The organism is Flavobacterium limicola (genome assembly GCF_003634755.1).
Taxonomy (GTDB): Bacteria; Bacteroidota; Bacteroidia; order Flavobacteriales; family Flavobacteriaceae; genus Flavobacterium; species Flavobacterium limicola.
In genome coordinates this window covers 461,374-519,044 of record NZ_RBXA01000002.1, presented here as the reverse complement: position 1 = coordinate 519,044, position 57,671 = coordinate 461,374, and the positions used below count along the sequence as shown (strand labels likewise).

The window sequence follows — 57,671 nt, the reverse complement described above, 5'->3', positions numbered from 1 at the left end:
CTATTTTTTCTTCAAAATAATCAAAATAGGGCTTCAAGGCATTTGGTGATTCCAGTATTATTTGTGCTTCGGCAATTTGCGAAACTTCTTCTTTTGAGATAAATGATTCTAAATCTATGTCCGCTCCGTCAACATATAGTTTCGCTAAATGGGACATAATCGTACTTAATCCTAATTTTCTTTTTTGAGCAATTTCCTCAACAGTCAATCCATTTTTAAAAAGTTCCAATGTTTCTTTGTAGGTTGTGGCTTCTTTTTTCTTTTTAGTACCTTTTGCTTTTTGGAAATCTTGAATAACTTTTATAAAAGCATCGCCATATTTTTCCAATTTTGCTTTACCAACGCCATCAATTGCGAGTAATTCGGTATCACTCATCGGTCTTTCGGTTTCCATTTGGCGCAAAGCCGCATCACTGAAAATTACATAAGCTGGAACGGACTCTTCTTTAGAAATTTCGTAACGCAATTTTCTCAAGGTTTCAAAAAGTGAATTTGCTACTGATTTGCTTTTTGTTTCTTTGATTTCTTGCTTCTCGATATTGATTTTCTGAACCGTCGTCAGTTGTACTTTTTCGCCTTCAAACAATACTTTTTTAGCTAAAGAAGTAAGTCGAATTTTATTTTGCTTATGAAAAGCAATCTCACAGTACCCAAGATTTATCAATTGTATCAAATATTGATTCCAGTCATACCATGAAAGATCAACACCAACGCCATACGTTTTTAGGTTTTGGTATTCTTTTTCATAGATGTAAGCATTTTTAGAACCGCGTAAAAAGTCAATAATTACAGGCAGTGGTTCGGTTTCCTGTAACCGAATAATTGCCGATAATGCTTTTTGAGCAATTATGGTTCCGTCGAAAAAAAGCGGCGGATTTTTGCAGATATCGCAATTTCCACAATTCTCTGTAACCAGTTCACCAAAATAGGAGAGCAATATCTTTCTGCGACAACTCAACGCATCGGCATATTGTTTCATTCGCTCCAGTTTTGCCAGTTGTACTTCGGCGTTTAAACCTTGAGAAGCAAATTTTTGCAATTGAATCACATCACCATAACTTTCGAACAATACGGTTTCTGATGGTAAACCATCTCGACCTGCACGACCAATTTCCTGATAATAACCTTCAATGTTTTTCGGCAAATTGTAGTGAATCACCCAACGCACATTTGATTTATCAATTCCCATCCCAAAAGCAATGGTTGCACATACTACTTTGCAATCATCATTGATAAATTCATCTTGTGTTTTTGAGCGGATTTTATTGTCTAAACCAGCGTGATAAGCCTTAGCACTAATGCCAACTTTTTGTAATTTTTCGGACAGTTCTTCTGTTGTTTTTCTGCTTAAGCAATATACAATTCCAGATTCGTTTGGTTTTTCTTTGATGAAATCTATTATTTGTTTAACTCTGTCCAAAGCGGGACGTACTTCTAAACTTAAATTTTTTCGATCAAATGAAGCTACAAATAGTTTTGGATTTTTAAGATTTAATTGTTCGCTAATATCCTTACGTGTAGCTTTATCGGCAGTGGCAGTTAAAGCTAATATTGGAGTATAAGGGAAGCGGTTTTTTAGATATCCAAGATTTGTATAAGCTGGTCGGAAGTCATGTCCCCAAGATGAAATGCAATGCGCTTCATCAATAGCGATAAGACTTATGGTCAAATTATTGAAAATATTGTCCAAAAATGACAAGCTTTCCGGAGCTATGTAAACAAGCTTAATTGTATTCGATTTTAAGCTTTCGATATAAAATTGACGTTCGTCTTCGGTTTGACTGCTGTTAATAAAACAGGCTTCAATTCCGTTTGCTTTCAATCCATCGACCTGATCTTTCATCAAAGCAATCAGCGGGGAAATTACGATTGTAATTCCGGGAAAAAGTAATGCTGGTAATTGAAAACAAATTGATTTCCCACCACCTGTAGGCATAATTGCCAATGTGTCTTGTCCAGAGAGAACACAGTTTATTATTTCCTCTTGGTTGGGTCTGAATTTTTCAAAACCAAAGTTTTCTTTGAGTTTGGCATATAAAATTTGCTGAGTCATTTTGGCGTATATTTAGAAGTCTAAAGTTATAAAAAAAGGAACTCGTGAATGAGTTCCTTTTTATAAGTATATTTAAAACAGGATTAATTAATCCTCATCTTCGTCATCATCTTCATCTGAAAAATCTTTTTCATCAGCATCTTCGTCATCCTCATCATCTCCTGAATCAGAATCTGGTTTGTCGATAGCATCGTCTTCATCGTCGTCGTCAATATCATCATCTAAATCAAGACCTTTGATAGGTTCAACAACTTCATCGATAAGGATTTCATCATCTTCATCATAATTTTCAATTCTATCAGCAAGTTTAGTGCTCACTTTTACTAAATAAATAGTGTCTTCAGTTCTTACTTCAACTGCTTCAACCAATTCATTTTTAGCGTTTCTAAAACTAATAATGTTTGAATCATCATAACCATCTGGAAATTTGTCCACCAATAGGTTTAAAATTTCATTGGTAAGTTTTGCGTAATCAACAATTACTCTTTTCATAAAAATATTCTATAGATCTAATAAATAAGCGAAAATTAAAGGTGCTACAATGGTAGCATCTGACTCAATAATAAACTTAGGAGTTTTAATGTCTAATTTACCCCAAGTAATTTTTTCATTTGGCACCGCTCCAGAATACGAACCATAACTGGTTGTTGAATCTGAAATCTGGCAGAAATAGCTCCAGAAAGGAATGTCATGCATTTCCATATCTTGGTACAACATTGGTACTACGCATATTGGAAAATCTCCTGCAATACCCCCACCAATTTGGAAGAAACCTACACCATTAGTACTGTTTTTCGGATACCAGTCTGACAAGAAAACCATATATTCGATACCGGATTTCATTGTAGAAGCTTTCAAATCTCCTTTAATTACATACGATGCAAATATATTTCCCATTGTACTGTCTTCCCATCCCGGTACAATAATAGGTAAATTTTTCTCAGCAGCTGCATACATCCAACTGTCTTTTAAGTCAATTTCATAATATTCTTCAAGAACACCTGAAAGTAACATTTTGTACATAAATTCATGCGGAAAATATCTTTCGCCTTTGTCATCTGCATCTTTCCATATTTTGTAAATATGTTTTTGCAAACGACGGAAAGCTTCATGTTCCGGAATACAAGTATCTGTTACACGATTTAAACCTCTTTCTAATAAATCCCATTCGTCTTGCGGAGTCAAATCACGATAATTTGGAACTCTTTCATAATGAGAATGAGCAACTAAATTCATGATATCTTCCTCAAGATTTGCTCCAGTACACGAAATAATATGTACTTTATCCTGACGAATAATCTCAGAAAATATTTTTCCAATCTCGGCAGTACTCATAGCGCCAGCCATGCTCACCATCATTTTTGCACCATTGGCTAATTGTTCTTCGTATGCCTTAGCTGCGTCAACTAAAGATGCAGAGTTGAAATGCAAATAATGCTTTTCTATAAACTGACTGATTGGTCCTTTGCTCATTTTTTAAAATTTAAATACTTAGAAATCAAAACGTTAAAATTATAATCTCAAATTTAACGAATTTTTATATTGAATAATTGAATCGTTGGTAATTTATTTTTTGTCGTAACCTAATATTTTCAAAACGTCTTCAGAGGTTTGTTGCTCTGAAAAAACCTCAGTGGCTAATATACCGTTTTCGTCTCTGTCTATTAATATATGTTTAGGCTGTGGAATCAAACAGTGGTGTAAACCACCGTAGCCTCCAATGGTTTCTTGATAAGCACCGGTGTTGAAAAATCCGATGTACAATGGTTTCTCTTTATTGTATTTTGGCAAATAAATAGCATTCATGTTTTGTTCGGAGTTGTAATAATCGTCGCTGTCGCATGTCATTCCTCCTAATAAAACCCGCTCGTAAGTATCGTTCCAGCGATTTACTGCCAACATGATAAAACGTTTGTTGATTGCCCATGTATCCGGCAAAGTCGTAATGAAAGAAGAATCAATCATATTCCACTTTTCTCTGTCATTTTGTTGTTTTTGATATAAAATCTGATAGATTGCTCCACCACTTTCTCCTACAGTATAGGAACCAAATTCAGTAAAAATATTAGGAACATCAACTTCGGCTTCATCACAAGCTATTTTGATCTGATTGATGATTTCGTCAATCATATATTGATAATCGTATTCAAATGCCAGTGAGTTTTTTATTGGAAAACCACCACCAATATTTAATCCGTCAAGAGAAGGACATTCTTTTTTTAATGCCACGTAAACCTTGATACATTTTACTAATTCATTCCAGTAATAGGCATTGTCGTTAATTCCCGTATTGATAAAAAAGTGCAACATTTTCAGTTCCAATTTCTTATTTTCCTTGATTTCCTTTTTGTAAAACGGAACAATATTTTTATATCCAATTCCTAAACGGGATGTATAAAATTCAAATTTAGGTTCCTCTTCAGCCGCAATACGAATTCCAATTTTAAATTTACTTTTTATCTGACCTTGCAATAAGTCTAATTCTTCGTAATTATCAATAATTGGGATGGTGTTTTTATGACCATTATTGATTAGTCGCGCAATATTATCAATGTATTGGTCTCTTTTGAAACCATTACAAATTACATACGTACTTTTATTGATTTTACCGTTAACCAAAAGGTTTTCTACTATATTAATGTCAAAAGCAGATGATGTTTCAATATGAATGTTATTTTTGAACGCCTCGTTCATAATATATTCAAAATGAGAACTTTTAGTGCAATAACAATAATAATATTTTGCCTCATATTTGTTTTTTTCCATCGATTTACGAAACCAACTTTTGGCTTTGTTGATGTTGTTTGAAATTTGAGGTAAATACGTAAATTTTAATGGCGTACCATATTGCTCTACCAGTTTCATCAAATCGATATTGTGAAACTGAAGATTATCTTTGTTTAATGTAAATTCTTCTTGGGGAAAATAGTAGGTTTGATTGATTAAATCAGAATATTTTGTATTCATTAGATTTTGTGATTATAGATTAGAATATTGTAAAATAAAGGAACCTATAATTCAAACCCGAATATTTGCATATACGATCTGAAGCTTCTCGTGGTCTGCTTTTAAGTATTGGAAAACATCAAAACTAAAGTTTCCTTTAATAGAATAAAACCGCTTCAATATTCTCAGAAAAGACATATTGTTTCGGGCTTTATTAGAACTATAATTTGGCTTGTTTTGACTTTTTTTCATTGGTGCAAATGTAAAAAATATTATATACGCAATGCAATGCTTTTTATAAAAAATAATTAAGATTTATAATCCTTAAAAGCTCTAAGAATTAATTCATTTTCAACTGATTGATTGATTTTTATTTTTCCGATACCTTCAATTAATGCAAACTGAATGTTACCGTACTCATTTTTTTTGTCGTGAATCAGTAATTCCAAGATAGGTTCAATATCCTTTTCCTCAAACATGATGTCGTCATATATAGACTTGACACAATTTTTTATTTCAGAATATTCTTCTTTATTGATAAGTTTTTTATCCAATGAAATAAAACTTTCTAATATCATTCCAACAGCGATTGCTTCACCGTGCAGTAAAGTAGTCTTATTTTCATTTTCCAAAAAGTAGCTTTCAATGGCGTGGCCTAATGTATGACCAAAATTTAATGCTTTTCGGATATTTTTCTCCGTAGGATCTTGAAGTACAATTTCATTTTTTATTTCAACCGAACGGAAAATCAATGCATCAAAATCAGCAAAATCTATAGATTTTAAATCTAAAAATTGCTCCCAATATTTCTTATCATATATCAAACCGTGTTTCAACATTTCGGCAAGACCGGAACGCATTTCATTTTGAGGCACCGTTTCAAGATATTGGGTGTCTATAAGTACCATTAATGGAACATTTATAACCCCAATTTGGTTTTTTAAATTTCCTAAATCAACTCCGTTTTTACCTCCTACAGATGCATCAACCATTGATAGTAGCGTAGTAGGAACGTGAATAAAATCGACTCCACGCTTGAATGTTGAAGCAATAAATCCGCCTAAGTCAGTAACAACACCACCTCCTAAATTGATTACAAGAGTTTTTCTATCGGCACCGAGTTCCGTTAGTACATTCCAGATTTGGACGCAAGTCTCAATATTTTTATTTTCTTCACCAGCATCAAATTCTATAATTTCAATAGTAAGATCAGTTTCCAGATACTGTAGAAAATTAGGTAAGCAAAACTCATTAGTATTGCTGTCTACAATTATAAATAGGTTGGAGTATTTATTTTCTTTTAAATGAAGGTTTAATGCTTCGTATCCTTTTTCGTTGAAATGTATTGGGTAACTATTGGCTTGAATTGATTGCATTTTGTTTTTTGTAGTTATTTGCAGAGTTGATTTAGTAGTTGTTCTGTGTTAGGGTATTTTTTGTTAAAAGCGATATTTAAATAATTGCATCCATTTGTTTTATCCTTTATTTTGAAATAGCATCCAGATAATAAATATTCTGTTTTACCATCATTTAAGCTTGGATTATTTTCTATTTTTTTTAAATAATTTATTGCAATTTGAGGGTTGTCGAGACGGTAATAACAAACCGCTATATCCTGCAAAATTACTACTTTTTCTGGATTTTCCTTAAATGCTTTATTGTATAATACAATTGCTTTTTCAAATTGCTGTGCATCACCCATTTTTTTTGCTTCTAACATATAATTTATTTTAGCGGCAGATTCTGCGGGGAGTCCATCAATAAATATGTTATTTATGCTGGTAGATTCTTTACGTTTTATTAATCTTGTTTTTCTATTCAAAAGAGTAGTATCGATAGGATATATTTTTAAACCTTTGTTGACAAAAGCAATTATTTTATTATTATCGTATTTAGATATTGATAAAGCAGAGGCGGTATTCTTCCAGTTACTGGGCATACTTCTGTATTTGGTGAATAATTCGTGAATTTTGAATATTTCTGAAGTATCTTTTTTTATAGATGCCATCCTAAGGGCATCTAAATAAAAATTAGTTGTTCGCGGTCTGGAATAAAAAGCTGTTTTTATATATTCGTAAGCGGTGTCAAAATTTCCATTTATTTTTTCAATTTTATGCAAATACCAATTTGATACACCTAAATAAGGATTTATTTTGTTGGATAAATAAAAGTATTTTTTTGCATTTTCATACTTTTCTTCACTAAAATAGGCAATTGCTAAATGCTCATAAAAAGGTTCTGAATAGATTCCTACATTTGGTAATTGAGGTAAATTTCGCAATATGTCATCTGATGTTTGACCTTCCTTTTTATTGTATTTGATTGCATATTCTAACTGATATGCTTTTAGAGTTAGAAAGGTAATATAAATGGTAATTAAACAAATTATGATAATGCCAACTGAAAATCCACTACTTTCTCTAGTACTAACCATCCCATCAATTTTTATAGTATTTGCTATAGTTAATGCTAAAACCAAAACAAAACCAAGTTGCATTGTAGGTCTGTACAGAGGGAAATTAAAAAAGGCATCTATGAAGTATCCAGTTAAAATTAATAAGGCTAAAAGTGCTATAATCTTGTTATTTGAATCACTTTTATTTAAAATCGTTTTCATGTTTATAAAAAATACAATTATAAATAATGACAAATAAACTAATCCATTAAAAATACCGGTCTCTGCCGCTATTTCCAAAAAATCATTGTGAGCATGTGAAGAAACATATGCCTCATCAATTGTTGTTTTTTCATAAGGTATGCTTTCTATTTTCCAATTTCCTAAACCAACTCCAGTAACAGGAAATTTGTTTATTATATTTAGTGCATTATCCCAATATGTTAATCTGGCACTTACTGACGCTTCATTGGTATTAACAATTTGAACAACTCTACTACCAACAGATTCATATCTTCCTGAACCTTTATTGAAGGAAAACAGAATATTCGCTAACAGAAAAGCTAACAACATTGGAATTAGCAGGTATACAACATTGAGAACTGTTTCTTTTTTTATAGAATATAGTTTTAAATAAAATATGATAAATAGTATTATTTCAAAAAACAATCCCAAATATGCTGCCCTCGCACTAATTAAAAAAATGGTAAATGTTGCTAAAAATAAGGAGGAAATTAAAAACCATTTTTTCCAATTTGAATAATAGATGGCCCCTATTAAAAGAAAAGGAATTTTTATATTTAAACTAGCTGCAAATATATTTACATTTCCGGTATTTCCCTTAAGATTGGCTAGTGCATTAATGACAAATCCTGAATCTTTTAATATATCACTAAGTTCAATTACAGTTTGAAGTATGACACTGATACCTATAATAATAGAAATTCTAAAGATTAAGTGTAATCTATTATATAGAATAGCAAACAAGTTTAGAAACATAATAAAAACAACCAATATTTCGATATAGCTTACGACAGTTAACGATATATTTTTAGTTGAGAAAAATGAAATTCCACTTAAGAGAAGGAATAAAATATAAATTTTAAGAAGATGGCTTTTTTTTAAAATTAAAATGAAACTTTGATTTAAAAAACTAGGGTTTTTAAATATAAAAAGAGCAATAATCAAATTTAAAATTGAGATATAAAAGTATTGTGTTCCGATAATTTCAATACTCTTAAAATCAGGTAAAAAATCCATTAATAAGTAACAAGCAAAAAATAACAATGACATAAAATCATAATATACATTATTTTGAGATACTACTTCTGAGTTCAGATTAATACTCGCATTAATTTGTTGTTTCATTTTTTTTAATTTGTTATTACTTCAAAGCAAATCTATAGATTATTTATTTTAATTAAAGATAGTTTTTTCAAAATGCGAAAATTTAATAATAATCGTTCGGAGTTTTGTATTTGCTAAATGTTAATTTGATTGAGATCCTATTATTGTCAGATATCTAATAAAAAGGAATGATCCCATGTTTGCACATTTTGTTTACAAACCATCAAAAACTCTCGTATTCTTTCTATAAAAAGGTAAAAAAATCGAAAATTTATTTATCTGAATTTTTGAGATGATTATTTTTAACATGATTTAAAATGCCATTTTCATTTTTTAATACTAGTTTTTTAAAATAATATTCAAAACTCTATATTATATTTGTACAAAAATTTAACAAATAATGGAAAAAATATTCAATAATACGCAAGTAGCCTTTTCATTAAAAAGTGATACGGAACTTGATAGAGCTTATTTTCTTTTCAAAATGATTGCTAATCAGCCACTAGTTCGCATTGGAACTGCGGTTACAAATTTTGCTTTAAAGGCTAATCTTCCTGTTGAGGGTTTGATTCGCGCTACTGTTTTTGACCATTTTTGCGGAGGTGTAAATGAAGTAGATTGTCTTTCAGTGGTTGATAAAATGTATACTAAAGGTGTTTCATCGGTTTTGGATTATTCTGTAGAAGGAAAAGAAGAGGAAGATCAGTTTGATGCTGCGCTTGAAATGACTTTAAAAACAATCGAATTTGCCAAAGAACGTCAAGCGATTCCTTTTGCAGTTTTTAAACCAACCGGTTTTGGTCGTTTTGAATTGTATGAGAAATTGGGTGAAAAACAAACATTAACTCCAGAAGAACAAGCGGAATGGAATAGAGTAGTAGCCCGTTTTGATTTAGTTTGTAAAGATGCGCATTCTAAAAATGTTGCTCTTTTGATTGATGGTGAAGAAAGTTGGATGCAAGATGCAGCGGATGATTTAGTCACCGAAATGATGCGCAAATACAACAAAGAAAAAACAATTGTTTTCAATACGTTGCAAATGTACCGTTGGGATCGTTTGGATTACTTGAAAAAATTACATGAGCAAGCCAAAAAAGACGGATTCTTTATAGGAATGAAATTAGTTCGTGGTGCATACATGGAAAAAGAAGTTGTTCGTGCCGAAGAAAAAGGGTATTCATCGCCAATATGTGCTTCAAAAGAAGCTACAGATGAAAATTATGATGCAGCAGTTCTTTATATGGTTAACCATTTAGAAAACATGTCAATTTTTGCAGGAACGCACAACGAATCCAGCACCTATACTTTGATGGAATTGATGCAACAAAAAGGAATTAAAACAAACGATGACAGAATCTGGTTTGGTCAATTGTACGGCATGAGTGATAACATCAGCTATAATCTGGCTGCTAATGGGTATAATGTAGCAAAATATTTGCCTTTTGGTCCTGTTAAAGATGTGATGCCATATTTGATTCGTCGTGCTGAAGAAAATACTTCAGTAGCGGGGCAAACGAGTCGTGAATTAGAGATGATAAAAGCAGAACGTAAAAGAAGAAAAGGGAAATAAAGTCCTCAATGTTCAGTTTTTAGTATTCAGTAACATTTAAGTCCATAAAAAAAAACTCCATTCAATAAGCTGAATGGAGTTTTTTTTATGTAAAAATGAACAATAAAATTTAAGAATTGCTGAATTGTAAATTACTTAAATTTTTATAAATACCATTTTCTAAAGCTATTAATTCTTGATGTGTTCCTTGTTCTGTAATTTTTCCTTTATCCAAAACTAAAATTTGATCAGCACTACGAATTGTTGAAAGACGGTGTGCAATTATAATACTGGTTCTTCCTTGCATCAAAATTTCTAAAGCTTCCTGAACCAGTTTTTCGCTCTCACTGTCTAATGATGAAGTGGCTTCATCTAAAATTAAAATACTTGGGTTTTTCAATAATGCTCTGGCAATGGCAATACGTTGTCTTTGTCCTCCGGAAAGTTTAATTCCTCTTTCTCCCACAATTGTTTCAAATTTCTCAGGAAAACTTTCAATAAAATTATACGCATTAGCTTGTTTTGAAGCGGTAATAATTTCTTCCTCGGTGGCATTTGGTTTTCCATAAGCAATATTTTCTCTGATGGTTCCGCCAAATAATATCACATCCTGCGGCACAATACTCATGTTTCCACGAAGGCTTTCTAAATCAAAATCATAAATATTTTTTCCATCAACTAATATTTCTCCTTCATCAATATTATAAAAGCGTAATAATAGGGAAGCGATAGTTGATTTTCCAGTTCCGCTTGGACCTACAATTGCTATTTTTTGACCAAAGTTGGCCGTAAAACTAACATCTTTCAACACTTTGATTTCTTTTCTCGAATGGTAACTGAACGCTACATTTTTGAAAGTGACATTTCCTTTTATCTTTTGTGTTTCCGAAACGTCCTGAACTGAATTAATTTTTTCAGGTGTTTCATCCAATAATTCAAAAACACGTTCAGTTGCACCAATCGCTTTTTGAATTTGGGCATAAAGTTCAGCGATTCCTCCAAAAGAAGCTCCTACAAATGTAGAATACAACACAAAAGAAATTAATTGTCCTACGCTCATTTCGCCGCTGATGCTCAATCGAACGCCGTACCAAACTACGGCTACAATGGCTCCAAAAAGGCAAAAAATTATGAATGAAGCAAAGTACCCTCGGTATTTACCACCTTTAATAGCTATTTTGACAACTTCCTTTATTTTTCCGTTGTAACGAGCAATTTCGTACCACTCATTGGCGAAAGCCTTGACAATACTGATTCCTTGCATGGTTTCTTCAACAACTACTTGACTTTCGGCAACTTTATCCTGAACATTTTTTGAATATTTCCTAATAAACCGCCCAAAAATAACAGCAGCAACTGCCACAAGCGGAACTACAGATAACATCAATAATGTCAGTTTGATACTTTCGTTTGCCAATAAAAGGACGCCACCAATAATTAGAATAAATTGTCTTAGGAATTCGGCTATAGTTGATGTTAAAGTATCTTGTATTTGGGTTATGTCAGAACTGATTCGGCTATTTAATTCTCCAACACGTTTTTGCGAGAAGAAGGACATGGGTAATTTTACCAAATTACTGTAGAGTGATACTCTAAGATTGGCTAAGGTATTTTCAGTGAAATTGACAAATAAATACAATCTAAAAAACGAAAAAATCGATTGCAGAAATAAGATTATAATCAAACCTCCCGCAATCATGTTTGCCTGAGAGTTGTCTTTATTTTTTACACAATCGATAAGCATTCCCATTAATTTAGGAAAGGCAAGAGCAGTGGCTCCTGTAAATAATAAAAAAATTAAACCTACATAAAATTTCCAACGGTGATTTCCTGCATATTGAAATATTACAGTTGCTTTTTGGAGTGAAGTTGCAGTAATTTTTGATTTTGGTAAATCGTTTTCTTTGAACCTGGCCATTATCTTTTGTTTATAGCGCAAATGTAAGACTATAACGAATCAATACAAAAAAATAGAAGCTATTCATGAGAAACATAAAGTGCTATGATAGAGTGTGAAAGCAAATAGAGTCAATATTTTATTGATTTTTTTTACTATTTTGCTTGCAGATACGATTTCTAGCCGTATATTTGTACTCGCAATAAGGAAATGAAAATGACTTTATTGTTAAGGGCGATTAGCTCAGCTGGTTCAGAGCACCTCGTTTACACCGAGGGGGTCGGGGGTTCGAACCCCTCATCGCCCACAAAACTTCTCAAGAAATTGAGAAGTTTTTTTTTGTCTTTTTTTTTACAAAAAAAAAATGATTTTTGGGAATTCATACCATTTGTCCCATTTTTAGAAAGATGCTGAATATTAACAAAATACACCTTAATTTTTTCCGTCTTTTTATTTTCGCATTTAGTTGAAATTAATGATTTAAATAAGTTCATCAATAAAATGGTACTAATTATTCAAATGTTATTCGTTATCCAATAAAAGTCTGATTCATTATTATATCTTTATCACCATATATTATGGATACAACTTTAGAACTATTTGGCGCAGTTTTCGGTTTTTTGGCCGTTTATTTTACTATCAAACAAAATATCTGGTGTTGGTATTTTGGTTTAATTCAGGTGATACTATATTGCTTTGTTTTCTATACAGCAAAATTATATTCAGATATGATTTTGCATTTTATTTATATATTTCTGCAAGTATTCGGCTGGTACAATTGGAAGTATGGGGGTTCCAATCAAAGTGCATTACGCGTAACATTGGTGACTAACGCAACTTTTTGGATTGGTTTATCAGTTGTAGCATCCCTATTTTTAGGATATAGTATGCAATCAAAAACCGACGCGTCCTATCCTTATGCGGATGCTTTTATAATGGTTGCAAGCTTAGTTGCTCAATATTTGATGATAAAAAAAGTAGTAGCTTCATGGCTATTTTGGATAGTAGTCGATGTGGTTGGCATTACGATATATTGTTATAAAGGTTTATACTTTACAACAGTTTTGTATGTGCTTTTTTTGATTATGGCTATAATTGGTTACTTGGAATGGAAAAAAGCATATAATGAAGAATTTGCGTATGAGAGACGAACATAAAATTGGATTGACATTGGGTAAGTTTGCCCCTTTTCATAAAGGTCATCAGCTATTAATTGAAACAGCTATTAATGAGGTTGATGAATTGATAGTGCTTATTTACGATGATCCTATAATAAATATTCCTTTAGCAACTAGAGCTGGTTGGATACGTGAAATATATCCAAAAATCACTGTCATTGAAGGTGTAAATTCGCCTAATGATAGTGGTTATACTGCTGAAATTATGAAAATTCAAGAAGAGTATGTCTCCTCAATTTTAGGTAATCGCAACATCTCACATTTTTACTCGAGTGAGCCTTATGGTGAGCACATGAGTACGGCCTTGAATGCCATAAATCGGCAGGTTGATGTTAGTCGAAATATCATCCCTATATCCGCTACAGAAATTAGAAAAAACCCTTTTAAAAGTAGAAAGTTCATTGATCCTAAAGTCTATATGGATTTGATTGCGAAAGTGGTATTGCTTGGTGCACCTTCAACTGGTAAAACAACTTTGGCAGAAAAATTAGCACTCCATTTCGATACGCAATGGATGCCTGAATATGGAAGAGAATATTGGGAAAATCATCAAGTAAATAAAAGACTGACCTTAGAAGATTTATTAAAAATAGCTGAGATTCACAGCGAAAGAGAAGATGCTTTGGTGTTACAATCAAATCAATTTTTGTTCTCTGATACTAATGCTATTACTACCTATTTATTTTCACTGGATTACCATGGAAATGCCCTTGATGAATTGAAAAATTTAGCAAAAGTTGCTGAAAGCAGGCACGATATTATTTTTGTTTGTGATACAGACATTCCTTATGACGATACGTGGGATAGATCTGGTGATGTAAAAAGAAAAATATTTCAACAAAAAATTATTGAAGATTTAAACACTAGAAATCTTCAATATTATATGCTTAAAGGTACCGTTGATGAAAGAATCGAACAAGTGTCAAAAGTATTGTCTGCTAGAGAAAATAGTAAATTTTAAGTAACTTAGAACAAAATAGAACCATGTCTGATTTAATAAATAGAACCATGGGATTTTTTAAGAAAGTCCCAGAATCACCTACGAATCCGCAAGATACTCATAATGGCAATACTAAATTTAGAATAGAAGATCTGTATTCCAGCGATGCTCCTCAAAATGAATCTAACGATTCAATTGCCCTTGATGAAAAATTGCGTCAAGCTTATTTTTGGATCACGAACACAGCCATCATTAGTCCGTATTATGATATCGAATTCAATGACGGTGATCCTAAAAAGTTTTTATTTGGAGACAGTAAAGTACCTGTTTACTTACCTACCGACCAAAGCTACTCTAGTTTTGTTCTAATGCCTTTACTGAACTTAGCGGCAAGAGGAAAATGTCTCATTGTGGGCGGTCCTGGTCGTGGAAAAACAGCTACTTCGGTGTTGATGGGATTGTTGGCGGGATATGATAACAAGGACGTATTGCGTGCCATTCAACACGGCCAACCTCAAATGACAATTTCAGATTTATTAGGGCATCCATTGCCCTCAGATATGGTTAAGGCCGAAAAAACTTCCGACATTAGAATTGCATGGCGAAAATGGTTGGGCATGCGGGTAAAAATCATTGATGAATACAATCGAATTCCAACGAGAACACAATCGGCGCTATTAACGGTCTTGGCAGATAATTATGCTGAAATATTCGATCAGATTTATGAATGTCCAGATGGCGCTTGGTATCTTACCGCCAACGATGATGCTGGCGGAGGAACGTACCAAGTTATTGAGGCCTTAAAAGACCGGATTGATATCGTGATTAGAGCGATGCATTTTAATACGCGGTTTATTGACGATTTATTGCAACGTATTGAACTCAATTTTAAACCAGAAGCTATAATTCCCGAAGAAATTATATTTACAGAAGAGGAACTAACTACCATAAATAAGCAGATTAGAGGTATAAAAATTGAGCCTCAATTACGCAAACGCATCGAGTTCTTTTGTCGCCAGTTTGAATTTTTTGAGCCTGCATCCAATCGATTGGAATATATGACCAAAGACACCGCAAAATTGTCCGGTATGGATATGCGTTCGCTTTTTAGAAAAGAAACTGGAAAGGATCCAATTAAAGATTTAGGTTCGCAAGCGAAAAACGGTTTATCGGTTAGAAAAATAATGACTTTATTGATGTTTTCTAAAGCATTGGCCTATTTTAGAGGTAATAAAAAAGTAGAATTAGAAGATATTAGACAAGTTTTACCATTCGTTTTACACGATAGTTTGACACCACATCTTGAATCACCATTTTTTGATCAAGTGGGTAATGAAGTGTATAGAGTGGATCGAATTGTATGGTTGCGAAATTTGTTTGATTTGTCTTGTGATGAATATGTGAGTCAAGATTTAGATCGAAATGATCCGGTTGATGCATTTGAGGCGGAATTTAAAAAAGGTCTTGAAAACATATCATCAAAAGAAATTGATAGTCGCCTTTTAAATATTGAGAAGCAACTACAGAAATGGTCGGAAGAGAAAAAGTTGTACGGGTACAGAGCAGATGATATTTTGAAATTAAAGTATCTACATCAACGTTATACCAATTACAAAAGATGGCTACAATGGAGAAAATAAGTCTTCCACAACTTATTATAGAATTAAGCGATAATAGTGCGTTGTACAATCAATGGTACAATGAGAGCGAAATGAAATACGGTAATTTGCCTTCTCAAACTCTTGCCAGTTGGATGGTAGAAGTTGTTGAGCCTATTGTGGAAGCAACTGTTGCCCTAAATTCGGCCCCAGAAAAAATTCATGAAGTAGTAAAGGCGCTGTATCTGGAATCATTGAAGTTAATTGGAAGTGGGTTGGCAATCCGTTATGAAGATGAATACAAAGCGGCTTGGTTGTTAATGGCACAAATGCCCAACTTAGTAGTGAAATTTCCAACAAAAACCATTTCATTGTTGAATGATGTACTTTTAAACCTTCATATGTATGCTCCAGAAAAAACCATGTATTGGTGCAAACTTATCGAGTCCAGTAGTGTAGAGATTAAAACTATAGAAGATTTTAAAATTGCGGGTCGTATGTATGCATGGAAATGTGGTTTGGCACATTTAAGAGCTCGTTTAAAAGCAGATTTTGCCGAGCTTTCTGAAAATCTACAACAAAACATTTTACACAACTTAGGTTCAGATAAAAATACCTACGATTTTTTTGAAAAACCATGGCCAAATACAAACACCAAATTTGAAGGTGTACAAGGCGGTTTTAAAGGTACAACTGGCTTTTTTGAACATCCGCCAATGCTGGCACAAATAGGAGAACATATATTTGTAACCGATTCAAAAAGTAGTTATGCACTTTTTGCAGACCAATTTGGCAAGGTTTTAATTCCAGCCAATTCTGTTGATGCAACATACATTGTATCAAATTCTAAGCAATTAGAAACCTCGGAAAAATGGATTGAAAAAATCAATGCGGAAATGGATGTAAGCACTATTTCATCTGTTGTGACAACAAAAGAAACCTTGGTTTTTACGTTGCAAAACTCCTATTTTTTATACTTATTCAGTCTTGAAAATGCATAATCAAACCGAAATAGAACAAACATTAGCGTTGTGGAGATCACATTGGAAACAGGCAAAGTTGGAGTGGAATCCTTTGTTGCGTTTGCAAGAACCTATTTGGTGTTTATCCCATCAGGACGCCAAAAAAGAAGGGCTTTCAGGCAGTTTTGCAATGATTCGATTAACAGATCATCGTATCGTGATTAATTTAGAAGAAATTGTAGAACGCGGTATTTCAGATTATGCGATTGAAATATTGGCACACGAAATTGGTCATCATATTTTTACACCAGCAAATTTATATGATAATGCTATTTTATTGAATCGAATTCGTTTTGCGCTGCCGGGTATTGAAGATAGAGCACCTATGGTATCCAATTTATATGCAGATTTTTTAATAAATGATAAATTACAACGCATCAATAAATTAAGAATGTCAAAAGTGTATCAAGCAATTAATTCAGAGGATAATTTTTCTGAGTTTTGGACACTGATGATGCGTACTTATGAATATTTATGGCGTTTAAATCGCGGCGAATTAGCAACAAATTTATCTTTTCACAGTAAAAAAATAGATGCCGATGCTTCATTATTAGCCTCTTTGGTCAGAAGTTACTCAAAGAACTGGATTCACGGTGGTGGTCGCTTTGCAGTGATGGTATATCCGTATTTAATGGATGACAAAACCTTTCAAGATGCACGCAAAAAAATTTTAATACTATTGGATGCAGAAGATGCAGGTGTGGGAGCTATGGATATTTCTGGTATGACCGAACTCGATTTAGAAGGTTATGATGAGATAATTGATATGCGAAAAGAAGCCTTAGGTTTACTAGAAGACGAAGGTGATAAAAGTGACAGTTTAGGTTCAGAAAAAAATAAATTGGGTGGTCAAGGACCAAAAAATGGATATATGGGTCCGGGAAATTACATTGATTTGATGAAACAGGTCAATCCAAAAGCAGATGAACAGCGTTTGATCAATGCCTATTATAAAGAAATTGCTTTACCTCATTTAATTGATTTTCCTGTCGAAATTTCTGAAAATGTGTCCCTAGATTTACCTGAAGGATTGGAAACTTGGGATATTGGCGACCCCATTGAAGAAGTAGATTGGTTGCAATCTGCCATATTATCACCCGCACTTATTCCAGGATTAACCACTCAAAAGAGAACGTATGGATCTGATTCTGATAACGCCATTTCAGAAAGTCCATTAAATGTTTATATTGGGATCGATTGTTCGGGATCGATGATGAATCCGAAACAAAATTTTTCATGGCCAGTTCTTGCAGCTACAGTTATAGGATTGTCCGCTTTGCGGGCGGGAGCATCCGTAATGGGATGTCTTTCTGGTGAGCCTGGAGATTATTTGGAAACGGATGGTTTTATTACAGACGAAACAGATTTACTAACAACCTTAACCTCTTATTTAGGTACGGGCTATGCCTACGGAATTGAACGATTGCGAAAACCATTTGAACAAGAATCTACTAAAAAATCGCATATTGTAATCGTTACGGACAATGATATATTTAGTATGTTAGATTCTGATACGCAAACCAAACAAACACATTGGGAATTGGCCGAACTAGCATTAAAAAATGCAGGCGGTCATGGAACTATGGTTTTACATTCTCATCCAGATTACAACAAAGATTTTGTAATTCGATTAAAAAAAATGGGCTGGAAGGTATACTATGTTACAAATGAAACGGAACTTTTAAAGTTTGCATCTGAATTTTCACAACAAAATTATGCCTATGTCTAAATATGATGTTTTTGAGTTAGTGACTCATTTAAGAAAATGTCCGGATATTTATTTAGAACCTTCTTCTCTTATTGAAAATGAAGGATTAAATTCGATTGCTTTAGTTTGTGATACCTATAGAATTGTGTGCAACGATTTTTTGAAAAAAGAATTTAAGAAACCGAGCGATTTTAATTTAGCGTACATCGGCGATAACCATTGGCGTGCAATTCATATTTCGATATGGTTACTGAGTCATCGAAACTTTATAAATAGTGCATTAATAGAAGATAAATTATATAATTTTTGGTTTGAAGAATTAAGTGAAGCTTCGTTATATGTAAAATTTAAGGAATGGATTAGTGATGATGAGCGTGCGGAAGAAATGGTACGCTTGTTATTAGACTGTTGTGAAATTATTCCTGATGGCGAAAATCAGGATGAAGCAGCGGATAAATTATCCTCTTTAAGTAGTACAGATCGACAGAAAGTTTTAAAACAATCGTACGAAGCACATGAAAGAATAATGAATATCAAAAGAGAGATGGCCGAAAAAAAGGCCCGAGAAGCTGCAAATACGTATGGACGAGAGTAGTGATCCACAAATAGCATTAACAGACGCGGAACGTTTTCCGTTGCTTGACGATTTAAGTTTTTTAAATGCACTTAAACAAGATGCGTATGCCCCAAAATTTAATTTTAAAAGTGGTGATCGATTAAATGCACTACATCTTTCAAAAGTTAAGTCTTATAAAAATAAATATTATGATAAAAAAATATTTTGGAATGAAGGACAAACTCCTATTTGGCTTAATGACTATTTAAAATGGTGCCATACAACAGTACCTTTTTATCAAAATAAAGATATTGCTTTAGATTCGTTTCCAACCATTTCCAGAGAAGATATCAGAAAATATCCTCATTTATTTGTATCTAATGAAGCTAATTTAGAGGAGCTATTGGTGTATTATACTTCGGGTTCTACGGGACCGAAGTTAGATGTTCTCTTTGACGCCGTTTCTCAAGCCAGTTGGTTGCCACAAATAGAGTCTGTACTTAAAGATTTTGATATTTCAATAACAGAAAATAAAAACACAACAGCCATTGCTTTGATTTGTGCCCAAGAAAAAACATTGACGTACGCCTCTTTATCAACTTATTTAGAGGGAGCTGGCATTTTAAAAATAAATCTCAATCCGTCAGAGTGGAATCAGCCTGATGATGCCAAAAAATATCTTGAGAAATACAATCCACAAATCCTTACTGGTGATCCAATAGCTTTTATGGCATTGTTGGATTTAAAGCCTCAATTGAATCCAAAGGCGCTGGTATCGTCCGCTATGAAATTAACAAAAGGCACAAAAAACAAATTAGAAAATTATTTTAGATGCCCTGTCATAGATCTTTATTCGATGACAGAATGCAGGAATATAGCTTACGCTGCGGAGATGGGGCATAAAGCGATTCGACCCGATTTATACTTAGAAATTTTTGATGAACATGAAGATGTAAAACTTCCTTATGGAGAAAGAGGCGAATTAGTGATTACTGGAGGCAACAATCCTTTTTTACCATTAGTACGCTATAGAACAGGAGATTTTTGTAGTTTAAAAATAGAAAATGGCATCCCGTTTTTAGTTGACTTAGAAGCTAGAAATCCAGTTGTTTTTTTTACAAAATCAAACATAAAAATCAATAATATCGATATATCTAATCGTTTGTCAAAATTGTCTATAGCAGGTTTTAAAATGCATCAAAGAAAAGATAAACTAATTCAGTTTGTTGGATATTCTAATGACATTACTTCGGAAGAAATTATTGAATTATTAAATATAATTTTTAAAAATGATATTGATATCCTTGTAGATATTCACAAAATATCTCAAAATAATACTGTAGAAAAGTCTCAGTACTCTTCAGAGTTGATTACCAATAAATAGTTATAAAAGAAAATTATTATAAATTATAAGCCTCTAAAGTCATTTGATATTGGAGGTTTTTTTATGTAATAATAAATTAATCTAAAGTATGCGAAAGTTTTGTTCTTTATACTTTGGGAACTTTTTTGTTTTCCTTTCATTTCCAACTTTGCGGTTACTATTTACTTATTTTTCAAACGCCGACCCCTCGGTTCATCACCCTCATAAAGCACAATTTCAGAATGTAGAAATTGTGCAGCGTCTGCTGAATCTTTCACTTTAACAGCGCTGCGCACTAACATTTCTGATTCAAATTCTGTTAATGCACTTTCTCTTATTCCAATTTTTCTCCATTGTGAAGTGGTACTGCATCCTCTTGTAATTCCTCTGGCTAATGCCAGTGCATCCAGTAAGGCTTGATTTGCACCCTGTCCTTTAAATGGACTCATAGGGTGAGCTGCGTCTCCAATTAGAGTTATTGGTCCGATTTTTTGTAGCAATTCTGATGTAAGTAATTCACGATCATAGACCGGATAGCCTGAGATTTGGGTTTCCAGTGTTGCTAATAAAATTTCAGGTACAGGGCTGTGCCAATGTGTTCTACGACAGGCTTCTTCCTTGAGTGCTTGAGGTCCTTCAGCACTTAACGATTTTGCTTCATCTTCTGGCATTGGAAAACTAAGTTGCCACATTACGGAGTCTTCAGTATATGGCATCATGTATATTCGCTCATTACCATTTGCGGTTTGAAATACAGTAGCCGAGTCCAACAATGAACTTTGAAAATTTTTAAGATTACTCAAAGGACAAATACCCAATATAACAATACAGCCAAGGTAACGTAATGGAGTTATTTCTTCACCAATCATTAGTTTTCGCACAGCGCTACGAATACCATCCGCTCCAACTACAAGATCGGCTTTAGCATTTTTAATTTTTCCATTCACTAAAAAGCTTAAATCAACACTTTCATCTTTACATTCTTTCAAATCTAATAATTGATGTCCCCACTGTATCGCTTCATGTCCGCCAAGCTGTTCCAATAGCGCTAACCGTAATGATTGTCTCGCAATGTGTACATTTGTGCGTTTTGCAGATTTTTCCGTATTTGGCTTTATCCACTTTCTGACGCCCCATTCACCTACTATTTTTCCAGCAGTAGTGTGTACTAAATGCCTTGTTGAAGTCACTCCATCTTTCAAAGAGAAAATACCTAAGCCTTCAATGGCTTTACTGGCTTGTTGTAAAGTGAGTCCGTAACCCTGAGATCGAGCATTAAAATCGGTATCGCGCTCATATAATATGAAAGGAATTCCTCGGTGTAAACAAGCTATAGCTAACGCAATTCCGCCAATACCACCGCCAATTATAGCAATACTAGGGTATTTTTCTTTATTAATTATAGGAGGAATAACTGACTGAATTAAACCTGATCCAGAACATTTTAAACAGGTGTGTTGGTGTCCTTTTGGTGGAATAGGAGCTATTCCTTTTTCATTATTTTCTTTAAATTTATCTACTTCCAGCTGGTATTGAAGTCGCGCTTTTTTGGTTAGTCCCCGACTTTTCTTGCCTCTACCTTGACAGTCCAAGCACATGATCCAACTCATTTCTTTATTTTCCAATTTTGTAATTAATTATTGATTTAACTAATGCTGGTCTTGTTTAATATTTTCTATGTAATTTAATATCAAAAATTTACAATTTTCAGTTTGAAAATTTATTCACTTTAAGTCAAAAGATTAGAAGCACAAAATTACCTTTTTCAAATTTAAATTGAAAGTATATTACCCTGCTAATACATTGAATTTTTTAAAATTCTGCCAGTTAGGATTACACATTGGCATCCTAGAGTTAAACGCTATTAACGATAGTAGATTTAACTCTTTTATAAAATCATAATTTAAGATTTATAAAATTATATAAATAGAGTTATGTATGACGGTCTATTAAAAATTTTGACAGGAATAAGATTGGATTTTTTTCAAGGGAAACTGAAAAAAATTAATCTAATGTCAAAGCACCTAGAATTTCTTCAGACATAAAAGGTCCACCGGGATACTTGGCAGTATAATCCAAATTCATCCAGATTTGACCACGCTCGTCAACGTGATAATGAAGTTTTTGATCATTGCTTTCGTTGGCAAATAATACATTTTTGATTAGAAAATTGACTTTTTCTAAATCAGTAAGAGATCCTATCAGTATTTCTGGGTAAATATGTCCAGTAGTATGAATTAATCGGGGAGTTCCACCAATAGATTTGATACTGGCAGCCATTAATATGGAATGATCATCGCAATCTCCAGAAAAATAAAGCAGTGATTCTGTAGCCGTAGCAATATAATCACGTGCTTTTGGATCGCTTACGTAGTTCCATCGGCTATTTATTTCCTTGAAAACGGCAAAGCATTGTATGATCGTTCTATAATCAGAATATCCTTTTATGTCTTTAAAATGTTTCGTAGTAGCCATAACCGCAAAATTCCTGATTTTTGGATTTTGATATTCGATGGCATTGATAATTTTTGATTTATTGGGAAACGGAAGCAATTTTGCAATGATAATATCTTGTGGATATGGATTGTCAGACATCGTGTACATTATCGAATTATAATCTTCAAAAACGCTGTTAAATCCATAGTTTCCAATTGTAGAACCGTACACTAAAACCAATAAATACAAAATAATACAAAAGAGGATAATCGTTCGCAAGAACCGAAGGATAATTTGAATTATTACAATCATCACCAAAAACAGCACTACCCGGTCAATATTAAGAGGCCAATTTGGGTTGATTAAGTTTTGATGCAAGATGATAAAAACCGGAATGGCAATTAATATGTTCAGAATAAAAATAATAACGTCGTCCCAAGGTTTTTTGACCTGGAATCGCTGTTTTATACCCTGAAAATTAATTTCTTTTATTTTTATCATAGTAAAAATAAAAACAGTAATCTAGACTGTTTTTACAATATCCTCAAAAGTACCTTTTTTATCGATAATTTTAAGTTGAAAAAGTTGATTTTGAACTTTGTTTAACATTTCTACTGATAATGGCTTTTGTGACCATTGTGTTAATGAAAGCCATTCTTGAATATCTTCCATTTTTTGATGATACTTTAAAGCCAACGTTTTATCAATATTCGGAATTTCTTTAAAATCTTCTGTAGTTTGATTAATGATCTCCAGAATTTTTGAAATAAGAACTGGATTTTTTTCCAAAACTTCTTCTCGAACTGCTATTACAAAACAAGGCCAAGGAGTAGGGCAATCAGCAATTCGTCGGAAAACACCTTTGTCAACTAATGGTTTCGTCATAAAACGTTCCCACATAAAATAATCGGCATTTCCATTTGTCAACGCTTCAACAGCGCCGTCGATAGTGTTTACGATTTCAAATTCCAGATTATCAGTTTTCCATCCTTGATTGTCAGCATTGACATACGCCATTAATTGAGAACCAGAACCCAATCTGGAAATGGCAACTTTTTTGTTTTCTAAATCAGCTAACGTCTTATAATTAGAGCTTGCCGCTACGTGAATTCCCCAAATTAATGGGCTTTCCACATACACCTGAACTATTTTGCTTGGATTTCCTGCAACGATATCTTTTACAATTCCTTCGGTTAGGATTACCGCAATATCAGTTTCACCATCACGAAGCATTTGGCACATTTTTCCAGTTCCTTCGGGAACATCTGTCCATTGCAAATCGATATTTTCTTTTTCAAAATCTCCATTTTCTATGGCTAAATGCCAAGGAAGATTGAAATGTTCTGGAACTCCAGCTATTTTTATTGTTTTCATTATAGGTTAGGATTTTCTAATTCGTACCAATTCCAAGAAACACCATCTTCCAGATATTTTTCAGTCATTTTCAGTCCAATTTTTTGTAATATTCTGTTTGATGCGATATTATCTGTGTGTGCTGCTGCTTCCATGATTTTGATTTTCATAACATTAAAACCATAATCCAGCCATGCAAAACTGGCTTCACTGGCATATCCTTTTCCCCAGAATTTCTCGTTCAACCGATAGCCAATATCATAGAAATGAATTTTATTATTCACCAATTCGGTGTTATATTTTAATCCGGCCCAACCAATTAATTCTTCGGTTTCTTTCAAAATAACAACAAATCGCCCAATATTATTTTGAATATATTGCGTTCTTACAGATTCGATATACGAATGTACTTCGCTAATATCCGTCAATGGTTTGTTCCAAAGATATTGATGAACTTTAGGATTACTGTCCATTTCAAATAAAGCTTCGTCGTCTGAAAATAGCATTTCCCTTAAAATCAAACGGTTGGTTTCTAAAATAAGATTCATATTTTTATTTAAAATTTCATGGTTAACGATTTAGCCCTAATAGCAGTGAAAATCCTTTTTCTTTTTTCTTTAAAAAGGAAAAGATTACTTCACCATACTTTTATTTTTATTTGAGCTCAGTGAATTTCATTTGCAACGTGTAGCAGGAAATAGCTCCTAAAATTACACGTTAATATCTTTAAAATTATTCAATCTTGCATACCGAATCATATTAGTAAACGACTCCTCATCTAGTTTTGGTATTTCCAGAATGGATTCCAACAAAGTGGTATCGTATTCATTCGCAGCTGTTGTGAAATAAGGGCTTAAGTGTTTTCCAATACTTTCATAATACAATTTTTCGATTGTGTTTTTGTATTTAAAGTCTAACGAATTTTGTATCAAAGTAAAATTAGAGTAACCAACTTCCTTCATGATCAACCGCAATCCATTTACCATATTGAAACTTGTATTATGAACAATATTAAGCTGTTCTATATCGTCTCTTTGAAATGTGTTTAAAATCACTTTTGCGACATAATCGACAGGAATAATATTCAAAACGGTGTCTTCATTGACGATAAAACGCACATTTTCTTGATTTCCTTTTCGTTGGGAAGTGAAGTGAAAGAATTTAGCCAAAAGATAAAAAACTATATATTTCGATATAAAATACGGATTTTCTGTTCCTAACATTTTGCCTCCAATCACACTTGGACGCAGAATTTGAAAAGGCAAATTTATTTTTTTACATTCTTGAGCTATAAAATTTTCCGAGTGGAATTTAGCATTCTCATAAGCATTGCGATGCTCCGGTTCGAATCCTAAACTATGAAAATCATTGTCAATTAATCCTTTTCGGTTTCCCGATGAAAAAGCAGTCCCGATGTAAACAAACTTTTTTATGAAAGGATTAAAAAGATTGAAAATGGATTTTGTGATTTTGGTGTTTTCGTCAAAAATCTTTTCGCGTTGTTCTTCATCGGTAGATAAATTAACGAATCCCGCCGAATGGATAAAATAAGCATCTTTTATTTGGCTTGAAAAAGTGTCCTGGATAACAGCCAAATCAGTATCAATGATTTCAATGTATTCGTGCAGTTTTGCGATTCCTTTGTCTTTTATAATTTTTGGCGTATAACTGCTGGATAAAAGTTCGTTTATGCGATCTAAAGCAGATTTTTTTCCTTTATTTCGGGCAATTATAAAAAGTTTTCCATCCATTTTAGTATTGATGAAAAGTTCCAGAATTTCGTACATGATGTGAGATCCCAGAACTCCTGTTGCACCTGTAAGTATTATTTTCATTAGCGTTTTGTTCTAAAAACAAATGTAGTTTTAAAAAAATTAAAAGCACTTTTTTAAAACTACAAATGGGTACGGTTTTGAAAATTAATTTCTCTATCCTAAAGCAATTTTTTCTAATGTATACGCAATCAATTCATCAACGGCTTTGTATGGATCTTCACTAAAAGTTCCGGAAGCACGATTCGCAATTATAGCGTTTAATGACAATGCTTGATGTCCTAAAAGTGCCGAAAGTCCATAAATTGCTGCGGTTTCCATTTCTAAGTTTGTGATTTGGTTGTCACCAAATTCAAAATTATCCATTTTAGAATTCAATTCTTCATCTTGAATATTTAAACGCAACACGCGACCTTGTGGACCGTAAAAACCACCAGCAGTTGCGGTAATTCCTTTGTGCATTTTGTCGCTTTCAACGATTTTTTCCAGTTTTTCGGAACAAGCGATTACGTATGGTTTACCTTTTCGTAAATCCCAATTGGTGTGTTTCACAAAAGCATCTTCCATTTCCAGATTCGAAACTTCGTCAATCAAATAGGAGCGGAGCATGTTATCCAATCCTAATCCGAATTTAGACAACACAAAACTGTCCACAGGAATATCGGCTTGTAAAGAACCCGAAGTCCCAATGCGGATGATGTTTAAAGAAGTTAGTTTTTCTTTTGGTTGGCGGGTTTCCAAATCAATATTGACCAAAGCATCTAGCTCATTGATGACGATATCGATATTATCAGGACCAATTCCTGTGGACATTACTGTAATTCGCTTGCCTTTGAAAATCCCGGTTTGGGTTTTGAATTCTCTTTTTTGTGTCGAAAATTCAATGCTGTCAAAAAATTGTGTGATTTTCTCCACGCGATTTTGATCTCCTACAAAGATGATATCGTGTGCAATATGTTCTGGTTTTAAATTCAAATGGTATACGCTACCGTCTGGATTTAATATTAATTCTGATGATTGTATCATTATTTTTTTTGTTTAATGTTTAAGGTTTCAAGTTGCTCAACTGAATGCTAATAGCTAAACTCTGAACACTTTTTCTAACCTCCAACACGTTTTACTTTAAATCCTTTTTCTTTTAAAATAGTCATTATTTTATCGCGATAATCGCCTTGAATGATAATGGAATCGTCTTTGAAAGTTCCGCCAACGCTCAATTTTGTTTTTATTTCTTTGGCCAAAATTTTAAAATCTTCGTCGGTTCCTTCATAACCTTCAATTATAGTGGTCGCTTTTCCTTTTCGTTTTTCAAATTTGCAAATCATAGGTTCTTTTTGAACATATAATTCGTGCGCCACTTCTTCAATAGCTTCCTCCGGCGATGGCTCGTGATCTGGAAAAAGGTTTTTTAATTGGTCTTGTAAATCCATAACAGTCTATATTTTGAACGCAGATAATGCTGATTTAAATTGGTAAAAAACAAAAGACATTAAGCATAAACTTAATGTCTTTTAGTATTTGACGTAAATTTAAGTTTTATTTTTTAATAAGGCCTAAATCTACTAAACGTTCGTATAAATAAGCTCCCGCGGTGATATCTTCGAATTTTTTTGGATTTTCAGCATCAATACAGTTTTCCAAACAATCCAATTTCATGTCACTCACCGGATGCATAAAAAACGGAATAGAATAACGTGAAGTTCCCCATAATTCTCTTGGTGGGTTTACCACTTGATGAATGGTCGATTTTAATTTGTTATTAGTATGACGCGATAACATATCACCCACATTAATTACTAATTCATCCTGTTCAGCAATGGCATCAATCCATTCTCCGTTGTGATTTTGTACTTGCAATCCTTTTCCTTGAGCACCCATCAATAAAGTAATCAAGTTGATATCACCGTGAGCAGCAGCACGAATTGCGTTTGCTGGTTCAGATGTGATTGGTGGGTAATGAATAGGTCTTAAGATTGAATTTCCGTCTTTGGCATACTGGTCAAAATAAAATTCATCTAAACCAAGGTGTAAAGCCAAAGCTCTCAAAACATAAACTCCTGTTTTTTCTAGCATTTGATATGCCTCTTTACCTACAACATTAAAACGGGGAAGTTCTTTAACTTCTACGTTTTCTGGATACTCTGAAGCGTATTTTGAATCTTCAGACACATATTGTCCAAAGTGCCAAAATTCCTTCAAATCACCTTCTTTTCTGCCTTTGGCATGCTCTGTTCCAAAAGAAACATACCCTCTTTGTCCGCCAATGCCAGGGATTTCATAACTGTGTTTTGTTTCTAAAGGTAAAGCGAAAAAATTTCTGATTTCACCATACAATTCATCAACCAACTGGTCGTTTAAAAAATGCCCTTTGAGTGCTACGAAGCCAATATCTTCAAATGCACTTCCGATTTCATTTACAAATTTTTGTTTACGTTTCGGGTCGTCCGAAAGGAAATCACGCAAGTCAACACTAGGAATGTTTTGCATACTTTTAAATATTTTTTAATAACTTGAAGGTCAAAAACCTTGCAGATACAAATGTAAAGAATAATTTTATATCTGAATTTTAAAACTTATAAACAATATAAAAAAATATAACAAAATAATACTAAACTGTTATATTTTTTTATCTTTGAACCATACTATAAAACCGAAAAAATGATCTTCGATAGAAAAAATCTTACTGACAATCAATTACTAGATTTATATAAAAGAATACTCAAACCAAGACTTATTGAGGAAAAGATGTTGATTCTTATTCGTCAGGGAAAGGTATCTAAATGGTTCTCTGGAATTGGTCAAGAGGCTATTTCTGTTGGTGTCACAGCAGTTTTAGATTCGGATGAGTACATTTTGCCAATGCATAGAAATCTTGGAGTTTTCACCGGAAGAGATATTCCGTTGTACCGTCTTTTTTCACAATGGCAAGGCAAAGCTAATGGTTTTACCAAAGGTCGTGATCGCAGTTTTCACTTTGGAACCCAACAATACAAGATTATTGGAATGATTTCGCATTTAGGTCCGCAATTAGGCGTTGCTGACGGAATCGCATTGGCCAACAAACTAAAGAAAAACGGAAAAGTAACCGCTGTTTTTACTGGTGAAGGAGCAACAAGCGAAGGCGATTTTCATGAAGCGTTGAATATTGCTTCGGTTTGGGAATTGCCGGTGATGTTTGTCATCGAAAATAATGGTTATGGATTATCAACTCCTACAAACGAGCAATACCGTTGCGAGAACCTTGCTGATAAAGGGAAAGGCTACGGAATGGAAAGTCATATTGTTGATGGAAATAATATACTTGAAGTGTTTAATTTGTTATCTGAATTAAAGACTTCGATGAAAGAAAATCCACGTCCGGTCTTATTAGAATTCAAAACCTTCAGAATGCGCGGGCACGAAGAGGCGAGTGGAATCAAATATGTTCCTCAAGAGTTGATGGATATGTGGGCGATTAAAGATCCAGTAGAAAATTATAGAAATTATTTGGCAGAAAACGGAGTTCTTACAGCTGATTTTGATGCTGCTTTACATGCTGAAATAAAGAAGGATATCGATGAAAGTCTGGCTATTGCCAATGCTGAACCGGAAATTGAAGCTACTTTAAGTGAAGAACTAAATGATGTTTATAAACCGTATGTATTTGAGCAAGTTAATCCTACAGAAAAAAAAGAAAATATTCGTTTTATAGATGCGATTTCTACCAGTTTGAGACAATCAATGGAGCGACATGAAAACTCAGTAATCATGGGTCAGGATATTGCTGAATATGGTGGAGCTTTCAAAATTACAGATGGTTTTGTAGCACAGTTTGGCAAAGAGCGTATTATCAATACACCCATTTGTGAAAGTGCAGTGGTTTCGGCAGGAATGGGATTGTCGATTAATGGATACAAAGCGATTGTGGAAATGCAGTTTGCTGATTTTGTTTCCACAGGATTTAATCCAATTGTCAATTTATTAGCTAAATCTCATTACCGTTGGTTGGAAAAAGCAGATGTTGTAGTTAGAATGCCTTGCGGTGGCGGAACACAAGCGGGACCTTTTCACTCGCAAACTAATGAAGCTTGGTTTACTAAAACTCCGGGACTAAAAGTGGTTTACCCAGCATTTCCTTTTGATGCGAAAGGATTGTTGAATACTTCCATAAACGACCCGAATCCTGTTTTGTTTTTTGAACACAAGCAATTGTACAGAAGCGTTTACCAAGAGGTCCCTACCGATTATTATACGATTCCATTAGGAAAAGCGGCTTTGTTGAAAGAAGGAAATCAGGTTACAATTATTTCGTTTGGTGCGGCAGTGCATTGGGCTTTGGATACTTTAGCAAAAAATCCTGATATTTCTGCAGATTTATTGGATTTAAGAACCTTACAGCCTTTGGATACGGAGGCTATTTTCGCCTCGGTAAAGAAAACGGGAAGAGTGATTATTTATCAGGAAGACAGTATGTTTGGAGGAATTGCCAGCGACATTTCGGCTTTGATAATGGAAAACTGTTTCAAACACTTAGATGCTCCCGTAAAACGAGTAGCAAGTTTAGATACTCCAATTCCATTTACAAAAGCATTGGAAGATCAATATTTGCCAAAAGGTCGTTTCGAAAATGACCTGAAAGAACTTTTGGCATACTAATAATTAAAATTATAATTGGGTTATTTTTAGAGTTTTAATTCTAAAAGTAACCTAATATCCAATAGATAATTATAAAAATTAGAATTGTGCCAAAACAGCCACCGCCTAATTTTTTGGCGCCGTAACCTGCAAGAATTGTTTTAAAAAATCCGTTCATAACTTTAAAATTTAAGTATTTATAAAAGTAAACTTTATTTCTAGAATAACAAATTTTAGTCCAATTCGATGAAAATTTTCTTGATCAAAGCTATTTCCTCTTCATACATAGTTTTTTTTCTGGTTGCAAAATAGAGCGTATTTTTTAATGGTGTTTTCCCTTCCCAAATCAGTTTGATCGTCCCATTATCAATTTCTTTACGGCATAAAAAATCAGGAACAACAGCCAATCCTTTGCCACTGCTCAAACAACGTACTATAGAGTTTATATTTGGAACTATATAATTAGGTCTGAAATCAGGATGTTTATTGAAATTTAATTGCCAGAAACGGCGTAAATGCTCCATATCTCCGGTAGTTCCGTACCATTTTTGTTGCTTTAACCAAAGTTCAATTTCTTGAATATTTTCCTTTTTTACTATAGAATTGAATTCTAAATCGTCAATTTCGCTTCCACCTACAAGTACAATAGTTTCTGAAGAAAATGCCTGATATTCAATTGCGTTTGTAACGACCATTTGGGGCGTGATAATCAAATCGAGAATTCCTTTTTCTAAATTTTCTACCATTTCAGGATATTCTCCAAACTGAATAATAACATTAAATGGTAACGTCGAAATATACTGTTCTAGTGTGATTTGGAATGTTTCAAAACACATTCCCACACTTATCGTTGGCGTATTTTTCTCGGTGCTTCTTTGAAAATTTTTCTCGGCCTCTTCCAGTTTGGTTAATGCTTCAATTATAAAATTGTAGAGCACTTTTCCTTTTTCGGTGGGAACCATTTTCCGACCTGTTCGGTCAAATAATTTATAGCCTACATAAGTTTCCAAGGAACTCAAATGCAGACTCACGCCAGGTTGTGAAATAAATAATTCTTCCGCAGCACTTGTTAAAGTTCCTGTTTTGTAAACCGCTTTAAACGTTCGATACCATTCTAAATTCACCATAACTATTATAATTATGATACAAAGGTATGAATTATGTTATTTTAATAATGGAAATTCTCGTTCTAACTTTGCACCATCAAGTTAAAAAATGCAAATCATGACAAAAATATTTATAGTTAATGGCGGACAAAAGTTCGGCCATTCCGGAGGACGATTTAATGAAACCATTTCGAATGAAACTTTGAATTTTTTCAAAAGCAATAGTGAATTTGAAGTAAAAACAACGAACATCAATGATGATTATATTCCTGCTGCAGAAGTGGAGAAATTTGTTTGGGCTGATGTAATTATTTATCATACGCCAATATGGTGGTTCCAGTTGCCACATGGATTTAAAAAATACATTGATGTTGTTTTCACTGAAGGTCATGCCAAAGGGATTTACAAAAGTGACGGTCGTTCAGCGGAAAATCCGACAATCAATTACGGAACAGGAGGAATGCTTCATGGCAAAAAATATATGTTAACCACCTCTTGGAATGCTCCAAAAGAAGCTTTTACTTTACCGGGAGAATTTTTCAATCAGCACAGTGTGGATGAAGGACCATTATTTGGTTTTCACAGAATGAACGCTTTTACAGGTATGAAACCGTTACAAAGTATTCACTTTCATGACATTGAAAAAAATGCAAATGTTGAAAATGATCTTAAAGTGTATCAAAACCATTTAACACAACTATTTTTAAATTAAATATGGCAATCAATCTAACAGTTATTCTAAAAAGTAAACCGGAAAATACAGTTATAGTAAAATCGCTATTACTGGAATTAGTTGAAAAATCAACTCAAGAAGCGGCTTGCGAACAATACGATTTGCATCAAAATTGTGATGATGCCAATACTTTTATTTTTCATGAAATTTGGGAAAATCAAAACGGTTTAGACAGCCACAATCAGCAATCTTATATTCAATCTTTTTTTGAAAAAGCAAAAACATTGTTGCAAGAAACTCCAATTGTTTTTAGAACGGACAAATTAGCGTAATAATTGAGGGTATTATTCTTTGATATTTCAATTTTTAAAAAATATAAGTTAACAAAAAGGAGGTTTTTAACCTCCTTTCGTCATATAAAGTCTTATCGATTAATCAATTTTGCTTTTTCTTTAATAATAGTGCTGATTTTTCGGTTTTCAATTTTGCTTTCAAGCCAAGAAATAATATCGAGATAAAGGAAAGCTCTTTTTTCATAGGTGTTTTTTTCCAATTCTATAAAGCGCGCTCTCATTTTTACAAATTCCTTTTTAATATCTGTTGGATATATGGAGTTTAAATTCTTCAAAAACTTAATGATTTCTTTTTGCACTTCATGTAAATCATTCATTTTGATTAGGAATTTATAGGTGTTCTTCAACTGATTTTCCAGATAATAATCTTTGCCTAATTCGTAATGCGCTATCAAACAAAGTATTCTGGCAAAACACATCAAATCTTCTCGCATCGAAAGATTTTTGTTGTTTATGATTTTCTCTAAATAAAAGATACACTCCGCATATTTTTCGTTCCCAAAATAAATTGACGCAAACTTATAATAGAACAACATTTCGTGATGTTCATCAAGATGGTCCGAGTGAATTTTTAATTTATTTAATACTTCAGGAATTAAGTATTCGCTTTCGGCAAAAGTACCTTCCAGAATATGGTAATTCAATTTATTATTATAGACATATAAAAATGATAAAGACGCAATGTTATCATTCACCGGGAAATGGGAATCTTTGATAGTATCTTCCAGCAACTCTAAATACTTTTTAAATTTAGATTTGTATTTCAACATGTATAAAGATTCTAATAAATAATGATTTCCTTTTAGGAAAAACACAGGATTTAAATGAATCATACTTTGATTATCATAAAACAGCGTCACCCATTTTAAAGAATATTTATAGCAGGAAAGAAAATCCTGTACCAGAAAACTCCTCCAAAGATTGGCGTTATAAAACCAGTATTTTTCCCTAAATCCGAATTTTTTCTCATCAAATTTAGAAATGTGCTTATGGAAATAATCGTCTATATATTTGTATTCTTCGTCACTTTTTACATAACCTGTTTTAAGCATTATCCCATACAATTGCAGGGATAAATTAGATAATTTACTAGAAATGGTATTTCGATAATTGAGTTCTTTAGCTTGAATAACCAATTCATCTGCGCGTCCTTGAATACTTCTGGTGATGTATTGTGATTCAATAAGTTTTTCGAATTCTACAATTTCATAAGCCATCAGTTTTTCGTCATTCTCCAAAGCTAAAATTTTTGTTTTATCCAAAATTTTTAAACTCTGCTTGTATAACCCTTTATTGTACAATATGGCAGCAAAATCAATTTGTTCTCTTAGCTGATACCGAATGTTCTGGCTGGGAATATTCAATCGGATGCTGACCAAAATTTGCTTATACAAATATGATTTTAGATTCGATAATTGTACTTTTTTAATGATACCACTTTTAAGAATAAGCTTTTCATCATAGACTTCTGATTTGTCTAAAATATTGAATAATTCGATGAATTTTGTATTGGAACTGGTTTCTAATCGGCTTGCAAAAATCTTGAATTGTCTTTTTTCAGATTTTGAAAGGGATTTAATTAATACAAACAAGAAATCTTTTTGATGGTTAGCCATTGTAGAATATAGTCTCTTAATATTTTGTTTTTCAGTATATTACAAAGTTTTTAATTGCTTTATAAGCAGTATATTTCATTAAATTGAGTTTTAGAATAAAGTAATGAAAGATATTTTTGTTATCAAGTTGTGAAATTACATTAAATAAATGAAAATGAATAGAGAGAAAGTTCAAATTTTTGATACCACTTTGAGAGATGGCGAACAGGTTCCAGGATGTAAGTTAGATACCAATCAAAAACTCGTTATAGCAAATCGACTGGACGAAATGGGTGTTGACATTATTGAAGCTGGTTTTCCTGTGTCAAGTCCAGGTGATTTTTTATCTGTTTCAGAAATAAGTAAGGTTGTTAAAAATGCTATTGTTTGCGGATTAACAAGAGCAGTGAAAAATGATATTGATGTTGCGGCTCAGGCATTAAAATATGCAAAAAGACCTCGTATACATACTGGAATAGGAACTTCGGAATCACATATTGTCCACAAATTAAATACAACAAGAGAAGATATAATTGCCCGAGCAAAATTTGCCGTTTCTCATGCCAAATCGTATGTTGAAGATGTAGAATTTTATGCTGAAGATGCTGGTAGAACGGACAATGAATTTTTGGCTCGAGTCTGTGAAGAAGTGATTAAATCAGGTGCAACTGTACTTAATATTCCGGATACAACAGGATATTGCTTGCCGGAAGAATATGGTGCAAAAATTAAGTATTTAAAAGAAAACGTCAAAGGGATTGAAAACGTAATCCTATCGTGTCACTGTCATAATGATTTAGGAATGGCTACAGCAAATTCAATTGCGGGAGCTGTAAATGGAGCTAGACAAATAGAATGTACGATAAATGGAATAGGCGAAAGAGCCGGAAATACTGCTCTTGAAGAAGTGGTGATGATTTTCAAACAACACCCGTATTTGAATTTAGATACCAATATAAATACACGTCAGTTGAATGAAATGAGCCGATTGGTTTCTGAAAGTATGGGAATGATGGTACAACCCAATAAAGCGATTGTTGGTGCTAATGCTTTTGCACACAGCTCCGGAATTCATCAGGATGGGGTGATAAAAAACAGAGCAACTTATGAAATCATGGATCCTCTAGAAGTAGGTGTCAATGAATCTTCAATAGTGCTAACAGCCAGAAGTGGTAGAGCAGCATTGGCATACAGAGCTAAAAAAGTTGGATATGAACTTACAAAAGTACAATTAGATGTGGTTTATGTTGAGTTTCTAAAGTTTGCCGACATTAAAAAAGAAGTGCTTGATGATGATATTCATCAAATAATTGAAGCCTGTAAAATGAATAAGGAATTAATCCTTAATTAAAATAATTTGATTTCCAATAAAATCTAAATCCTACTATTATGAACTTAAAAATAGCAGTCCTTTCAGGAGACGGAATAGGTCCGGAGGTAATCTTACAAGCAAAAAAAGCATTGTATGCAGTAGGAGTGGTGTTTGATCATGAGTTTGTTTTTGAAGATGCTCTGATAGGCGCTATTGCTGTTGAAAAGACCGGTACACCATTACCAGAGCAAACATTAAATCTATGTTTGAATACAGATGCCATATTATTTGGAGCTGTTGATGACTCAAAATATGATGCTGTTTCAGATTCGAAATTGCGTCCCATACAAGGATTATTAAAATTGAGACAAGCGTTAGGATTATATGCTAATATAAGACCTATTAAGCCATACAACGACTTACTAGATTTGTCGCCTTTGAAAAGAAAAATAATCGAAGGTGCTGATTTTATTATTTTCAGAGAAATTTCGGGAGGTTCCTATTTCAGTGAAAAAAAAATCAATGAAAAAGGGACTTTAGCCTCTGATTTATGTGAATATTCGGAAGAAGAAATTATTCGAATCAGTCATTTGGCTTTCAGAACAGCTCAGAAAAGAAAAAAGAAATTGACTTTGGTTGATAAAGCCAGTATCCTTGAAACCTCAAGATTATGGAGAAAAGTAGTAACTGAAATTGCTGAAGGATATCCTGATGTAACCTTAGAATTTCTTTTGGTTGATAATGCTGCCATGCAAATAATCATTAATCCAAAACAATTTGACGTCATTTTGACCGAAAATTTATTTGGTGATATTCTATCGGATGAAGCGAGCGTTATTACAGGTTCAATAGGATTATTACCATCCGCATCATTAGGAAACTCAAGCGTACTTTTTGAGCCTATTCACGGCTCTTGTCCTGAAGCCAAAAGAAAGAATATTGCCAATCCTATTGCTTCAATAGTTTGTGCAGCGATGCTTTTGGAACATTTTGGTCTTCATATCGAATCTCAAAAAGTATACGAAGCGGTACATAAAGCAATCGAATTAAATGTCGTCACAGCCGATTTGAATCCGTATTCAAAATTTGGTACCAATGAAGTGGGAGACTTTATTTCAAATTACATTTTAAGTAAAGATGACTTATATTTTAAAAGTGACAATGTCTACATTGGCCAATCGACCATAGTATAAAAATAAATAATTGATGTTGCCTGTAATTTTTCAGAAAAACATATTACCTACAAACTAACATAATAATGGAATTAAATAAATACAGCAAAATAATCACGCAAGATGAAACACAACCAGCTTCTCAGGCCATGTTGTACGGAATTGGATTAACTGAAGAAGATCTTAAAAAAGCGCAGGTAGGAATTGTGAGTATGGGTTATGATGGAAACCCTTGCAATATGCACTTAAATGATTTGGCTAAAGATATTAAGACAGGGGTCTGGACAGTAGATTTAGTTGGTTTGATTTTTAATACGATTGGTGTCAGTGATGGTATTTCAAATGGTAATGATGGAATGCGTTTTTCTTTGGTTTCTCGGGATGTAATTGCAGATTCTATTGAAACAGTTATGGGAGCACAGTGGTATGATGGAATGATTGCTGTTCCGGGTTGTGATAAAAATATGCCAGGAGCGCTAATGGCTATGGGTAGAGTCAATCGCCCTTCTATTATGGTTTATGGAGGTTCTATTCACCCAGGAAAATGGAAAGGGGAAGATTTGAATATTGTTTCTGCTTTTGAAGCATTAGGAAAAAAATTCAACAACACTATTACACCTGAAGATTTCAAAGGTGTGATTCAAAATGCTTGTCCAGGTGCAGGTGCTTGTGGTGGAATGTATACAGCAAACACTATGTCATCAGCGATTGAAGCTTTAGGAATGAGTTTGCCTTACAGTTCTTCTAATCCTGCTTTGAGTCCAGAAAAAAAACAAGAATGTGCTGATGCTGGTAAAGCCATCAGAATATTATTAGAAAAAGACCTCAAGCCTAGAGATATTATGACTCGTAAAGCATTCGAAAATGCAATTACAATTGTGGCTGTCTTAGGAGGTTCTACAAATGCAGTGATGCACTTAATTGCAATGGCACATTCAGTAGGTGTTGATCTTACCTTAAAAGATTTCCAAGATATTAGTGATAAAACACCATTGCTTGCTGACTTGAAACCAAGCGGTAAATACTTGATGGAAGACCTGCATAATGTAGGTGGTGTTCCAGGAGTAATGAAATATTTATTGAAAGAAGGTTTCTTACATGGAGATTGTTTAACGGTAACCGGAAAAACAATTGCTGAAAACTTAGCTTCTGTTCCTGATTTGAACGATGGACAACAAGTGATTCATGAAATCCAAAAAGCATTAAAAGCTACTGGAAATATTCAAATTTTATACGGAAACATTGCTTCGGAAGGTTGTGTAGCTAAAATTAGCGGCAAAGAAGGTGAGTTTTTTGAAGGTACAGCAGTAGTTTTTGAAAACGAACATGATGTAATTAAAGGAATTAGAGGTGGCGAAGTAAAACCAGGAAATGTGGTTGTTATTAGATATTGTGGCCCAAAAGGAGGTCCGGGAATGCCTGAAATGCTTAAACCAACATCCGCAATTATGGGAGCTGGCTTAGGAAGTACTGTCGCTTTAATTACTGACGGACGTTTTTCTGGAGGTTCTCACGGTTTCGTAGTAGGGCACGTTACACCAGAAGCCTATGAAGGCGGAGGAATTGCTTTAATAGAAAACGGTGATGTGATTTCAATTGATGCTGTGAAAAATACTATCAATATGAAAATTTCCGATGAAGAATTCGCAAAACGTAAAGCCAATTGGAAAAAACCAGAATCACCAATTAAACAAGGAGTATTACTTAAATATATGCGTTCGGTCACAAGTGCCTCTGAAGGATGTGTAACCGATAAATAATTTTCAAAAAAAGAAGAGATAGAAACAAGATATTTAAAATAGATGTTTCTAATTCTAAAAAACAATAAACGTACCCATGGGAACAAATAAAATTTCCGGCGCTGAAGCCGTTATTAGATGCTTATTAGAAGAAGGAGTAGATTTGGTTTATGGCTATCCAGGTGGAGCTATAATGCCAGTTTACGACGAATTATATAAATTTAAAGATCAATTGCACCACGTTTTAGTGCGTCATGAACAAGGAGCTACACATGCTGCACAAGGTTTTGCAAGAGCAACTGGAAAAGTGGGAGTGGCTATTGCAACTTCGGGGCCGGGAGCAACAAATTTAGTCACAGGAATTGCTGATGCGCAAATCGATTCGACTCCTATGGTTTGTATTACAGGACAAGTAGGGAAACATTTATTGGGATCTGATGCTTTTCAAGAGACTGATATTATTGGAATTTCGACTCCGGTAACCAAATGGAATTATCAAATTACCGAAGCATCTGAAATTCCAGAGATTATTGCAAAAGCATTTTATATTGCCAGATCAGGTCGTCCGGGTCCAGTATTAATAGATATTACAAAAAATGCTCAGTTTGACGAAATTGAATTCAGCTATAAAAAATGCACCAGTATTAGAAGCTACAATCCGAAACCAGTTTTAAATCTTGATAAGGTTAAGGAAGCAGCTGAAATAATTAATACTGCTAAAAAGCCATTTATCATATTTGGTCAAGGCGTAATTCTTAGTGAAGCGGAAGCTGAATTAAAAGCTTTGGTTGAAAAATCAGGAATTCCGGCAGCTTGGACTATTTTAGGACTTTCGGCAATGCCAACAGATCATCCATTAAATGTAGGAATGGTGGGAATGCACGGAAATTACGGTCCTAATGTTTTGACGAATGAATGTGATGTTTTGATTGCGCTTGGAATGCGTTTTGACGACCGTGTTACGGGAAATTTAGCTACTTACGCCAAACAAGCCAAAGTAATTCATTTTGAAATTGATCCTGCAGAAGTAGATAAGAATGTAAAAACTACTGTAGCAGTTTTGGCTGACCTAAAAGAGTCTTTAACAGCTTTACTTCCTTTAATTAAAAGTAACTCTCATGAATCTTGGCACAATGAATTTAAAGAGAAATATGAAATAGAATTAGAAGCAGTAATCAATGACGAGTTAAAACCAAAGAGAGAAGGAATTTCTATGGGAGAAACGATTGAAATGATTAACAAACATTCTAAAGGAGATGCCATTATGGTTTCGGATGTGGGACAACACCAAATGTTTGCGTGTCGTTATGCCAAATTCAATTCGACAAAAAGTAATGTGACATCAGGTGGTTTAGGAACTATGGGATTTGCTTTACCTGCTGCTATTGGAGCCAAAATGGGAATGCCAAATCGTGAAGTGGTAGCCATCATTGGTGATGGAGGTTTTCAAATGACGATTCAGGAATTAGGAACTATTTTCCAGACCAAAGTTCCTGTGAAAATTGTGGTCTTAAACAATGAATTTTTAGGAATGGTTCGTCAGTGGCAACAATTATTTTTTGACAAAAGATACGCTTCTACTGAAATGATCAATCCTAATTTTATAGCCATTGCTGAAGGCTATTATATCAAAGCTAAAAAAGTAACCAAAAGAGAAGATCTTGATGCTGCCGTTGCCGAAATGATGGCTTCAAAAGAATCGTATTTCCTAGAAGTTATGGTAGAAAAAGAAAATAACGTATTCCCAATGATTCCAACAGGAGCATCGGTTTCGGACATTCGTTTGTCCTAAAATAGTTTAAAGTTTAAGGTTTAAAGTTGTTGGAACCTGAAAATAATGTTGCACAACTTTAAACTTTAAACATAAAAACTTTAAACATAAAAAAATGGAAAATAAAACATTCACCATTTCTGTTTATTCAGAAAACAACGTTGGCTTATTAAACAGAATATCTGGAATATTCTTGAAACGTCATATCAATATTTTGAGTTTAAATGTATCCGAATCTGAAATCGAAAATGTTTCAAGATTCATCATTGTAGTTAATACAACTGAAAAATGGGTACAAAATATAGTAGGACAAATCGAAAAACAAATCGAAGTAATTAAAGCATTTTATCATATTGATGAAGAAACTATTTTCTTGGAAAATGCATTATTCAAAATTGAGTCGAGCTTGCTTTTTGATGAAAAACAAATTCAGAATATAATCAAAGAAAGCCACTCCGAAATAGTTACAGTTGCAAGAGACTTTTTTGTGATTTCAAAATCAGGACAACGTGCTGAAATAGAATCGTTATACGAAAAATTGAAACCTTTTGGAATCATGCAATTTGTGCGCTCCGGAAGAATATCGGTTTCCAAAGCAAAAATGGAGATTTCAACATTATTGGAAGAACTTAAACAAGAACCGGTTTAATTTTCAATTAGTAAACCTATCAATTATAAAATTTACAATCATTAAATAATAAAAAATGGCAAATTATTTCAATTCATTACCACTTAGATTACAATTAGAACAATTAGGCGTTTGCGAATTCATGGATCAATCTGAATTTGTAAATGGAATAAAAGCTTTAGAAGGAAAAAAAGTTGTCATTGTAGGTTGTGGCGCACAAGGTTTGAACCAAGGATTGAACATGAGAGATTCTGGTTTAGATATTTCTTATGCATTGCGCGCAGATGCAATTTCAGAAAAAAGAGCTTCGTTTAAAAATGCTTCTGATAATGGATTTAAAGTGGGAACGTATGAAGAATTAATTCCAACAGCTGATTTGGTTTGTAACCTTACGCCAGACAAGCAACATACTGCTGTAGTTACCGCAATCATGCCTTTGATGAAAAACGGATCAACTTTGGCTTATTCTCACGGTTTTAATATTGTTGAGGAAGGAATGCAAATTCGTAAAGACATCACTGTAATTATGTGTGCGCCAAAATGTCCAGGATCTGAAGTACGTGAAGAATATAAAAGAGGCTTTGGTGTACCAACTTTAATCGCGGTTCACCCAGAAAACAATCCAAACGGCGAAGGTTTTGAACAAGCAAAAGCGTATGCAGTTGCTACTGGTGGTCACAAAGCTGGAGTATTGAACTCTTCATTTGTAGCCGAAGTAAAATCGGATTTAATGGGAGAACAAACCATTCTTTGTGGAATGTTACAAACAGGTTCTATATTATGTTTTGATAAAATGGTTGAAAAAGGAATCGAGCCTGCTTATGCTTCAAAACTAATTCAATACGGTTGGGAAACAGTAACTGAAGCCTTGAAACATGGTGGAATTACTAATATGATGGATCGTTTGTCCAATCCTGCAAAAATTGAAGCGTATGAATTAGCAGATGAATTAAAAGACATCATGCGTCCGTTGTTTCAAAAACACATGGATGATATTATTTCTGGTGAATTTTCAAGAAATATGATGATTGATTGGGCGAATGATGATATCAACTTATTAACTTGGAGAGCTGCAACTGCAGAAACTAACTTCGAAAAAACAGCTCCAACAACAGCCGATATTTCGGAGCAAGAGTATTTTGATAATGGAGTATTGATGATTGCAATGGTAAAAGCAGGTGTAGAATTGGCTTTTGAAACCATGACTCAAACAGGAATTATTGAAGAATCAGCGTATTATGAGTCTTTACATGAATTGCCTTTAATTGCAAATACTGTAGCCAGAAAAAAATTATATGAAATGAACAGAATCATTTCGGATACTGCAGAATATGGTTGCTATTTATTTGACCATGCTTGTAAACCGTTATTGACTGATTTCATGAAAACGGTCGATACAAATATAATTGGAAAACCTTTTTCAACTTCAAATGGAGTTGATAACGCGGTTCTTATTGCCGTAAATAAAAGTATTCGTCAACATCCAATAGAAGAAGTAGGGGAATGGTTGAGAGAATCGATGACCGCTATGAAAAAAATAGGATAATAAAACAGGAATTACCACACATGAGGGTGTGCAGGGATTAGCACTATATCATTTGATTTCATAATATCTTGGATTAGTTAAAAAATATTAAAAAAGATAAATGGATATGGATGCTTGTACATTCACTTAACTTTAAATACCAATAAAGTTAAGTGAAGTAGTCCCTATAAAAAAGATTGGGAAGTAGTAGAAATATCGATGTTTATTTTCTAAATAAATATGATAAAAAATTAGTAGTAGCATTCCTTGATTGGAACCAAATAGTTTTGGTTGATTATTGTTCAAAAAATCATCGTATATAGTACTAAATTAATTGTTGTTAAATTTTGTTGATACAGAAGGTGAGGTGGATTCAAATCTATCTCGCCTTTTTGTGTTTTGTAAATTTTGTCAAAAACAGCAAGAATTAAACAAATTACTATTAAAAGTGCTTTTTTATTTGAGAATCTATTTTTTTTTGCAACTATTAATAATTTAAATAGTTTTAAGAATAGAGAGAGATTTAATACTTTTATAAAAAATTATAACATGAGCTACTACAAAATTGAAAATCTAGAACAATATTTTAAACATTACAATAAATCAGTTCGTGAACCTAGAAAATTTTGGGGTAAAATTGCAGAAGAAAATTTCACTTGGTACCAACAATGGGACAAAGTTGTTGAGTTTAATATGGCTGATGCCGATATCAAATGGTTTACGGAAGCAAAAGTTAATATTGTAAAAAATTGTATAGACAGACATCTTGCTAAAAGGGGAGAAAAAACAGCTATTATTTTCGAACCAAATGATCCTTCAGAAGCAGCATTACACATAACTTATAATGAATTGCACCAACGCGTTTGCAAAATGGCAAATGTTTTGCGTGAACAAGGAATAAAAAAAGGAGATAGAGTTTGTATTTATTTACCAATGATTCCTGAATTAGCGGTTTCAGTATTGGCTTGTGCCAGAATTGGTGCCATACATTCTGTAGTTTTTGCAGGATTTTCATCTACAGCAATAGCGACTCGTATCAATGACAGTGAATGTAAAATGGTTATCACCTCAGATGGAGGTTTTCGTGGAAACAAAACCATTGATTTAAAAGAAATCGTTGATGAAGCATTGGAAAAATGTACTTCTGTCGAAAAAGTTTTAGTGGCCAAAAGAATTCATTCTGATATTACTATGAAAGAAGGACGTGACCAATGGTTACAAACGCTATTGGATCAAGCATCAGATAATAATGTAGCTGAAATTATGGATGCTGAAGATCCTTTATTTATACTTTATACTTCCGGTTCAACTGGAAAACCAAAAGGAATGGTGCATACTACAGCAGGTTATATGGTGTATACGGCTTATACTTTTAAGAATGTTTTCAATTATGAAGAAAATGATGTTTTCTGGTGTACCGCCGATATCGGTTGGATTACCGGACATTCCTATATCCTTTACGGACCATTATTGAATGGAGCAACAACCGTAATTTTCGAAGGAGTCCCTTCATATCCTGATTTTAGTCGTTTTTGGGAAGTTATCGAAAAACACAAAGTGACACAGTTTTACACTGCGCCAACTGCAATTCGTGCTTTGGCAAAAGAAAATATAGAATTTGTACAAAAATATCCATTGAAGTCACTTAAAGTAATCGGATCTGTAGGTGAACCAATTAATGAAGAAGCTTGGCACTGGTACAATGACCACGTAGGTGATAAAAGATGTCCTGTTGTAGATACTTGGTGGCAAACTGAAACAGGAGGAATTATGATTTCGCCAATTGCTTTTGTAACTCCAACAAAACCAACATACGCTTCGTTACCGTTACCGGGAGTTCAGCCTGTTTTGATGGATGAAAAGCGCAATGAAATCGAAGGGAATCAAGTTACAGGAAGTTTGTGTATTAAATTTCCTTGGCCGGGAATTGCCAGAACCATTTGGGGCGATCACCAGCGCTATAAAGACACGTATTTCTCTGCTTTTCCAGGTAAATATTTCACCGGTGACGGAGCCTTGCGAGATGAAGTAGGATATTATAGAATTACCGGTCGTGTGGATGATGTAGTAATTGTTTCAGGTCATAATCTGGGAACTGCACCTATAGAAGATGCGATTAATGAGCATCCAGCTGTGGCTGAATCAGCAATTGTAGGTTTCCCGCATGACATCAAAGGAAATGCTTTATATGGTTTTGTTATTCTTAAAGAAACTGGAGAAACCAGAAATAAAGAAAATCTTACCAAAGAAATCAATCAGCATATTTCAGATCATATTGGGCCTATAGCGAAATTAGATAAAATTCAGTTTGTTTCTGGTTTACCTAAAACCCGCTCCGGAAAAATCATGAGACGAATTCTGCGAAAGATTGCAGAAGGAGACTATTCGAACTTTGGAGATATATCAACCCTGTTAAATCCTGATATTGTTGAGGAAATTAAAAATAATAGAGTATAATTAAATTAAAGCGAAGGTTGAGAATCAATTAAATGATTATCAACCTTTTTTTTCTGCGCAAAAAAAAGATAAATTAAATAAAACGAACCAAAATGAAGCATTCGGTCCAAATTATTTAAAACTACATTATTTAAAAAATAAGTTCCAACAGCTGCAAAAACATCATTAAAAATGAGGGCAAAGCTTCCAAAAAAGTAATAGTATGCTTTTTTATCTCCAAATTTGCTTAAGTATAATACGGCCGTAGCGCCCAAAAAGAGAGTAATAATACCATTAAAAACTAAAATTATATTTAAATATTGATCTCCAATGGTAGAGATCAAGATATATAGAATTAGTAGTAAAAACAAGCAATTTAGTAGTAAGATAAATAGCGTAAAACCACTAGGTATTGAGTATAATTTTCTGCTTTTAATGGAACTATAGCCTAAATTAATCAAAGATAAGTAACTAAAAAAAGACGCTACCATGGCTGCTCTAAATAAGTGTGGTGAATCTTCCCAAAACAAGATCAATAGCTGATAAATATAAAAAAAAGAGACGAATAAAATATAATTTAAAGTGAGTTTATTGCCATTATTTATTACCACATAGGCAATAAAACTTGGTATTATAAAAGGCTTAATAAAAATAACTAGACTGGGATCAAAAAGAATGCCTGCACAATAATAAACAGTCAATAAAATTACAGTAATTGAAAGCAATACTCTACTGATTATGTTTCTTTTCATAGTGAAACAAATCTAATGCTTTAATTTTTTTATTACAAAATTTATCTAAAAATTTAGAGTATTTATAGCACTTTATAATTCTTAATTCTTAAGTTTACCACTATGATACAAAATTCAATAGTTATTGTTGGTGGCGGTTTAGCAGGACTTATTGCAGCAGTCCACCTTAAAAATAATAATTATAATGTTGTAGTAATTGAAAAAAATGACTTTCCAAAACACAAGGTCTGCGGCGAATACATTTCAAACGAAGTTTTACCTTATCTAAAATCACTTGGTTTAGACATTAAATCGTTGGATCCTAAACACATTGACAAACTTTCCTTTTCGTTAGTTTCTGGAAAATCAGTAAATACAGTTTTGCCTATGGGCGGATTTGGAATAAGTAGGTATCGATTAGACAACTATTTATACAACGAAGCAAAAAATCGTGGTTGTTTAATTGTTCAAGAGACGGTAACTAATATTGAGTTTTTAGATGGAAGATTTACAATCATCACCAATTTGAATACTTATACTGCACCTATTGTACTTGGAGCTTTTGGAAAACGTTCTAATGTAGACCAAAAAATGAATCGGGATTTTATTAATAAGAAATCATATTGGTTAGCGGTCAAAGCACATTATTCGGGAGATTTTCCAAATGATTTAGTTGGTCTTCATAATTTTAAAGGTGGATATTGTGGTGTTTCTAAAGTAGAAAAAGATATGATTAATATCTGTTATTTAGCGGATTACGATACTTTTAAACAGTTTAAAAATATAGAGGAATATCAAAATAATGTAGTTTATGAAAACCCCCATTTAAAAGTAATTTTCGAAAAAAGCAATTTGCTTTTTAAAAAACCGTTAACCATAAGCCAAATATCTTTCGAAAAAAAACAAGCCGTTGAAAATCATATTCTAATGATTGGCGATACCGCTGGATTAATTCATCCATTGTGCGGAAACGGAATGGCAATGGCAATTCATAGTGCTAAAATTGTTTCCGAATTAATTCATAAATATTATTCGAATGAAATCAAATCCAGAAGTGAGTTAGAAGAAAAATACATTTACGAATGGAATGTAAACTTTAGAAAAAGACTTAAAATGGGTCGATTATTATCGAATCTTTTACAAAAGCAAAAACTTTCAGCAGTATTGATGCGTTTATTAATTATATTTCCGTTTTTACTGCCTAAAATCATTAAAAAAACGCACGGAAAACCAATCATACTCGACTCATAAATGGCGATAAATACTAAATATAGAACTGATAAACCGGAAATCATGGATGATTTTGCCATGGAAGGCGAAATTTTGCGTGATGCTTTGGATAAAATAGCCAAAATCAATCAGCTTTTAGGAGGAAATCAGTTAACTTTAAAAGGAGTACAAGAACTGATTCAGGATTGTAAAAAAAGGGAAATTGTAATTGTGGACGTAGGCTGTGGCAATGGAGATATGTTGCGGACTTTAGCTGATTTTGGAATTAAAAACAACCTAAATTTTCGTTTGATAGGCATCGATGCTAACAATTTTACAATTTCGCATGCACGAAAATTATCAGATAAATACGCTAATATTAGTTATCGTTGCGAAGATATTTTTAATGAATCTTTTGAGGAATTAAAGTATGATATTGTTTTGTGTACTCTGACATTGCATCATTTCAAAAACGATGAGATTGTACAATTATTAAAAGTTTTTTATAATAATGCATCCATCGGAATTGTAATCAATGATTTACATAGAAGTGTGATTGCTTACCGTTTATTTCAAGCTTTATGTTTCGTATTTCGATTGAATGATATGTCTAGAGAAGACGGATTAACTTCAATTTTAAGAGGTTTTAAAAAAGAAGAATTGACAGAGTTCTCGAAAAAATTAAATTTTAAAAACTATAAAATTCATTGGAAATGGGCTTTTCGTTACCAATGGATAATTTCAAAAATATGAGTGTAAAAATCAAAACCGTAACCAAACAGTTACCTAAATATTCCAGAAATACAGATGAAATTATTCCTTTCTTGGATGCTTGGCTCGTTGGACAAGACGAGCGTTTCATTAGAAAAGTAAAGAAAATTTTTGAAGGTGCCGCAGTTGATAAACGGTATTCTATTATGGATCCAATTGAAGTATTTACCAAAACTTCATTTGAAGAAAGAAACGATATTTATGTTCGCGAAGTCATCGATTTGGGTGAAAAAGTTTTAGAAAAAGCCTTAAAGAAAGCCAATTGGAAGCCTGAGGATTTAGATTACATCATTACGGTAAGCTGCACCGGAATCATGATTCCGTCATTAGATGCCTATCTTATTAACAAATTAAAATTGCGCCAGGATATCGTTCGGCTTCCCGTTACTGAAATGGGTTGTGCCGCCGGAATTTCGGGGATAATTTATGCTAAAAACTTTTTGCAGGCAAATCCTGGAAAACGTGCTGCTGTAATTGCAGTAGAAAGCCCAACTGCAACCTTTCAATTAGATGATTTTTCAATGGCAAATATAGTAAGTGCTGCAATTTTTGGCGATGGAGCAGCTTGCGTTTTACTTTCATCACATGAAGACGATGAAGGTCCGGAAATTTTAGCAGAGGAGATGTATCATTTCTATGATAATATCCACATGATGGGTTTTAAACTCACTAATTCTGGTTTGCAAATGGTATTGGACATTGAAGTTCCAGAAACGATTGCTTCTCATTTTCCCGACATTATTCATCCATTTTTAGAAAAAAACAATTTAAAAATAGAAAATATTGATCATTTGATATTTCATCCAGGAGGAAAGAAAATTGTCCAAACTGTTGAAAGTTTGTTTTCTAGTTTAGGTAAAAATATAGACGATACTAAAGAAGTTTTGCGTTTGTATGGAAATATGTCAAGCGCAACGGTTTTATATGTTTTAGAGCGAATAATGGATGATAAGCCTAAAAAAGGAGAAAAAGGATTAATGCTGAGTTTTGGCCCGGGTTTTTCAGCCCAACGCGTTTTATTGCAGTTTTAAATCATTATTCAAAATATGACTAACCAAGAAATTATATCGAAATTACCATATTCTAAGCCATTTTTGTTTGTGGATGAAATCGTCCAAATCGATGAAAATGGAGTAGAAGGAAACTATACTTTTGATGAAAGTCTTGATTTTTACAAAGGTCATTTTAAAGATAATCCAGTAACTCCAGGAGTTATTTTAACGGAAGTTATGGCGCAAATTGGTTTGGTTTGTTTAGGGATTTTTTTATTAAATGATACATTTAATAAAAATACATCAATCGCCTTAACATCAACAGAAATAGCGTTTCTAAAACCTGTTTTTCCTAAAGAAAAAGTGACCGTAATTTCAAAAAAAGTATATTTTAGATTCGGAAAATTAAAATGTAAAGTCATTATGAAAAACGAAAAAGGAGAAGAGGTTTGTACAGGATTAATTGCCGGAATGATAGTTTCTAAGTAAATGAAAAAACGTGTCGTAATTACTGGTCTTGGTGTTGTTGCTCCAAATGGAGTAGGACTTAATGCGTTTACTCATGCCATCAAAAATGGAATTTCGGGAATCAAGCACGACGCCGAATTGGAACGATTGCAATTTTCTTGTCAAATAGCAGGAAAACCAGAAATTCCTACTGAATTAGCTTTAAAATATTTTTCTGAATTAGAATTGCGAAATTTCAATTCTACGGGAATTTTATATGGAGTAATTGCCGGAATTGACGCTTGGAAAGATGGAGGATTATCCTTGGAAAATAATGAAGAACCGGATTGGGATAGCGGAACTATTTTTGGCACAGGAACATCAGGAATTGATAAATTTCGGGAAAGCATTTATAAAATAGATGATTTTCAAACGCGAAGATTGGGCAGTACTGCCGTAGCTCAAACGATGAACAGCGGCGTGAGCGCTTATCTGGGAGGGAAATTAGGATTGGGAAATCAAGTGTCTACTAATTCTTCGGCTTGTACAACAGGAACGGAGAGTATTTTGATGGCGTATGAAAGGATAAAATCTGGTCATGCCAAACGCATTTTAGCAGGAAGCACAAGCGATTCAGGTCCTTATATTTGGGGTGGCTTTGATGCTATGAAAGTCTGTACTTTTAAACATAATGAAAATCCTGAACAGGGCTCAAGGCCAATGTCTGCAAATGCTTCAGGATTTGTTCCTGGAAGTGGAGCAGGAGCTTTGGTTTTAGAAGATTTAGAAAGTGCATTGAATCGAGGTGCTAAAATCTATGCTGAAGTTTTAGGTGGAAATGTAAATTCTGGCGGGCAACGTGGTTTAGGAACGATGACTGCGCCAAATCCTATTGCTGTGCAGAAATGCATTCAAAATGCTTTGGCAAATGCAGGAATTACTGCCAATGATATCGATGCAATCAACGGACATTTGACAGCCACTTCCAAAGACAGTTTGGAAATTCAGAATTGGAGCGAAGCTTTAGGACGAAATGGAAAAGATTTCCCATACATAAACTCTTTGAAATCAATGGTAGGTCATTGTTTGTCAGGTGCGGGAAGTATAGAAAGTGTGGCTTCGGTATTGCAATTGCATCACGGATTTGTTTTTCCGAATATCAATTGTACCGATTTACATTCTGAAATTACAGCAATAATTGATGAATCGAGAATACCACAACAACTGATTGAAAAAGAATTAAATATAATTGTAAAGTCCAGTTTTGGTTTTGGAGATGTGAATGGATGTGTGATTTTTAAGAAATACATTTAATCAAAAATTTATAGCTAATCTCGAATTGAAAACAGTAACAAAAAGTAAAAAATTATGAATAAAGAACAAACAATTGAAGAATTAAAGAACATAGTAAAGCCGTATATTCAAAATCAAGAAGCTTTTGATGGCCTTACAGAAGATACTGATTTTATAAATGATTTGAAAATCAATTCTGCTAATTTAGTAGATGTGATTTTAGATATCGAAGAGAAATATGACATTGTAATTGATAATGAGGCTATGGAACGCATGGTTAATGTAAAAGCAGCAATGGAAATTATCGAGAATAAATTGTCAGAAAAAAATTCGTGAATTATCAGTAAAAAGTTAGTAAAAAATGATTGGAAACGACATCGTGGATTTGGCTTTAGCCAGAAAAGAAAGCAACTGGCAACGCAACCGATTTTTAGATAAAATATTTACTAAAAACGAGCAACAAATGATTTTGAATGATGCGAACCCAGAAATCATGGTTTGGAATTTATGGTCTAGAAAAGAGGCGGCCTATAAAATCTATAATCGGGAAACAGGAATTCGGGGCTTTTTTCCTTTACAACTGGAATGTTTTTACGAAAATGGAACTTTGGGAACCGTTTCCATTAGAGGAAAAACATATTTTACCCAAAGCAAAATCGAAAACGATTCAATTTATACGATTGCAGTTGTCGAAAAAGAGTATTTCAAAAAAATTAAAAGCATTAATCCTGCTGTTAAAATTTTAAAAAAAAATGGAATTCCTTTTACAATTGATTGCAATTCAAAGATTGAAAAACCCGTTTCTATAACCAATCATGGAAGATTTTGGGAAGGAATAACTTTATTGGATTAAAACTTATTACACTTTTTGAGCATAATTATTTTATTCCCAGTCTTGATTTTAATTTTAAAAATAACAAAGCGGTTTTATAGGCATCCTCAGCAGCTGAATTTCGGTCACTAACAGGAATGTTATAGGCAACACAAAGTTCTTCTAGAGAAAATTGTTTATCATTGATGTCATGTAATTTCCTGTGCATTACATCGATATCCAGCGCCTCATTTTTTAATCTTCCACAATCTAGTCGTTCTAAGGCTGCATTGATCATTTCAACATCAAAATCAACGTGATGTCCTACTAAAACAGAGTTTCCAATGAATTCAATGAACAATTTTATGGCTTCTGGTTCGCCTAATTTTTTCATTTTACTTTCAACTAAAAATTCATTAGAAAGTCCATTATCATGGAAAAATTTATACTGCAATAAAACAGCCTCAAAATTATCTCCTATAACGATACTATTATCAATTATGGCAAAAGAGCCAATTGATAAAATAACATCTTTATCCGGATTTAAGCCTGAAGTTTCTGTTGATACAACTACAAAGCGAGATGATTTCTTCTCAAATTTAGAAATATAGGTTTTCCAAAAATCAGGATATTCTTTGTTAATATTTTTTAACCAGTCTAACATAATTATGAAAATTGAGTAAGTTGAAATTTACTTTTTATTAATTCTTCCAATTCTCTCATAGGGAGCAAAGCATTTTTCAATTTTTCTCTGTCAATTTTTGATAATTCCTCTAAATTTATGAATTGGCCTGAATTATCATTTTTTAGACCTTCTAAGGTTCGGAATTTTGATAAAGTCAAAAAAGCTTCTGCACAATTAAGATAGATTTCAGCATGTTTTGGGTCAATAATAGACAGTTGCTTGAATCGTTGAAACGTGTTGTTAATTCCTCTTATGTCAAAATTTAAAGTAAATAAACGAGCACCGTCAATCAATGGCATTAAAGCACGTGTTTTGATATCAAATTTATCTTTATTCGGACCTTCTTCTTCTACATTAAATTTTTTGAAAAAAGTCAATGGAGAGTTTTTTCTCAAAGCGTCATTTCCTAAGAAGTCAAAGAATAAAGTATTGTTTTTTACGTTTTTAAATACTACATTTCCAATAGCATCTTCAATTTTTTGTTCGCCAAAAGTAATTTCGTAATCAAAGAAAATACTGCTTAAATCATTACTGTTTTCACCTGGAGTGTTCATCCAACTGTCATATTGTTTTGTCCAATCAGTCAGTGATTTACACCAAAGCATATTGCTTCCCATATGTCCGTTTGGACATAATTCATAACCGATTTTTTCAAGAGTAGCAGTAGTTTTTTTTCCAAGTTTAAGGAAATAGTCTTTTACGTCACGATATTTGTCAGCAGCCACATCTTCAAAAATCAAAATACTGTCTTGATCAGTCAATAAAAGTTGTTCTTTTCTTCCTTGACTTCCAATGCTTAACCACGCAAAACGGGCAGGAGGTGAACCTAAATCTAAAATAGATAATTCTACGGAACGTTTAATTATAGCCAGATTAATTTCGCTTGCAATATTAAAAACGTGTGATAGCGGAATATTTTTGGAAATAGATGTCTGAATCAAATCTGTTAAACGATCTCGTATTTGTTTTAGTTCTTTTGGTGATTGGCAACGTTTTATTTCTTTTATTAAGACTCCTGGATTATTGGCTTGAGCCACAATCAAATCGTGTTCGGATATGATTCCTTTTACTTCAGATTTATCAGTTCCGTCCTGAGTTACACATAAATGCGTCACATTGTGTTTTAACATTAGTAATTGCGCTTCTGCAAGAGAAACATTCTCCACGACAGTAATAACCGGAGAAGACATAATTTTATCTACTGAAACGGTTACCGGATACCTGCCAGTGGCAATTTTCGAACGCATATCTGTATCAGTAATAATGCCCAACGGAATATTATTATCACATACTACGATGTTATTTTTTAAAGATTCAGTCATTAATTGAGCGACATCTTTTATAATTGCTGTAACATTTGTTTTTAAAGGAGTAGTATTGTAGACTAAAGATTGAAAATATTGCATTTCCGATTGCTGATCCGAATAGAATACATTGTCAGAAATTAATTTTCCGATTAAATTTTCTTTATCCTTTGGATTGCGAGTGTTTACGGCAAAACTTTCCAATAAAAAATTTAAAACCTCAGAATTATTGGCTACAAAAGGGCGAAAAGTGCTTATTGGAATAGCATAAACGATACTTTCTTCTCTTGCTTTGGCAGTCATCATATAATTGTTTTTGGCAAAAAACGGACGCAATCCAAAGATGTCTCCTGCAAAACACTTATTGAGTAAGGTTTCCTCGGCATCTGCAATAACAGACAGGTTAATAGTTCCTGAAGCCACGACATAAAAACTATCGTGCAAAAGATCATTTACTTGAAACAATATTTTGTTTTTTTCCAAATTTACAACACGAATATTTGTAGCAATTTCAGATAACTCTTCAAATGATAAATGATTAAATGGAGAGTATTCTTTTAAAAAATCAGCAATGTGCTCAGCAATTGTATTCATAGTTTGTAAATAAATAATCTATAGGGTTGTAAAAATAACAAATTTAAAAATTATAACACAGCCATTAATGCAGCAAAACAATTAAATTATACAATACTTAATTTTTTCATAAAATAAGTATCGATTTTAATAAACTAAATCAACTTTTTTTACTTTTATTTTAAAAATTAAAACATTTTAAATCATGAAATTACTTAGAAAAATACATTTTTCGCTTTTTACATTATTGATTGTAAATTTTATGGCTGCACAAGGAAAGCCTTCCAGTAGTAAAGAAGTAGCAACCGGAAAAATTAATGGAGCTAAAATTACAATCAATTATGGTAGTCCATCAGTTAACGGAAGAGAAATTTGGGGGAAATTAGTGCCATTTAATCAGGTTTGGCGCGCTGGTGCAAATGATGCAACAACTTTTGAAACTGATAAAGAAGTCACAATTGAAGGTTCAAAATTACCAGCTGGTAAATATTCTTTTTTTGTTATTCCAAATGAAAAAGAATGTGTAATCATTTTCAATAAAGAAGCTAAACAATGGGGCGCTTATAAATACAAAGAAAAAGAAGATCAATTAAGATTTACAGTTAAGCAAAAAGTTGCTAAAGCAAAAGCTGAAAAATTAGTTTACGTTATCGAAAAAAATACGGTTTCGTTAAATTGGGATAATTGGACGATACCATTTTCAGTAAAGTAAGTAGATAGATTTTTATAATTTTATAAACAGCATCGAAAATAGTAGATGCTGTTTTTTTATGGTAGATGTATTGGTTTTCAAAAATTCTATTTTACATAATATAAATTATAGTTCAAATTATATTCACCATAAATCAATTAAGTTTTTGTATTGGAGATTATTTATATATTTAACCAATGCTTAATTGGTCATCGACAGTTAATTGAAATAATATTTCTCCGTTCAAATCAACATTGTTATAAGTTCCATCAACTTGTAATTCTACAAATTCTAATTTCATTGCTTGCCAATGTACTTGGTTTTCAACACTAGCATGAACGTAAATTTCATTTGAAAACTCGCCATTTCTAATAATTATTTGCGGATTCCAATCTGTTCTAACATCAAGTTTTTCAGCAACAAATTTAGAAGCTTCCATTGTGCATTCCATAAAATCAATTTTACCATATGTATTATGCATAATTGAAATTCGATTTCGTAAAAATCTAACCATTGCATCAGAATTTCTTTCAAACATTGAAGAAACGTCTATTGTTGATCTTCTTCCTTGATTTCTCAAGTTCTTAGCTCCATGTTTAATAGAATCAGCTAAGTCATGAAGTATCTCGTAAGCTCTGTTTTCTTGAGCCAAGTCATAAGGCTTTGCTTGTATCAAAGATTCGGGTAAATGCTTTATTGAGATTGTTAACGCATTTGCAGAAGTTATAAAGTCATTTATAGCAGGATTCATAGATAACGGTGTTGAAAATTTGTTATTAAGAATTTCCCATGGTTTTATTACTTCAGAAATAAATTTTACAGCTTCTTCTTTCATAAAATTTTTCGATTAAGGATTGAAAAGACTTATTTTAATACCTAATATAGATTTTTACTAAATACTTGTTTACCATTTTTATATAATTGAAAAAAGTTTTTACTTTTTCCTTTCGTGGAAGATACTAAATTACCGTTTCCTGCATCATAAGTAATTTCTTTTCCTTAGAATGAACTAAAACTGCAAACATTGTAAATAATAAAAAAGTAATTTTTTCATAGTTTTTATGTTAGGATTATACGTACTAAAGTTTTTCAAAGATAATACCAATAATTTAAATCATGCTTTGTCAATTGTTATATTTTAAAAAAAGACACGAATAATGAATGAGAATACATTATTCGTGTCTTTTTTAAATTAAACTGTAACTATAATTTTCTTAGATGCTTTCAATGTACTACATCCATAATAAGCAACTACAGCCAAGCATATTAAAGGCAAAATAAAAGAAAAATTAACTTCTGGAATAAAACCAAATAATTTAATATCAGCAAAACCAGAACCGCCTAAATCTAAAATACTCCCTTGTAAAACAGGCATCAGTGCGCCACCAACAATAGCCATAACTAAACCTGCAGAGCCAATTTTTGCTTCGTCTCCCATATCTTTTAGTGCTATACCATAAATTGTTGGAAACATAATCGACATGAAAATAGAAATACAAACTAGCGAAATTAGTCCTGGCATTCCTTGAAATACAATTGCTCCAGCTGCACAAATTACTCCGCCAATACCAAAAACCATTAATATTTTTGATGGATTTATAGTTTTCATCAAACCAGTTCCAATCCATCGGCCCATTAAAAATAAAATCATGGCCGCTATGTTGTAATATGTGGCTGTTAATTCTAATCCAAATGTTTTGTTGATGTTGTCTACATATTGAAAAATAAAGGTCCAACACATAATTTGCGCACCAACATAAAAAGCTTGCGCAATTACGCCGTGTTTGTAATTTTTATTGACAAATAACTTTTTAAATGATTCAGATACAGACATTTTATCTTCTTGTGCAGTTTTAGGCATTTTTGTTAAAATAATAATGATTAAAATTACTAAGACAAAAATTCCTAATCCAATGTACGGGATACTTATAATATCTAAATCATTTTCACGAATACTGGCCAACTCACTTGAAGTTAAAGCTTTATACGCTTCTTGTGTATAGTCATCTGATTTTATTTCTTTAATCACTAAAAACTGCGCCATCACTAGTCCAGTTATCGCTCCAATTGGGTTAAATGCCTGCGCTAAATTCAAACGTTGCGTTGCGGTTTCTTTATTTCCAAGGAATAAAATCAAAGGGTTTGAAGTGGTTTCCAGAAATGCTAATCCACAAGTAATCACCCATAATGAAACAAGGAAAAAAGTATAACTTTGATAATGTGCGGCTGGATAGAATAAAAAAGCGCCTGTTGCATATAAAATAAGACCCAAAATTATTCCCGATTTATAACTGTATTTTCTAATGAACAATGCCGCCGGCAATGCCATGAAGAAATAACCAAAATAAAAAGCAAATTGTACTAATGAGGCTTGTGTATTTGAAAGTTCTGGCATCACTTTTTTGAAAGTTGAAACCATCGGAGTTGTCAAATCATTAGCAATTCCCCACAGCGCGAATAATATGGTTATGATGATAAATTGAAAAGCGAATTCCTTACTGACTACAGGGATTTTTTTGAATTGATTCATTGTTGGGTTGGTTTAATTGGTTAGTTATAAATAGTTACTGATTCCTTGATTTTCGTTTCTATTTTATCAAATCCAGATAAAAAATCTTCTATTTCAGATGGAGAAATTACTGGGTTTGCACCTTCGCTTTGAGCCACAATTGCGCCTACGGCACTGGCAAAATTAATGGCGTATTGTGGGTCTTCTCCATTCAACAACATTATAATTAATGAAGCTAAAAATGAATCTCCTGAACCCACAGTATCAACTACATTTACTTTGAAACCGCAATTGTGATAAAAAGTATCATTACAATATAAAACTGCGCCATGAGATCCAAGAGTAACACAAACAGTATCAGTGTTGGTTTCCTTTGCAATGAATTTAATATTTTGTTCTAATGACTTTTTATTTGAATTTAAATCTTCGCAAATTTCATTTAACTCATCATCGTTAAACTTAATGAAATCAGCTTCTTGTAATAAATCCAAAACATTTTTCTTGGTGTAATGCGGCACTCTTAAATTCACATCAAATATTTTATATTTGGCTACAGCTAAAAGTTGTTCCAATGTATTTCTGGAAACTGAATCTCTTGAAGACAAGCTTCCGAATACA

49 protein-coding genes and 1 tRNA gene (2 of these 50 only partly in view) are annotated in these 57,671 nt (G+C 33.1%); 27 read left to right on the top strand and 23 right to left on the bottom strand.

Annotation, left to right across the window (positions count from 1 at the left end):
* The 6 genes from recQ to BC952_RS09675 all read right to left on the bottom strand — a co-directional run.
* On the bottom strand, positions 1–2,053 hold the 5' portion of the coding sequence (gene recQ, locus BC952_RS09705) for a DNA helicase RecQ (RefSeq protein ID WP_121365462.1). The gene continues 59 nt to the left of window position 1, outside the view; 2,053 of the gene's 2,112 nt are visible here — the first part of the coding sequence; the start codon lies at positions 2,051–2,053; its stop codon lies beyond the left edge, outside the window.
* An 87-nt stretch (positions 2,054–2,140) separates the two neighbouring features.
* Positions 2,141–2,545, bottom strand: coding sequence for a DNA primase (locus BC952_RS09700; RefSeq protein ID WP_121365460.1), 405 nt, complete (start codon positions 2,543–2,545; stop codon positions 2,141–2,143).
* A gap of 9 nt (positions 2,546–2,554) precedes the next feature.
* Positions 2,555–3,526 (bottom strand): deoxyhypusine synthase family protein, encoded by a 972-nt coding sequence (locus tag BC952_RS09695; RefSeq protein ID WP_073353127.1) that lies wholly within the window; start codon positions 3,524–3,526, stop codon positions 2,555–2,557.
* A 93-nt stretch (positions 3,527–3,619) separates the two neighbouring features.
* On the bottom strand, positions 3,620–5,020 hold the full coding sequence (locus BC952_RS09690) for a type III PLP-dependent enzyme domain-containing protein (protein WP_121365459.1): 1,401 nt from the start codon (positions 5,018–5,020) through the stop codon (positions 3,620–3,622).
* Between the two features lie 287 nt (positions 5,021–5,307).
* Positions 5,308–6,375 carry a 3-dehydroquinate synthase gene (gene aroB, locus BC952_RS09680; protein WP_121365456.1) on the bottom strand — a complete coding sequence of 356 codons (1,068 nt, stop codon included), beginning with the start codon at positions 6,373–6,375 and terminating at the stop codon, positions 5,308–5,310.
* Positions 6,376–6,389: 14 nt separating this feature from the next.
* Positions 6,390–8,762, bottom strand: a complete 2,373-nt coding sequence (locus tag BC952_RS09675) for an O-antigen ligase family protein (RefSeq protein ID WP_121365454.1) — start codon at positions 8,760–8,762, stop codon at positions 6,390–6,392.
* Between the two features lie 379 nt (positions 8,763–9,141).
* On the opposite strand from BC952_RS09675, the gene BC952_RS09670 reads away from it, so the two are divergent.
* On the top strand, positions 9,142–10,311 hold the full coding sequence (locus BC952_RS09670; protein WP_121365453.1) for a proline dehydrogenase family protein: 1,170 nt from the start codon (positions 9,142–9,144) through the stop codon (positions 10,309–10,311).
* Positions 10,312–10,420: 109 nt separating this feature from the next.
* On the opposite strand, the gene BC952_RS09665 is transcribed toward BC952_RS09670, so the two are convergent.
* The gene (locus tag BC952_RS09665) at positions 10,421–12,208 is read right to left on the bottom strand and encodes an ABC transporter ATP-binding protein (protein ID WP_121365451.1); all 1,788 of its coding nucleotides are present in this window, start codon (positions 12,206–12,208) and stop codon (positions 10,421–10,423) included.
* Positions 12,209–12,419: 211 nt separating this feature from the next.
* Between BC952_RS09665 and BC952_RS09660 the strand changes: the two genes are divergently transcribed.
* The 8 genes from BC952_RS09660 (at position 12,420) to BC952_RS09625 (ending at position 20,573) form a co-directional block, all read left to right on the top strand.
* Positions 12,420–12,494, top strand: a tRNA-Val gene (locus BC952_RS09660).
* A gap of 271 nt (positions 12,495–12,765) precedes the next feature.
* Positions 12,766–13,344: a nicotinamide riboside transporter PnuC gene (gene pnuC / locus BC952_RS09655; RefSeq protein WP_121365449.1), complete on the top strand. Its 579-nt coding sequence runs from the start codon at positions 12,766–12,768 to the stop codon at positions 13,342–13,344.
* Positions 13,328–14,326 carry an AAA family ATPase gene (locus BC952_RS09650; protein ID WP_121365447.1) on the top strand — a complete coding sequence of 333 codons (999 nt, stop codon included), beginning with the start codon at positions 13,328–13,330 and terminating at the stop codon, positions 14,324–14,326. The genes pnuC and BC952_RS09650 overlap by 17 nt, the downstream gene beginning before the upstream one ends.
* A gap of 23 nt (positions 14,327–14,349) precedes the next feature.
* Positions 14,350–15,945, top strand: a complete 1,596-nt coding sequence (locus BC952_RS09645) for a MoxR family ATPase (protein WP_208639981.1) — start codon at positions 14,350–14,352, stop codon at positions 15,943–15,945.
* Positions 15,933–16,904, top strand: a complete 972-nt coding sequence (locus BC952_RS09640; RefSeq protein ID WP_147405272.1) for a hypothetical protein — start codon at positions 15,933–15,935, stop codon at positions 16,902–16,904. The genes BC952_RS09645 and BC952_RS09640 overlap by 13 nt, the downstream gene beginning before the upstream one ends.
* A complete protein-coding gene (locus BC952_RS09635) occupies positions 16,897–18,654 on the top strand; it encodes a DUF58 domain-containing protein (protein WP_121365443.1) in 1,758 nt (585 codons plus the stop codon). The genes BC952_RS09640 and BC952_RS09635 overlap by 8 nt, the downstream gene beginning before the upstream one ends.
* Entirely contained in the window at positions 18,647–19,228 is a 582-nt protein-coding gene (locus BC952_RS09630) for a hypothetical protein (protein WP_121365441.1), read from the top strand. The genes BC952_RS09635 and BC952_RS09630 overlap by 8 nt, the downstream gene beginning before the upstream one ends.
* On the top strand, positions 19,215–20,573 hold the full coding sequence (locus BC952_RS09625; protein ID WP_121365439.1) for an AMP-binding protein: 1,359 nt from the start codon (positions 19,215–19,217) through the stop codon (positions 20,571–20,573). The genes BC952_RS09630 and BC952_RS09625 overlap by 14 nt, the downstream gene beginning before the upstream one ends.
* 161 nt (positions 20,574–20,734) lie before the next feature.
* Here the strand turns inward: BC952_RS09625 and BC952_RS09620 are convergent, their stop codons facing one another.
* The 8 genes from BC952_RS09620 to BC952_RS09585 all read right to left on the bottom strand — a co-directional run bounded on the left by BC952_RS09620 (position 20,735) and on the right by BC952_RS09585 (position 28,600).
* Positions 20,735–22,162: an FAD-dependent oxidoreductase gene (locus tag BC952_RS09620; protein WP_121365546.1), complete on the bottom strand. Its 1,428-nt coding sequence runs from the start codon at positions 22,160–22,162 to the stop codon at positions 20,735–20,737.
* Between the two features lie 394 nt (positions 22,163–22,556).
* Positions 22,557–23,489, bottom strand: a complete 933-nt coding sequence (locus BC952_RS09615; protein WP_121365438.1) for a transglutaminase — start codon at positions 23,487–23,489, stop codon at positions 22,557–22,559.
* Positions 23,490–23,510: 21 nt separating this feature from the next.
* Positions 23,511–24,362 carry a substrate-binding domain-containing protein gene (locus tag BC952_RS09610; protein ID WP_121365436.1) on the bottom strand — a complete coding sequence of 284 codons (852 nt, stop codon included), beginning with the start codon at positions 24,360–24,362 and terminating at the stop codon, positions 23,511–23,513.
* Positions 24,362–24,889, bottom strand: coding sequence for a GNAT family N-acetyltransferase (locus BC952_RS09605; RefSeq protein ID WP_121365434.1), 528 nt, complete (start codon positions 24,887–24,889; stop codon positions 24,362–24,364). The genes BC952_RS09610 and BC952_RS09605 overlap by 1 nt, the downstream gene beginning before the upstream one ends.
* A 162-nt stretch (positions 24,890–25,051) precedes the next feature.
* Complete coding sequence (locus BC952_RS09600; RefSeq protein WP_121365432.1) at positions 25,052–26,176, bottom strand: SDR family oxidoreductase; 1,125 nt, start codon at positions 26,174–26,176, stop codon at positions 25,052–25,054.
* Between the two features lie 93 nt (positions 26,177–26,269).
* Positions 26,270–27,139 (bottom strand): nucleoside phosphorylase, encoded by an 870-nt coding sequence (locus BC952_RS09595; protein WP_121365430.1) that lies wholly within the window; start codon positions 27,137–27,139, stop codon positions 26,270–26,272.
* A gap of 74 nt (positions 27,140–27,213) precedes the next feature.
* Positions 27,214–27,543, bottom strand: a complete 330-nt coding sequence (locus tag BC952_RS09590) for a translation initiation factor (RefSeq protein WP_121365428.1) — start codon at positions 27,541–27,543, stop codon at positions 27,214–27,216.
* Between the two features lie 106 nt (positions 27,544–27,649).
* Positions 27,650–28,600 carry an isopenicillin N synthase family dioxygenase gene (locus BC952_RS09585; protein ID WP_121365426.1) on the bottom strand — a complete coding sequence of 317 codons (951 nt, stop codon included), beginning with the start codon at positions 28,598–28,600 and terminating at the stop codon, positions 27,650–27,652.
* A gap of 171 nt (positions 28,601–28,771) precedes the next feature.
* Here BC952_RS09585 and BC952_RS09580 point away from each other — a divergent pair, with 171 nt between their 5' ends.
* Positions 28,772–30,748, top strand: a complete 1,977-nt coding sequence (locus BC952_RS09580; protein ID WP_121365424.1) for an alpha-ketoacid dehydrogenase subunit alpha/beta — start codon at positions 28,772–28,774, stop codon at positions 30,746–30,748.
* A 212-nt stretch (positions 30,749–30,960) separates the two neighbouring features.
* Here BC952_RS09580 and BC952_RS09575 read toward each other — a convergent pair whose 3' ends face one another.
* Positions 30,961–31,854: a LysR family transcriptional regulator gene (locus tag BC952_RS09575; protein WP_121365422.1), complete on the bottom strand. Its 894-nt coding sequence runs from the start codon at positions 31,852–31,854 to the stop codon at positions 30,961–30,963.
* A 97-nt stretch (positions 31,855–31,951) separates the two neighbouring features.
* Between BC952_RS09575 and BC952_RS09570 the strand changes: the two genes are divergently transcribed.
* Together BC952_RS09570 and BC952_RS09565 are read left to right on the top strand one after the other, a co-directional pair.
* A complete protein-coding gene (locus BC952_RS09570) occupies positions 31,952–32,545 on the top strand; it encodes an NAD(P)H-dependent oxidoreductase (RefSeq protein WP_121365545.1) in 594 nt (197 codons plus the stop codon).
* Between the two features lie 2 nt (positions 32,546–32,547).
* Positions 32,548–32,838 carry a putative quinol monooxygenase gene (locus tag BC952_RS09565; protein ID WP_121365420.1) on the top strand — a complete coding sequence of 97 codons (291 nt, stop codon included), beginning with the start codon at positions 32,548–32,550 and terminating at the stop codon, positions 32,836–32,838.
* A gap of 92 nt (positions 32,839–32,930) precedes the next feature.
* Here the strand turns inward: BC952_RS09565 and BC952_RS09560 are convergent, their stop codons facing one another.
* Positions 32,931–34,475 (bottom strand): hypothetical protein, encoded by a 1,545-nt coding sequence (locus BC952_RS09560; protein ID WP_121365418.1) that lies wholly within the window; start codon positions 34,473–34,475, stop codon positions 32,931–32,933.
* Positions 34,476–34,629: 154 nt separating this feature from the next.
* Between BC952_RS09560 and BC952_RS09555 the strand changes: the two genes are divergently transcribed.
* The 7 genes from BC952_RS09555 (at position 34,630) to acs (ending at position 45,058) form a co-directional block, all read left to right on the top strand.
* A complete protein-coding gene (locus tag BC952_RS09555) occupies positions 34,630–35,805 on the top strand; it encodes a 2-isopropylmalate synthase (RefSeq protein WP_121365544.1) in 1,176 nt (391 codons plus the stop codon).
* 38 nt (positions 35,806–35,843) lie between these two features.
* Complete coding sequence (gene leuB, locus BC952_RS09550) at positions 35,844–36,959, top strand: 3-isopropylmalate dehydrogenase (RefSeq protein WP_121365416.1); 1,116 nt, start codon at positions 35,844–35,846, stop codon at positions 36,957–36,959.
* A 65-nt stretch (positions 36,960–37,024) separates the two neighbouring features.
* The gene (gene ilvD / locus BC952_RS09545) at positions 37,025–38,698 is read left to right on the top strand and encodes a dihydroxy-acid dehydratase (RefSeq protein WP_121365414.1); all 1,674 of its coding nucleotides are present in this window, start codon (positions 37,025–37,027) and stop codon (positions 38,696–38,698) included.
* A gap of 76 nt (positions 38,699–38,774) precedes the next feature.
* On the top strand, positions 38,775–40,469 hold the full coding sequence (gene ilvB, locus BC952_RS09540; RefSeq protein WP_121365412.1) for a biosynthetic-type acetolactate synthase large subunit: 1,695 nt from the start codon (positions 38,775–38,777) through the stop codon (positions 40,467–40,469).
* Between the two features lie 94 nt (positions 40,470–40,563).
* Complete coding sequence (gene ilvN, locus BC952_RS09535; protein ID WP_121365410.1) at positions 40,564–41,097, top strand: acetolactate synthase small subunit; 534 nt, start codon at positions 40,564–40,566, stop codon at positions 41,095–41,097.
* Between the two features lie 55 nt (positions 41,098–41,152).
* Positions 41,153–42,622 carry a ketol-acid reductoisomerase gene (gene ilvC, locus BC952_RS09530; RefSeq protein WP_121365408.1) on the top strand — a complete coding sequence of 490 codons (1,470 nt, stop codon included), beginning with the start codon at positions 41,153–41,155 and terminating at the stop codon, positions 42,620–42,622.
* Between the two features lie 528 nt (positions 42,623–43,150).
* Positions 43,151–45,058, top strand: a complete 1,908-nt coding sequence (gene acs / locus BC952_RS09525; RefSeq protein WP_121365543.1) for an acetate--CoA ligase — start codon at positions 43,151–43,153, stop codon at positions 45,056–45,058.
* Positions 45,059–45,063: 5 nt separating this feature from the next.
* Here the strand turns inward: acs and BC952_RS09520 are convergent, their stop codons facing one another.
* On the bottom strand, positions 45,064–45,789 hold the full coding sequence (locus BC952_RS09520; protein ID WP_121365407.1) for a hypothetical protein: 726 nt from the start codon (positions 45,787–45,789) through the stop codon (positions 45,064–45,066).
* A gap of 102 nt (positions 45,790–45,891) precedes the next feature.
* On the opposite strand from BC952_RS09520, the gene BC952_RS09515 reads away from it, so the two are divergent.
* From BC952_RS09515 to BC952_RS09485, 7 genes are read left to right on the top strand one after another with little or no spacing between them, the layout of a single operon-like run.
* The gene (locus BC952_RS09515) at positions 45,892–47,019 is read left to right on the top strand and encodes an NAD(P)/FAD-dependent oxidoreductase (protein ID WP_121365405.1); all 1,128 of its coding nucleotides are present in this window, start codon (positions 45,892–45,894) and stop codon (positions 47,017–47,019) included.
* Complete coding sequence (locus tag BC952_RS09510; protein ID WP_121365403.1) at positions 47,020–47,730, top strand: methyltransferase domain-containing protein; 711 nt, start codon at positions 47,020–47,022, stop codon at positions 47,728–47,730.
* Complete coding sequence (locus tag BC952_RS09505) at positions 47,727–48,779, top strand: type III polyketide synthase (protein ID WP_121365542.1); 1,053 nt, start codon at positions 47,727–47,729, stop codon at positions 48,777–48,779. Before BC952_RS09510 ends, BC952_RS09505 begins: the two co-directional genes overlap by 4 nt.
* A gap of 15 nt (positions 48,780–48,794) precedes the next feature.
* Complete coding sequence (locus BC952_RS09500; RefSeq protein ID WP_121365402.1) at positions 48,795–49,229, top strand: 3-hydroxyacyl-ACP dehydratase FabZ family protein; 435 nt, start codon at positions 48,795–48,797, stop codon at positions 49,227–49,229.
* Positions 49,230–50,501: a beta-ketoacyl-[acyl-carrier-protein] synthase family protein gene (locus BC952_RS09495; RefSeq protein ID WP_121365400.1), complete on the top strand. Its 1,272-nt coding sequence runs from the start codon at positions 49,230–49,232 to the stop codon at positions 50,499–50,501.
* 54 nt (positions 50,502–50,555) lie between these two features.
* On the top strand, positions 50,556–50,816 hold the full coding sequence (locus tag BC952_RS09490) for an acyl carrier protein (protein WP_121365398.1): 261 nt from the start codon (positions 50,556–50,558) through the stop codon (positions 50,814–50,816).
* 25 nt (positions 50,817–50,841) lie between these two features.
* Positions 50,842–51,333, top strand: coding sequence for a 4'-phosphopantetheinyl transferase family protein (locus BC952_RS09485; RefSeq protein WP_121365396.1), 492 nt, complete (start codon positions 50,842–50,844; stop codon positions 51,331–51,333).
* A 25-nt stretch (positions 51,334–51,358) separates the two neighbouring features.
* Here BC952_RS09485 and BC952_RS09480 read toward each other — a convergent pair whose 3' ends face one another.
* Positions 51,359–51,955 (bottom strand): 3'-5' exonuclease, encoded by a 597-nt coding sequence (locus tag BC952_RS09480; RefSeq protein WP_121365395.1) that lies wholly within the window; start codon positions 51,953–51,955, stop codon positions 51,359–51,361.
* 2 nt (positions 51,956–51,957) lie between these two features.
* Positions 51,958–53,874, bottom strand: a complete 1,917-nt coding sequence (locus tag BC952_RS09475; protein WP_121365393.1) for a DUF294 nucleotidyltransferase-like domain-containing protein — start codon at positions 53,872–53,874, stop codon at positions 51,958–51,960.
* 184 nt (positions 53,875–54,058) lie between these two features.
* On the opposite strand from BC952_RS09475, the gene BC952_RS09470 reads away from it, so the two are divergent.
* A complete protein-coding gene (locus BC952_RS09470) occupies positions 54,059–54,565 on the top strand; it encodes a DUF2911 domain-containing protein (RefSeq protein WP_121365391.1) in 507 nt (168 codons plus the stop codon).
* A gap of 169 nt (positions 54,566–54,734) precedes the next feature.
* On the opposite strand, the gene BC952_RS09465 is transcribed toward BC952_RS09470, so the two are convergent.
* From BC952_RS09465 to BC952_RS09455, 3 genes are all read right to left on the bottom strand, one after another.
* Entirely contained in the window at positions 54,735–55,379 is a 645-nt protein-coding gene (locus BC952_RS09465; RefSeq protein WP_121365389.1) for a hypothetical protein, read from the bottom strand.
* Positions 55,380–55,736: 357 nt separating this feature from the next.
* Entirely contained in the window at positions 55,737–57,074 is a 1,338-nt protein-coding gene (gene fucP / locus BC952_RS09460) for an L-fucose:H+ symporter permease (RefSeq protein WP_121365387.1), read from the bottom strand.
* 20 nt (positions 57,075–57,094) lie between these two features.
* Positions 57,095–57,671: the 3' portion of a carbohydrate kinase family protein gene (locus tag BC952_RS09455; protein ID WP_121365386.1), read on the bottom strand. Its footprint extends 362 nt past the window's final position; 577 of the gene's 939 nt are visible here — the last part of the coding sequence; its start codon lies beyond the right edge, outside the window; the stop codon is at positions 57,095–57,097.

Bases quoted from the DNA above. Each gene is read 5' to 3' on its own strand.
- BC952_RS09690 (WP_121365459.1), bottom strand. From the start codon at position 5,020: ATGAATACAAAATATTCTGATTTAATCAATCAAACCTACTATTTTCCC.
- BC952_RS09565 (WP_121365420.1), top strand. From the start codon at position 32,548: ATGGCAATCAATCTAACAGTTATTCTAAAAAGTAAACCGGAAAATACA.
- BC952_RS09650 (WP_121365447.1), top strand. From the start codon at position 13,328: ATGAGAGACGAACATAAAATTGGATTGACATTGGGTAAGTTTGCCCCT.
- BC952_RS09575 (WP_121365422.1), bottom strand. From the start codon at position 31,854: ATGGTGAATTTAGAATGGTATCGAACGTTTAAAGCGGTTTACAAAACA.
- BC952_RS09485 (WP_121365396.1), top strand. From the start codon at position 50,842: ATGATTGGAAACGACATCGTGGATTTGGCTTTAGCCAGAAAAGAAAGC.
- ilvC (WP_121365408.1), top strand. From the start codon at position 41,153: ATGGCAAATTATTTCAATTCATTACCACTTAGATTACAATTAGAACAA.
- BC952_RS09510 (WP_121365403.1), top strand. From the start codon at position 47,020: ATGGCGATAAATACTAAATATAGAACTGATAAACCGGAAATCATGGAT.
- BC952_RS09580 (WP_121365424.1), top strand. From the start codon at position 28,772: ATGATCTTCGATAGAAAAAATCTTACTGACAATCAATTACTAGATTTA.
- ilvB (WP_121365412.1), top strand. From the start codon at position 38,775: ATGGGAACAAATAAAATTTCCGGCGCTGAAGCCGTTATTAGATGCTTA.
- BC952_RS09665 (WP_121365451.1), bottom strand. From the start codon at position 12,208: ATGGCCAGGTTCAAAGAAAACGATTTACCAAAATCAAAAATTACTGCA.
- BC952_RS09615 (WP_121365438.1), bottom strand. From the start codon at position 23,489: ATGATAAAAATAAAAGAAATTAATTTTCAGGGTATAAAACAGCGATTC.
- aroB (WP_121365456.1), bottom strand. From the start codon at position 6,375: ATGCAATCAATTCAAGCCAATAGTTACCCAATACATTTCAACGAAAAA.
- fucP (WP_121365387.1), bottom strand. From the start codon at position 57,074: ATGAATCAATTCAAAAAAATCCCTGTAGTCAGTAAGGAATTCGCTTTT.
- BC952_RS09470 (WP_121365391.1), top strand. From the start codon at position 54,059: ATGAAATTACTTAGAAAAATACATTTTTCGCTTTTTACATTATTGATT.
- BC952_RS09505 (WP_121365542.1), top strand. From the start codon at position 47,727: ATGAGTGTAAAAATCAAAACCGTAACCAAACAGTTACCTAAATATTCC.
- BC952_RS09560 (WP_121365418.1), bottom strand. From the start codon at position 34,475: ATGGCTAACCATCAAAAAGATTTCTTGTTTGTATTAATTAAATCCCTT.
- BC952_RS09645 (WP_208639981.1), top strand. From the start codon at position 14,350: ATGTCTGATTTAATAAATAGAACCATGGGATTTTTTAAGAAAGTCCCA.
- BC952_RS09620 (WP_121365546.1), bottom strand. From the start codon at position 22,162: ATGAGTTGGATCATGTGCTTGGACTGTCAAGGTAGAGGCAAGAAAAGT.
- BC952_RS09630 (WP_121365441.1), top strand. From the start codon at position 18,647: ATGTCTAAATATGATGTTTTTGAGTTAGTGACTCATTTAAGAAAATGT.
- BC952_RS09520 (WP_121365407.1), bottom strand. From the start codon at position 45,789: ATGAAAAGAAACATAATCAGTAGAGTATTGCTTTCAATTACTGTAATT.
- BC952_RS09625 (WP_121365439.1), top strand. From the start codon at position 19,215: ATGGACGAGAGTAGTGATCCACAAATAGCATTAACAGACGCGGAACGT.
- BC952_RS09640 (WP_147405272.1), top strand. From the start codon at position 15,933: ATGGAGAAAATAAGTCTTCCACAACTTATTATAGAATTAAGCGATAAT.
- BC952_RS09695 (WP_073353127.1), bottom strand. From the start codon at position 3,526: ATGAGCAAAGGACCAATCAGTCAGTTTATAGAAAAGCATTATTTGCAT.
- BC952_RS09555 (WP_121365544.1), top strand. From the start codon at position 34,630: ATGAATAGAGAGAAAGTTCAAATTTTTGATACCACTTTGAGAGATGGC.
- BC952_RS09570 (WP_121365545.1), top strand. From the start codon at position 31,952: ATGACAAAAATATTTATAGTTAATGGCGGACAAAAGTTCGGCCATTCC.
- BC952_RS09475 (WP_121365393.1), bottom strand. From the start codon at position 53,874: ATGAATACAATTGCTGAGCACATTGCTGATTTTTTAAAAGAATACTCT.
- BC952_RS09465 (WP_121365389.1), bottom strand. From the start codon at position 55,379: ATGAAAGAAGAAGCTGTAAAATTTATTTCTGAAGTAATAAAACCATGG.
- BC952_RS09600 (WP_121365432.1), bottom strand. From the start codon at position 26,176: ATGAAAATAATACTTACAGGTGCAACAGGAGTTCTGGGATCTCACATC.
- BC952_RS09605 (WP_121365434.1), bottom strand. From the start codon at position 24,889: ATGAATCTTATTTTAGAAACCAACCGTTTGATTTTAAGGGAAATGCTA.
- BC952_RS09515 (WP_121365405.1), top strand. From the start codon at position 45,892: ATGATACAAAATTCAATAGTTATTGTTGGTGGCGGTTTAGCAGGACTT.
- BC952_RS09610 (WP_121365436.1), bottom strand. From the start codon at position 24,362: ATGAAAACAATAAAAATAGCTGGAGTTCCAGAACATTTCAATCTTCCT.
- acs (WP_121365543.1), top strand. From the start codon at position 43,151: ATGAGCTACTACAAAATTGAAAATCTAGAACAATATTTTAAACATTAC.
- BC952_RS09500 (WP_121365402.1), top strand. From the start codon at position 48,795: ATGACTAACCAAGAAATTATATCGAAATTACCATATTCTAAGCCATTT.
- BC952_RS09595 (WP_121365430.1), bottom strand. From the start codon at position 27,139: ATGATACAATCATCAGAATTAATATTAAATCCAGACGGTAGCGTATAC.
- BC952_RS09675 (WP_121365454.1), bottom strand. From the start codon at position 8,762: ATGAAACAACAAATTAATGCGAGTATTAATCTGAACTCAGAAGTAGTA.
- BC952_RS09590 (WP_121365428.1), bottom strand. From the start codon at position 27,543: ATGGATTTACAAGACCAATTAAAAAACCTTTTTCCAGATCACGAGCCA.
- leuB (WP_121365416.1), top strand. From the start codon at position 35,844: ATGAACTTAAAAATAGCAGTCCTTTCAGGAGACGGAATAGGTCCGGAG.
- ilvD (WP_121365414.1), top strand. From the start codon at position 37,025: ATGGAATTAAATAAATACAGCAAAATAATCACGCAAGATGAAACACAA.
- BC952_RS09670 (WP_121365453.1), top strand. From the start codon at position 9,142: ATGGAAAAAATATTCAATAATACGCAAGTAGCCTTTTCATTAAAAAGT.
- ilvN (WP_121365410.1), top strand. From the start codon at position 40,564: ATGGAAAATAAAACATTCACCATTTCTGTTTATTCAGAAAACAACGTT.
- BC952_RS09480 (WP_121365395.1), bottom strand. From the start codon at position 51,955: ATGTTAGACTGGTTAAAAAATATTAACAAAGAATATCCTGATTTTTGG.
- BC952_RS09585 (WP_121365426.1), bottom strand. From the start codon at position 28,600: ATGCAAAACATTCCTAGTGTTGACTTGCGTGATTTCCTTTCGGACGAC.
- BC952_RS09495 (WP_121365400.1), top strand. From the start codon at position 49,230: ATGAAAAAACGTGTCGTAATTACTGGTCTTGGTGTTGTTGCTCCAAAT.
- BC952_RS09490 (WP_121365398.1), top strand. From the start codon at position 50,556: ATGAATAAAGAACAAACAATTGAAGAATTAAAGAACATAGTAAAGCCG.
- BC952_RS09700 (WP_121365460.1), bottom strand. From the start codon at position 2,545: ATGAAAAGAGTAATTGTTGATTACGCAAAACTTACCAATGAAATTTTA.
- pnuC (WP_121365449.1), top strand. From the start codon at position 12,766: ATGGATACAACTTTAGAACTATTTGGCGCAGTTTTCGGTTTTTTGGCC.
- BC952_RS09635 (WP_121365443.1), top strand. From the start codon at position 16,897: ATGCATAATCAAACCGAAATAGAACAAACATTAGCGTTGTGGAGATCA.